Below are 56,938 nucleotides of genomic sequence, written 5' to 3'. Positions count from 1 at the left end.
CAAGGCGCCCTTCATGGCCGTCGTCATCGGCATCGTGGGTGCCATGGAAGGGATGAAAGTCGGCGGCAGTGCCGAAAGCCTGGGCCTCAGGGTCACGGCTTCCGTGGTCAAATCGATCTTCCTCGTCATCGTCATGGATGGGCTTTTCGCGATCTTCTATGCCTCCATCGGACTCTGAACCCCTCGCGCGCGGCCCGGTGCCACGTGGCCTTCCGTCGGTAAATGGCGGGATCTCCGCCTCGGACGATATCGTCATCAAGGCGAGTGGCGTCACCGTGCGGTTCGGCCAGAAGACCATTCTGGAGAATCTCGAACTTGACGTGAGGCGGGGCGAGATTCTCGGCTTCGTCGGTCCCTCCGGTGCCGGCAAGTCGGTCCTCCTGCGCACCATTCTCGGGCTCAACCCGAAACAGGGCGGCACGATCGAGGTCTTCGGCATCGACTATCACGGGGCAAACGAGCGCGAACGCCTCTCGATCGAGCGGCGCTGGGGCGTCCTGTTCCAGCACGGCGCGCTGTTTTCCGCCCTGACGGTGCGTGAGAACATCGAGGTGCCGATGCGGGAATATCTCGATCTCTCGCCGAAGCTGATGCGCGATCTCGCCATGTTGAAGATCGATCTGGTCGGGCTCGCTCCCGATGCCGCAGACAAATACCCTTCCGAGCTTTCCGGCGGCATGATCAAGCGGGCCGGGCTCGCCCGCGCGCTGGCGCTCGATCCGGAGATCGTTTTCCTGGACGAGCCGACATCGGGGCTCGATCCCATCGGCGCGGCCGATTTCGATCAATTGATCATGACCTTGCGCGACACGCTGGGTCTGAGCGTGTACATGGTGACACACGATCTCGACAGTCTGTTTCAAGCCTGTGATCGCATTGCCGTTTTGGGCGATCGCAAGGTGCTCGTGGAAGGCCCGCTGTCGACGATGCTGAGCTTCGATCACCCCTGGGTGAAATCGTATTTCCACGGGAAGCGGGCGCGCACGGTGGTGACGCCGAACGCGCCTGACGCCGACCCGTCCAAGTCCGAGAGCGCTGGAGTCCGATAATGGAAACCAAGGCCAACTACGTCCGAGTGGGGATCTTCACCCTGGTCGTTCTCGCCCTGGCGGTGGGTTTCACCTACTGGTCGGTGTTCTCCTCGCAAGGGGATTCCCGCGTTCCGCTGCTGGTCAGGATCGAGGGCTCGGTCACCGGCCTGCAGCAGGGCAGCCAGGTCCTGTTCAACGGTCTTCCGGTCGGCCAGGTCACTTCGCTGCGGATCGACAACTACAATCCGGGCGTGGTCATCGCCGAGACGATGGTCAATCCGACGATTCCCATCAAGGAATCGACCCAGGCCAATATCGGCTTTCAGGGTCTCACCGGCTTTGCCTTCATCGAGCTCAAGGGCGGTAACGCGGCGCAGGAGGACCTGATCTCCGAGGCCATGAAACAGGGGACCGTCCCCGTCATCGACGCCAATCCCTCGGATGTGACGGATATTCTTGCTACGGCCCGCGACATTGCGGATCGCGCCAACAACATTCTGGGACAATTCGACCAGCTGGTGAGTGACATCGGTCCGGCGGTTCAGACATCGGCAGACAACATCGCCCGGACATCCGAGAACGTCGCCACCTTCACCGGGGCGCTCGCCGACAACACCGACAACATCAATTCCTTCGTCACCAGCCTTTCGGAGCTGACGAACAGCGCGAACCGCGTGGCCGAGGCGCTTCCCGAAACCATCCAGCAGGTTCAGGGGATCCTGGGTGCGGTCGAGCCAACGGCCGTCACCCGCGTCGTCGAGAATGTGGAGTCGATCACCCAGAACGTCCGAGAGCAGTCCCGGCGCATCGCGAGCGTGGTCGACTCGGTCCAGTCCGCCGCCAATGGCGTCGGGCAGATCGGTGACGTGATCACCCGCAACGCCGACGGCATCGACAGTTTCATCGGCTCGCTGGGGCCGCTGTCGGATACCGCGACGCGCGTGGCGAACCGCCTCGACACGACGCTCGAGAGCGCCGGTCGCGTCGTCGCCGCCGTGGACCCCGAAGCGGTTTCCTCGACGATCGACGGTCTGTCCGCAACGGCAACGAACGTCGCGACCCTGACCGAGCGCGTCAACGCTCAGTCGGGCGCCATCGAAGCGGCGATCACCGGCGCCTCGAATGCCGCGCGCAACATCGAGACCGTGACGAACACTTTCGCGCAGCGAAGCGACGATATCGATAGCCTGCTGACTTCCTTGACGCCGCTCTCGGAGACCGCGACGCAGGTCGCCAATCGGCTGGACACGACCCTGCAATCGGCCAACGAGATCGTTGCCGCCGTCGATCCCGCGCAAATCTCCACGACCCTCGACGGCGTTTCCACGGCCGCGACCAATGTCGCGGCTCTGACCGAGACGGTCGGCCAGCAGCGCGAGGCGATCTCCTCGGCGATCAGCGGGGCGTCGAACGCCGCCCAGAACGTCAACCGCGTGACGACGGCGATCGCCCAGCGCAGCGGCGAGATCGATACGCTGCTCGCCAATCTCGGCCCGATTTCCGAGCAGGTCGGCGAGGCGACGGGCCGGCTGAACCAGACGCTGGATTCGGCGAACCGTGTGGTGGCCGCCGTGGATCCCGAGCAGGTGGCGAACACGATCGATGGTCTGTCGGCAACGGCGACCAACGTGCAGTCACTCACCGACAGCGTGAACCAGCAGAGAGAAGCGATTTCGTCGGCGGTCGCTGGTGCGTCAACTGCGATGCAGAATGTCGAGCAGGTCACGACGACGGTCGCCCAGCGCCGCGAAGAGATCGACGCTCTGCTCTCCCGCCTGGATCCGATCTCGGCTAATGTCGGCGAGGCGACGAGCCGGCTGAACCAGACGCTCGACTCGGCCAACCGAGTGGTTGCTGCTGTCGATCCTGATAAGGTTGCGACGACGCTCGATGGCCTCTCGGCGACGGCGACGAATGTGCAGTCTTTGACCGACAGCGTGAACCAGCAGAGGGAAGCAATCTCCTCGGCGATCAGCGGTGCGGCGAATGCCGCCCAGAATGTCAACCGCGTGACCACGACGATTGCCGAGCGCAGCGGCGAGATCGACACGCTTCTGTCCCGCCTCGACCCGATTTCGGCAAATGTCGGCGAGGCGACGGGCAAGCTGAACCAGACGCTGGATTCGGCGAACCGGGTCGTCGCAGCGGTGGACCCGGAGAAGGTCGCGACCACGATCGACGGCCTGTCGGCGACGGCCACGAATGTCCAGTCGCTGACCGACACCGTGAACCAGCAGAAGGAAGCGATCTCGACTGCGATCACCGGCGCGACGAGCACGATCCAGAACGTGAACCGGATCACGACGACGGTCGCCCAGCGCGTCGACGAAATCGACAAGATGCTGGCGAGCCTCGACCCGATCGCCGACAGCGTCGGTCAAGCCTCTGCCAAGCTGAACGAGACGATCGACTCGGCCAATCGCCTGGTGCAGTCGGTGGACAGTTCGACGATCAACAAGGCCGTCGACGATGTCGGTGCGATCACCGAAGCGCTGCGCGGCAAGACGCCCGAGATCCAGTCGATCATCGACCGGGTGAATTCCGCGGTCGCGACCATCGACACCGCGGTCGGGGGCTTCTCCGAGACCCGCGCGCAGATCGACACGCTGATCGCCAGCATCGATCCGGGCCTCGTCAACACCGCCGTTGAGAACGTCTCTTCGGCGACGGACAACGTCGCCCGGGCGGCGGATTCGATTGCCGGTGTTGCGAACGATATCGGCGGGCGGCGCGAGGACATCGAGGCGATCATCAGCAATGTCGAGGTGACGAGCGAGCAGCTCCGCACGGCGTCCGCCAAGATCGACGGCGTCCTGACCTCCGTCAACGACGTTCTGGCCGGGGCGGACGATGGCACGGGGCTGGGCGATGACCTCGCGACGACGCTGCGTTCGATCCGGGGGGCGGCCCAGTCCATCCAGTCGCAGGTCGAGCCGATTTCGGCCAACCTCCAGCGTTTCTCGGGCCAGGGCTTGCGGGAATTCCAGACGCTGGTCCGCGACGTGACGCGCTCGGTGAACCGGATCGAGGGGGCCGTCAGCGACTTCTCCAACGATCCGAGCCGGCTGATCTATGGCGGCGACTCGGTCAAGCAGTATGACGGGCGCACGCGTCGATAGGACGCGCCGTCAGAGCCCTTGGAAGCGAACATGCCGGTCATCGCCGCGGAGCGTCCTTAAAAAGGGTATTCCGCGGCGCCAGCGGCGTGGTTTCACCTGTGACAATCCCGTCCCGCTCGCAAAGTTTATGGGCTCTTCGCCCTGCTGCGCCGGGCTTTCGATTGACAGGCCCGGGAGCGGATGCAAGCAACGGGGTGTGTCGCCGGTTCGGCGGATCTGCATCGTTCTTTGCGTTCCGCTGGTGACGACGAGGGGGAAATTGCGACGATGAACGCCGTGACCAAACCAATTCTTGCAGCCCTGCTGGCCATGATGGTCGCCGCCTGCTCGAGCACGGTGCCACCGGACACTTTCGAGATTTCCTCGCCATCACAAGTGCCGGTCAGCGGCAGCACCCGGGCGCAGGTGCTGATTCCGGAGCCGACGGCGATCAAGACGCTCGACAGCGAGCGGATCGTCGTCAAGCCGACCCCTTATTCGGTCGAATACCTCGCCAACAGCCAGTGGAGCGACCGCCTGCCGCGCATGGTGCAGCTGCGTCTCTTGCAGGCCTTCGAGAATACGGGCCGCGTTGGAGCTGTCGGCGTGCCGGGGCAGGGGCTGGCGATCGACTACCAGCTCGTCATGGAAGTGCGCCGTTTCGAGATCGATGCGCGGGGCGCGGCGACGGCTCGGATCGAGATTTCGGTGAAGGCTCTAAACGATCGCAACGGCAATGTCGTGCGCACCCGGATCTTCACGGCGGCCGCGCCTGTCGGCGGCGGCGAGAACTCCGGCTACGTGGCCGCGCTCGATCGGGCGTTCGACCAGATCGCCGGCGAGATCGTCAGCTGGACGGTGGGGTTGATCTGATCTGGGCTGTGGGAACACGGTGAGCCTCGCACGGTTCGATTGAGGAGCCGGAGAGACCGATCGATGCTGCTGCGCCGACCGGATGTGAGTTATCGTAACCCTTTGAAATATCGTCATCCTCGGGCTTGTCCCGAGGATCTACTGTCGGTGATGCCCCAGAAGCCTTGCAGAATGCTCTTCCTCACAGGGTGAGCCCCACGTCCCCTTCAGTAGATCCTCGGGACAAGCCCGAGGATGACGGCGCGGAGGGGTAAGCGCAACAAAATCAAATGTTTGCACGGTGCGTCCATCCCAAAGATGGGCGTCCATGCTGTGCGTCGAAGAGATCGGCGATGTGTTCGGCCCCAAAGCAGCGCCACCTCTCACCCGGCCTTCGTCCTGAAGCCCTCGATCTTTTCGACCGTATCCTCGAAGGACACAACGCCGGCGTCGGAGCCGAGCCCGCTTGCGACGAGGGCGGCCACGCCTTGTGCGAAGAACAGCCTCCGTTCCGGATCCATGCCATGCTTGAGCGCGGTGATGAAGCCCGCGTCGAAGGCGTCGCCGCAACCGGTCGTGTCGACAACGTCGATGTCATAGGCCGGCACCTGCAGCCGCGTGCCGTCGACGCTGGCATAAAAGGCGCCTTCGCCGCCCAGGGTGAAGATGCAGGTCTTGGCGCCCTTGTCGAGATAGAAGCTCGCGCAGTCCTCGACCGCCGTCATCCCCGACATGTCGCGCGCCTCCTCGATCGAGGGCATGAAATAGTCGATGAAGGGCAGGAGCGGCTCGACAAGATGAAAGGTCTCCGCGGAGGCGGCGATCAGATCGAAGGTCACCGTGGCGCCGCGCTTCTTGGCTTCTTCCAGAAGCACCTGGCTGCGTTCGCCATCGAGCGTCTTCAACAGCCCCGTGCCGCCAAGATGGACGATCGGCGCGTCGAAAACCTGATCGTAGTCCTTTGGCGCGACGTCGAAATGGTCCGACGCGCCGCGCACGTGAAGCGCCGGGCGCTCGCCATTCGGCCGGATGTTCAGGATCGTTGCTGAAGTCGTCACGCCGTCGAGGCGCTGCATGGCCGAGGTGTCGATGCCGAGCCGGTCCATGGCGGAGATGACGAAATCGGCCTTCTCGTCGTTTCCGACCGCACCGACGGCAAGGCTCTTCAGGCCGAGCTTGGCGGTGTTCACGACCACGCCGCCAGCCGTGCCGGCAACGGTCAGCCTGATCTCGTCGATGAAGTCGACATTCCCGCGCTCGGGGATTTGCGTGACCGGCCGTCCGAGAATGTCGAGGATATAAAGACCGATGACGGAGACGTCGTAACGCATCGTGCTGCTCACTTACGAAAATGCAAAGGGAACGCGCTCGCCCTCGGCGAAGAGGGTTAGACGGTCCCGCGGGGCGGTGAGGTGGACAGTCTCGCCCAGCCCGGCCGGTGGGCGGCCTTCCGTGTTGACCTTGACGATCGTCTCGCCGATCGCCGCCTTGGTGAGATAGCGCCCGGCAATGCCGATCGCCTGGTCCACGAGCTTCGCGGGCACGCTCATGTCACTGGGCTGGCCCGTCATCCTGACGAGTTCGGGGCGGATGCCGATCGTGATCTTGCCGGACGGAGCCGTGGCGGGTGCCTTGACCGGCCGACCGAGGATCGGCGCGGAAATCTGCCCGTTGGCGATCGAGGCCGGGATGAAGTTCATGCCGGGATTGCCGAGGAACCAGCCGCCGAATTCGGTCGTGGGCTGACTATAGAGCACGTGGGGGCGATCGTACTGGACGATCCGCCCGTCCTTCATCAAGGCGATCCGGTCAGCGAGCGTCATCGCCTCGGTCTGGTCGTGGGTCACATAGACGATCGTCTGGCGCAGCCGGCGCGTCACCTGCTTGAAGGCACGGATCAGCTGGAGCTTGGCATTGACCTCCACATTGGTTGTCGGCTCGTCGAAGAGCACGATTTCCGACTGCCGGACCACCGCGCGGCCGACCGCGACCTTCTGGCGATTGCCGGCGTCGAGCTGGTCGATGAAGGCACGCGAGAGATGCTGGATGTCGAGAACGTCGAGGATCTCCTCCACCCGGCGCTTGCGCTCGGATGACGAGACGGAGCGGTCGTAGCGCATCGGCAATTCGAGATTCTCGAAGACCGACAGCGTCGGGTACATCACCGGATACTGGAACACCATGCCGACATTGCGCTTGCGCGGCGGCAGGCGGGTGACGTCCTTGCCCCCGAAAAGAACACGGCCTTCGGTCGGCTTCTCAAGACCCGCGAGCATGCGCATCAGAGTCGTCTTGCCGCAGCCGGACGGGCCCAGCAGGCAGGCGACTTCGCCGTCCGCGAAGGTCATATCGATGTCGTTGACGGCCGTGAACGTGCCGAAACGCTTGGTGACGTGGTCGATGACGATCTCAGCCATGGGTGCCGAAACTCTGCTGGAGGGCCGCCTGGGCGGCCGCAAGGGACATGCCGGTTCCATTCGATTGCCGCTCACCCGTCGCCCCGTCGAAGAGCAGAACCAGCGCCGGATCGATCGTCAGGGTCAGATCCGTGTCGATCTCCGGCGGTTCGGAATCGTAGAGCGGCATGGCTGCAGTCAGGGAATGGCCGCTGCAATCCACATAGACGACCGCTTCGCCGCCGAGATTTTCGACCAGCGTGACCCGAGCCGGCAGGGTGATCGCATTCTTGATCTGGGTACTGGAGCCGAGACGAATGTGCTCGGGGCGAAGACCGGCCTTGACCGACCCGTTGGCAAGCCCCGGCGGCGCGGAGAAGCGCAGCGGACCAGCCATGACCGTTCCGTTCTCGACCGTGCCGTCGAGGATGTTGGCGTGCGGAAAACCGATCAGGTCGAGCGAGCGGGCATGAGAGGGGTCATGATAGACCCTGTCCGCGTCGCCGTGCTGGATGATCCGCCCGCCGTCGATGACGGCGAGGTTCTGCGCCATGGTCAGCGCTTCGAGGCTGTCCGACGTCGCATAGAGAAAGGTCGCGTCGAGTTCGTCGCGCAGGCCCTTCAACTCGTCCATCAGCCGTTCGCGCAGCTTGTAGTCGAGGCCGACCAGCGGATCGTCGAGGACGAAGATTGGCGCGTCCTTCAACAGGCCACGTGCCACCGCGACGCGCTGCTTCTCGCCGCCCGAAAGCTGATCGGGGGTCTTCTTCAACAGATGGGTGATCGACAGAATGCCGGCGGTGCGGTCGACCCGCCTGGAAATCTCTTCCTTGTCGAACTTCGCCAGTGTCAGCGGATAGGCCATGTTCTGCGCGACGGTCTGGTGCGGGTAGAGCGCGAAGTTCTGCGGTACGTAGCCGACTGGCCGGTCGGCCGGGGCGTCCTTCGAGATGTCGCGGCCGTTGAGCATGATCTGGCCCGCATCGGGGTTTTCCAGCCCGACAAGCAGGCGGAAAAGCACCGACTTGCCGGATTTGGGCGGGCCGGAGATCACCGTGAAGCTCTTCGGTTCGACGTCGAGCGACAGGCTGTCGAGGGCCTTCGTCGAACCGTAGGTCTTGGTGATTTCTTGATAGGACAGGGACATCGATCAGCGGCCGAGTTGGGCGAAGGTGGGGACGAGGAGAATGCCCGCCGTGAAGATGCAGGCGATCACGACGAGGACCTTCCCGATGAAGAACAGGGCGCCGAGCGGCGAGGCGTCCTTCCGAAGATTGCCGACCGCGATCTGGAGAAGCGTCGAGACGACGAGTACCGACAGCCCGACCTTGTAGAACATCAGATTGTAGCGCTGGGCGATGAGCACGAAACCGGTGACGAGACACAGGATCAGCGTGATTTCGAGCCTTTCGGCAAAGGCATGGGAGTTCTTCATTGGATCAGACCTCGCCTCTGACGGTACCGAAGGTCATGCCCACCAGGAGATACTTCTGGAACAGATAGATGAAGACCACCGGAAGGATGATGTAGATCGACGTCATGGTGGAGATGAACGTCCAGTTCACGCCACCATCGGCATAGGTGCCGACCATCAGGGCGTAGGGAATGTTCTGGGTGTTCACGCCACCGATGATGAAATTGAACAGGTATTCGTTCCACACGAAGATCAGGTTGAAGATGAAGGCGGCGATCAGGCCTGGCCGGACCTGTGGCATCACCACCTTGAAGATGATGTGAAGCCAGGAGCCGCCATTGACGCGGCCGGTCTCGTCGAAGCGTGTCGAGACGCCATCCAGGAAGCCCTTCAGGATCCACACCGAGAACGGGATCGAGAACATGGCGTAGAAGAGCATCAGCCAGAGATGGGAGTCCTTCCAGCCGAAGGCGACATACATCAGGAAGACGGGCAGGATGACGGCCGGCCCGGGCAGCATGCGGATCGACAGGAGCAGGAACATCAGGAAGTCGGTGCCCTTCGGCCGGAATCGCGAGAAGCAGAATGCGGCGAGGAAGGACACGATGACGGCGATGATCACCGCACCGAGAGAAAGCATGATCGAATTGCCGATCTGCTGGAAGATCTCGCTTCGATTGAACAGCTCTCGATAATTCTCCAGCGTCGGCGTGAAGAAGAATTTCGGCGGGATCGCCAGAATGTCGCTGCGCGTCTTGAAAGACGACATCACGATCCAGGCGATCGGGGCGAAGAAGATCAGCGCGACCAGCCAGAGGAGACCGTAGTAGGACCATTCCTTGAGACGGCTCATGATCCGCTCTCCCGGCGACGTCTGAGATTGAGAACGAAGATGAAGACGCTGGTCATGGCAATGGAGATCAGAAGCAGAAGCACCGCATAGGCGGACGACCAACCCATATTGAAGCTTTCGAACGCCTGCTTGTTGAGTTCGAGCGCAACGAGCCGGGTGTTCTGGCCGGGCCCGCCCTTGGTCATCGGGATGATCAGATCGAGCGTCTTGAAGCTGTCGATCGTGCGCAGGAGGATGCCGAGCATCATGATGAACTTGCCGTGGTGCCAGATGACCAGCGGCAGGCGCCGCCACATGGGCACGCGGTCGATCTCCGCCGCTTCCAGCTCTGCGGTCGGCACCGAGCCGAGCGCTGCCAGCGTCATCAGCGTCATGAAGGGCGTCCACATCCAGCAATCGACGGCGAGCACGGACCAGAAGGCGAGGCTCGGGTCACCCAGGAAATCGATCGGGCCGGAGTCGAACAGCGCCCGCGACAGATAGTTGAAGATGCCGAAGGTCGGATCGTAGATGAAACGGAAGAAGGTGCCGGTCGCGACAGGCGTCAGCACCATCGGCGCGAACAGGAGCGTCAGCGCGACGCGCCGCCCCGGCATGTCCTTCGAGCCCCAGAACAGGAAGCCCAGCAGACCGCCGAGCAGCGTCTGCACCGTCACCGCCGCAAAGACGAAAGTGAAGGTGCGGGATAGGTCGAACCAGATCGCGTTCTTCGAGGACAGGATCGCAAAGAAATTGCGGAAGCCGACGAAGTCCGGCGGCATGCCGCTGGTCAGCGAAAAATTGTAGAAGGACAGCCCGATCAGCCACAGCGTCGGAATCGTGTTGAACACGATGAAGAAGGTGAGCACAGGCGCAAGGAGCGCCAGCACCAGCGCGGCACGGTTCTCGAAGAAGCGGGATCGCTTGCGCGGTGGCAGCGTGACATCCGTCATCTCGTCATTCCTCGGCTTCCCTTTCAGGAGCTTGCATCAGACAGCGGCGCCGGCTCTTGCGGCTTGGTCTGGTCTTTCGGATCCGACAGGTGGGGCGCGTTCGATCCGTCGGGTAAGACGTGCCTGACAGTGGGCGGCTGATCCATGGGTCCGGTTCGCGATAATCCTGACGTCAGACATTCCGGCCCTTTCCCGGCATTGCTGCCGGGAAAGGGTATGGCGTTAACGGGCCTTAAAGGGTCGTCATGGCGCACATGTCCGGCGGCGCGTCCTGTGCGGTGCCGGAATCGTAGAGGATCTGCTGCTGGGCGCAGGCGATGTAGTCCATGACCGCCTGGGCGTCCGTCGCCTGGCCGGTGACGTAGGCCGAGTAGCCTTCCTGCTGGACCGACAGCATCTCCGAATATTTCGGGTCGTGCCAGAAGTCCTGCGAGCGACCGTCCTCCAGCATGAACTTGAAGGTCCGGTTCCAGGGATTGATGTCGTTGAAATCGTCCCGCGAAAGGGTCGCCTTGTCGCAGGGATTGCCGCCCCGCTTGGCGAATTCCAGCGCCGTATCCGGCTGATACCACCAGTTCATGAAGTCGATGGCGACGCGCATCTTCTGCTCGTCGTTGAAGGCGTTGATCACCCAGGGCTGACCGCCCATGGAGTAGATGCGCTTGGCTTCGCCGCTCGGACCGGTGTGCTTGGGCGGCGGCACCACCATGACCTTGCCCTGAAGCTCTTCGGTGATCATCGCCGGGCCGACAGCCGCCCACTGGATCGTCGCGAAGACCTTGCCCTGGGTAAAGACGTCGATGCCCTCGGCAATGCCGATGTTGGTCGCACCCGGCGGGCAGTATTTCAGCCAGCGCTTGTACTCTTCGAGCGACTTGGCGTTTTCCGGCGTGTTGAGCACGCCCGTCACCTGGCCAGTTTCCGGGTTCCAGATCTCGCCGCCGCGGCTCCACAGGAAGTTGTTGAAGGCGCAGGTCGCGAAATCGTAGACCCGGCTGTACTGCTGGGCGAAGCCCCAGCGCTGCTCGTCCGGACGGGTGAAGAAGTCGGCGATCTTCTCGAACTCGTCCATGGTGAGGGCTTCGAAGTCCTCGAAGGTCCGCGGCATCTCGGCGTTGTATTTCGCCTTGAACGCCTCGCGCTCGGTCTCGTCCTCCAGCCAGTCCTTGCGAACGAAGAGCGCCTCGACGTCGCCTTCCTGCGGCAGTCCCCAGATGTTCTGGCTGCCGTCCGGATAGATCATGTAGGTGTCGACGACTGCCTTCGAATACCACTCGATGTCGAGATTGGGATTCTGGGCGATGATGTCGTTCAGCTGCAGAATCCAGCCCGGCTGCGCCAGGGCGCCGAGCCACTGGCTGTCGGAGATGATGATGTTGAATTCCTGGCTGCGGGTGACGAGCGAGGTGGCCGCCTTCTGGAACAGGTCGGCGAAGGGGGCCTCCTGGAACTGGAACGAGACGTCGTAGCCGTAGCGCTCCTTCACATAGTCGGCGAACAGCGGCGACATCTGCACGCCGAGCGAGGATGGCAGCCAGCCGGCAATGCCGAGGATGTTCATCTCGATCGACTCGCCGGCGAGGGGATGGCTCTCCTGCGCCTTCAGCCGGTTGATGAACGGTGCGCCGAGCGCGGTGGAGAGCCCGAGCGCAGCACCGCCCTTGAGCAGGGTGCGGCGTGGCACCAGGACCGACGATCCTGGTTTCTTGGAATAGGTCATGCCTGTTCTCCTCCCTTGGTCAGGTTGTCAGCCGGCGGCGCTTCGCGCGCCGGTGTCTCGCACGGCCGTTTGCCTTGTGCGGCGCACCCTCCCTGATGCGCTGCGAAACGGTCGAGAAGCCTATTGGCGACAATATTCAAATCCGGTAAGACAATTGTCAAGATGGCGAACATGAACTCCGCAATCGCCCGCAGATCGGGGAATTCCGGGCGTCCGCAACCTGCGGCAGCGCCGGTTCCCCTGCGGTTTCGCGACGACCCGCTCCTCTGGGCGGGCTGGCTCTATGCCCATGACGGGATGACCCAGAACGAGATCGCCAAGGCGATGGGAATCTCCCGGGCGACTGTCAACAATTACCTCGCCGAGGCGCGCTCGCGCGGCATCGTCACCCTGACGATGGAGACCTCACGTCTGTCGGAGTTCATGATCGCCCAGGCGCTCATGGAGCGGTTCGATCTCTCGGACTGCATCGTGGTTCCAAGTGCGGGCGAGGGGCGCTCGCTCATCGACCGGCTGGGCGAAACGGGCGCAAGGGTTCTCGAACGGCTGATCAGGCCGGGGGATGCGATCGGGATTTCCTGGGGGCGGACGATGATTTCGCTCGCCCGGAACATCAGCCATCTCAGATTGCCGGACCTGTCCGTGGTCCAGGTCACCGGCGGTTCGACGGCGCCGGTCGATTTCACGCCGGAACTCTGCGTCTCGCAGCTCGCCACATCGCTCGGCGCACGTTCGATCAACATCAGCGCGCCGGCTGTCGTTTCGAGCCCGGCGGTGCGAGACATCCTCATGGGCGAGCCCCTGGTGCGCGACCAGTTCGAGATGGCCCGGAAAACCGACAAGATCGTCTTCGGCATCTGCTCCACTCGACCGGAGAGCTCGATCCACGCAAGCGGGCTGATCCAGCGGGAAGATCTCAAGCATCCTTCGCTTCAACGCTCCACGGCGGTGATCGCCGGGCGTTTCATCGACGACCGAGGCAAGCCGGTGCGCGGTCCGCTCGACGATCGCACGATCGGGCTCACGCTGGAGGAATTGCGCGAGATCAAGCTGCGGATCGCCGTAGCCGGGGGAGCGGAAAAGACGACGGCGATCCTCGCCGCCCTTCGGGGGCGGTACGCGAATGTGCTGATCACCGACGCGGACACCGGTCACAGCATCCTGCAGGCCGAAGGCGTTCCCGAGTCGCTCGGGATGCTCAAGGGAACGAGACGAACACAGGTTCAGGGAGGAAATCTGGTGAAGACGAAAAAACTGATCAACGACGCCACCAACATCATCGAGGAAATGCTGGACGGCATGATCGCGGCGCATCCGAAGCACCTGCGCCAGTTGGAGGGTAGCCCGCGTTCGATCGTGGCGGTGGACGGCCCGCGGGAGGGTAAGGTCGGCATCGTCGTGGGCGGCGGCTCCGGGCACGAGCCGACCTTCGTCGGCTATGTGGGCAAGGGACTTGCGGATGCCTGTGCGATCGGCAACGTCTTCGCCTCGCCGCCGCCGGACCCGATCCTTGAATGCACCAAGGCCGTCGATGGCGGGGCAGGCGTCCTCTATCTCTATGGCAACTACGCCGGCGACGTCATGAATTTCGACATGGCGGCCGAGATGGCGGCGATGGAGAATATCGAGGTCCGCACCGTGCTCTCCACGGACGATGTCGCCTCCGCGCCCCTCGACCAGAAGGAAAAGCGGCGCGGCGTCGCGGGCAATTTCTTCATCTTCAAGGTCACGGGCGCGGCCGCCGACAAGATGTGGTCGATGGACGAGTGCGAGCGGATCGCCAAGAAGGCCAATTCGCGAACCTTCACGGTGGGCGTGGCGCTCGCGCCGTGCTCGCTACCGCAGACGCTGAGGCACAATTTCGAGCTCGGGCCGACGGAAATGGAAATCGGCATGGGCATCCATGGCGAACCGGGCGTCACCCGCGAGCCGCTGCGCACCGCCGACGAGGTGACCGACGACATTCTGGAGCGGATCTTCGCCGAAATGGATGCGCCGGAAGGCTCGAAGGTGGCCGTGCTCGTCAATTCGCTGGGCTCGACCCCGCTGATGGAGCTTTACGTCATCAATCGCCGCGTCGCCGAGCGCCTGGAGCGCAAGGGCATCTCCGTCCATGCCACCTGGGTCGGCACCTATTGCTCCTCGCTCGAAATGGCGGGAATGTCGATCACGCTCATTCATCTCGACGACGAACTGACGGAGCTTCTCGACCACCCCTGCGATTGCGCGATGTTCCGTGCCGGGTGATCTGATCCTTCACGTTTCCCTGTCGTCCAACGAAGCGGAACCATCATGACCACCATTACCAGCCAGAATCTCGTCGACATGTTCCTGGCGATCGCCGGGGCCATCGAGGAGAAGAAGGATCATCTGTCGGAACTCGACGGCGTGATCGGCGATGCCGATCATGGCGTCACGATGCATATCGGCTTTTCGGCCGTGAAGAACGCGCTCACCGGTCTCGACACGGGCGAGTCCGATCCGGCGACGGTCTTCAACACTGCCGCCAAATCCTTCCTCAATGCCGTCGGCGCCTCCTCGGGCCCGCTTTACGCCACTGCCTTCATGCGGGCCGGAGCGGCGGCGAAGGGCAAGGGCGATCTCGATCGCGATGCGATGATCGAGGTCTTCGGCGCCATGGCCAAGGGCATTCAGGATCGCGGCAAGGCCGAGCGCGGTGACAAGACCATGGTGGACGCATGGGCCCCGGCGGCCGAGGCGATCGCCGAAGCCGCGGAGCGCGGGGCGCCGCTTGCCGAATGCTTCGATGCGGCCGCAAAGGCCGCCGAGGAGGGGGCGGAGGCCACCAAGGCCATGCGCGCGTCCAAGGGGCGCGCGTCGCGGCTCGGTGAGCGCTCGCTCGGGCATATGGACCCGGGCGCCGCCTCCACGGCGCTCATCGTGGGCGTGATGGCAAAGAGTTTGGCGGCGGCCTGACCGGTGTTCCGGCGGTTGGGGCATCGGCCGCCCGAACACCGGAGTCAGGAGATCGCGTCGAGAACCTGGCGAACGATTCCGAGATAGCCGCCCGCGTCCCAGGCAGAGCGGCCGATGAACAGCCCGTCGATATTCGGCTGCTTCGCCAGGACGACGCAGTTGTCAGGATTGACGCTGCCGCCGTAGAGCACGGGCAGGGGGCGGCCAATCCTCTCGGTGATGATGGCCTTCACCATGGCCTGCTGCTCGTCGGCGAACCCCGGGTCGGCCGGCGTGCCGCCTTCGCCGATGGACCAGACGGGCTCGTAGGCGAAGAGGACTGGGGTATCAGTTTGTCTGTCTATCCTGGAGAGCGCAGCCTCGGTCTGCCGCCGCAGAGCGTCGGCGGTTCTTCCGGCTTCGTATTCCTCTTTCGTGTCGCCGATGCAGATGAGCGGGGTCAGGCCATGACGGATAGCGGCCTCGGCCTTGAGTGCGACCGTCTCGTCGGTCTCGTTGAAGAAGGTGCGGCGCTCGCTGTGTCCGATCTCGACAAGCGTCCCGCCGGCATCCTTGACCTGGAGGGGCGAGATTTCGCCGGTCCAGGCACCGGCGTCCGCCCAATGGGCGTTCTGCGCGCCGACGATGACCGCAGTCTCCGCAAGCGCATCCGCAACCGCGGCGAGGGCGGTGAAAGGCGGGATGACAAAGAGTTGCGCCTCGGTGCAAGCAGCAAGGGGCGAGGCGCGCAGGGTGTCGCAGAACGCCGCTGCCTCCGCTCGCGTCTTGTTCATCTTCCAGCTGGTGCCGATGAAAGGTCTCTCCCCGGTCATCGCTTCCCCCTCCCATTCTTGTCTATTCGGCATGCCGTTCGATTCGTTCGACATAATGGTGACGAATATCCGCGTCAGGATATCCGAAGTGATTCAGCCGGCTACAGGGCCGGCCATCATCGACCTGATCGCCGCCTTTCTCATCTGGCCGAGGGCAGTGCGAGAGAGACGAGCCGGCAAATGGTTTCGGCTGTTCGGCTTGGATCGAAAAAGTTGTGAGCGAGCCTCAGCCTGCCGACGCCGATTTCGCGGCAACAATCGATATCCGCCGCTCCGGCTCGGTGAGTGGATTGAGCAGCGGGATCGTGCTGATCGATCAGGGAAAGAGGAAGGCAATGCGGCGCTCTGCAATCGGGTGCCTGGAGGTTGCGGGCGCCGGCGGCGAAGCCGTCGCCATCGAGCGAATTTCGCCCAGACCAATTGAGCTACAAGGCTGGTCCTACCAGCGCGCCGGATGAAAAAAGGCGCATGACATAAAAGAACACTCAAGACGCTCCTTCCGGGGAGTTGGCCAAAAACGGGCCCTGTGGCCCGCTGCACTGCAACATCGCGCTGACATTCGTCATCCTGTTGGCAGGTCTGGCCTGTCGATGGCTTGAAATTCCCGGGGCGGCCGTAGATTGGAGATCAGCTTGATCCAAAGCGCGACGAAAACGGTTCCGGCTGCTCGGAAGAGACATCGCCAATACAAGCGTCCGCAAGCAGAAGCATGGCAGAGTTGAGAACGACCACACCGACAGCCGAGCCAAGCCCGGTTTCCCGATTGGAGAGCGCGACCGATCTCGGCCTCGGAGCAGGCACGGGCACTCCCGATTTCGCGCAGGTCTTCGATCTGCTGGCAACACCGCACATGATTCTCGACCGGGAATTGCGCTTCGTTGCGGTGAACCGGGCCTATGAAGGGGCCACCCAGCGGCGCCGGGAAGATCTGATCGGGCGCCAGCTCTTCGACTTGTTTCCCTCCTCCGACGCCGCACAGGCGCGCTTGCGACAGTCCATCCAATACGTGTTCGACACGGGCGAACCCAGTTCCATCGCCTTCATCCCCTATGAGGTCGAGGAGGCAAAGGGGGCCGATCCCGCACGCGAGATCCGCTTCTGGAGCGCAACTCACACGCCCGTCGCCGGCAAGGATGGTCGGATCGATTTCGTCGTTCAGAATACGATCGATGTGACCGACATCGTCCAGGCGAAGCGCAGCCGTGGCATGGCCGAAGGGGCGGCCGTCGGCGAGGTCGCACTCTGGGAAAACGCCCGCAGCGTCGAAGTCGCCCACCAGAGAGCTTTGGAACAGAGCGCCGAGTTCCGCCGGCTGTTTCGCCAGGCGCCCGGAATGGTCGCTGTCCTGGAAGGGCCTGAACTCCGAACGGGCTTCGTCAACGACAGTTTTTCCAGTCTTATCGGGGAGCGCGATCTCGTGGGGGTGCCGCTCAGCACGGCGATTCCCGAACTGATCGGCCAGGATATCCTTCCGACTCTCGAGGAGGTTCTGAAGACGGGCGAGCCGATTAGTCGACAGGCTCTGCCTCTGACCATCCGCCATCATTCGGGGCTTCGCGCCGAGCATCTCCTCGACATCTTCTGCAATCCGATCCGAAATGCCGAAGGACAGGTCGACGGCGTCTTCTTCCAGGGCGTGGACCGGACCGAGGCCATGCGGGCCGGCCATCACCAGCGCCTGCTGATGGACGAGCTCAATCACCGCGTGAAGAACACGCTGGCGACCATCCAGTCCATGGCACGGCAGAGCTTTCGCGACAGCGACAATCTCGAAGTGGCGCGGCACACCTTCGAATCGCGCATCATGGCGCTCAGCCGGGCTCACAACGTTCTGGCCGAACAGCGATGGGAAGCAGCCCCTTTGCGGCACTTCCTGGAAGCTCTTTCGCAGGATAGTGGGAGCGACCAGCTCCGCTGGTCGGGTCCGGACATCCCGCTCTCGGCCAAGTCCGGTGTCGCACTGTCGATTGTTCTGCACGAAATGCATGCCAATGCCCGGCGCCACGGCGCCCTGAGATATCCCGACGGGATCGTCGAGATTTCATGGCGTCTCGTGGATCCGGTAGGCGGGCGTCTTTCGTTTCATTGGTGGGAGTATCGCGAACACGCAGCAAGCGGGGTGGGCTCGGATTTCGAACGAGCCGGTGTATTGCCATTCGAGCCCGGTTTCGGCATCCGCATCATTCAAACAATAGTTGAACGGGAACTTGCTGGTCGGCTAACTCTTGATCTCGCAGACGAGAGCCTAAACTCTCATTTCGAGGTCGAACTACCAGAGATCGGCACGAGCAGTTTGGTGAATGAATGCAATCAAATGCGCCGATCGCCGGCATGAGAATTCTGGTCGTCGAAGACGAAAGTCTCATCGCCATGCAACTGGAGGACATGCTTCTCGATCTTGGTTGTGAGGTGGTCGGGCCGGCGTCGCGCATTCGAGCCGCTCAGCAACTGCTCGATTCCGGCGTGGAGATCGACTGCGCCGTTCTCGATGTGAACATCAGCGGCGAACTGGTCTATCCGGTGGCAAAGCGTCTCGACGAGGCCGGAATCCCGATCGTCTTTGCGACCGGATATGGGCGTGAGGGGGTCGAGCCGCATTGGCGCGATCATCCGATCCTCCAGAAACCCTACACGATCGACCAGATCGGCGCGTCGATCTCGCTCTGCCGGTCCTGAGGACGGCTCTTCGGCCAACACGGTTCAGTCGAGCATGACCGGGCGGGCGTTCGCCCGTTCTGCTTCACCCGTAGCGGCGGATGCCGTTCGATTCTAGATAGTCGAGGATCAGCCGTGCGGCCTCTTCGGGCTCCGGTCCGACATGGAGGTTTTCGGCCGAGGCCGTGGCGGAACTCGTCCGCATCAGTTTCGGCCGGGCGCGATAGGGGCGCTCCTCCACGGGATCGGTAGAGGCGTCGGCCGCCTCGGCTACGTGGCGCCGGATCGTCCCGCGGCGCATGGCACCAAAGGCAAAGGGCAGGGGCGCTGGAGCCAGCGGATGCACGGTGACGAGAGCCGGCAGCCGCACGGTCACCCGGCGGCGCGCCCCTTTTGCCAGAGCCTGATCGACCACGAGCGTATCCGTTGCCTCGCCGGGCGTCAGGGCGACGGCGTCGGCCAGGATCGGCAGGCCGAGAGCTTCGGCGAGCGCGTAGGGCAGGAGACCGCTGTCGAAGCCGCCTTCGCCTCGTCTTCCGGCGAGGATCAGATCCGCCTTCTGGGCCTTCAGAAAATCCGTGAGCGCCGACACGGGATCGGCTTCCGGCGGCAGCGACAGGATATCCAGCGCGGACAGGCCATGGCCGAGCGATTCCTGGACACCGTCTTCGCAATCGCCGGCATGAAGTCCGGTCAGGGTGCCGCCGAGTGCCGTCCCGAGCCCGATCGCCTGGGCTTCAAGCCGCGAGAGAACCGCCCGGCCGGAGACCGGATGGCGGGCATCGGAGAGGAGCACGACGGATTTCACGACTGGCGCTCCTTCAACAGCTTGATGAGGGCCGGCATCACCAGTTGCGCGTCCTGCACGATGGCGAGTCCCGCCCGTTCGATCATCGCGGCATGAAGGTCGGTGTTGACGGCGATCACTTGTTCGCAGGCGGCAATGCCCTGAAGGTGCTGCGGCGCGCCGGAAATGCCGAGGGCGAAATAGCAGTCGGCGGCAAGCACCGTGCCCGACGCGCCCACCTGAGCGCCGCGCGGCATCAGCCCAGCATCGCAGACCACACGGCTCGCGCCGGGCGTTCCCTTCATCAGCGCAGCCAACTCGCGAAAGCCTTCGAAATCGGTCACGCCATTGCCGGCGGAAACCACGAAATCGGTCTCCGATAGCGCAAGCCGCGCCGGATCGCCCGGGATGATTTCGACCGACAGGATCGCCTGATCGTCGGAGGGCGCCGTCTCGAACTCCAGCGGGCGCGCTTCGCCGGGTGCGCCGGCGTGCATCTTCGCCCGATCTTCGCCCAGCGTCATCAGGCGCGGCGGCGCGGCGGCGAGTTCGGCGCGGCGGCCGCGGTTCGGACGCACCACCTGGCGGGCGGTCAGATGTTCGACATTCGAAAACAGCGGTTCGCCGAGCGCGACGGACAGCCGCCGTGCACAATCGGCGGCATCGCCATCCTCGGCAAAGAGGACGTGGCGCGGGGCATGGGTCTCGATGGCTGCGCGCAGTGCCGCCGCACGCGCGGACGCCGATCCGTTCGTCGGAAGGCTCATCACCCGGTCGGCGCCGGCCGCGCCCAGGCCGTCGATCTCTTCCGCGACGATGGCGACGACCGCGCCGCCTCCACCACCGGCATCGGCCAGAAGCCGCGCGCCGCCCAGGACCTGCCGGTCGAAGCGCGAGAGGCGGCCCCCCGGCGCGTCCACGAAGGCAAACACCAGAAACGCCGGTTCCTCGATGATCCGCACCGTTGGCTCGGTGGAGACCGCTTCGGCCGCGCTTCCGACCCGCGCAGCTTCGACATTCGACGCCCCGCCCCGCGCCACAGGGCGCTGGGAGCGGTCGTAGCGCCGGCGGCCGGGCCGATCGATCAGGCTTGCCGCCCATTCCTGTCGCGGATCGCGGCGTGGGGGTCCGATGGGATTGCTCGCCGTGCGGGAGGACAGATCATAGCGTCTGCGGCCGTTCTCGCCGGAAGCGACGCGCTGTTCGGTGCGCGACGCGCGAGGATCGATCCGTGGTCTCGTCATGCCGGTTCGAGCTCCCGCGCGGCGGAAGTGGACGCGGTCGCCTTCGAGCCGGCCTGCACCGCCTCCCAGACGAGCTCGGCGATGTCTTTCACGTCCGGGCGTTCGCCGGTCACGCCTTCGAGCATCGCCGTGCACTGCGGACAGGCGACCGCGACGACGCTTGCGCCGGTCTCCCGGGCCTGGCTCATGCGGATGTCCGGGATACGGGTGTCGCCGGGAATGTCGGTCGACGGCGCGCCGCCGCCGCCGCCGCAGCACATGGAGCGCTTGCCCGAGCGCGCCATTTCTCGGCGTTCGAGCCCCAGCGCGTCGATCAGCGAGCGCGGCGCTTCCGTCTCGCCATTGTAGCGGCCGAGATAGCAGGGGTCGTGATAGGTGATCGCACGCGCGGCAAGGGACGCGGGTGAAAGACGCTTTTCGGCAATCAGTTCCGAGAGGAACGCCGTGTGGTGGATCACCGGGAAATCGCCGCCAAACGCCGGATATTCGTTGCGCAGCACGTGGAGGGCATGGGGGTCGGCGGTCAGGATACGGCGGAAGCGGTAGGCCGAGAGCGTTGCGATATTCTGCCTGGCGAGCCTCTGGAAGGTCGCCTCGTCCCCGAGACGGCGGGCGAGATCGCCGCAGTCGCGCTCCTCGGCGCCCAAAACGGCGAATTCGACGCCCGCCGCGTTGAGCGTCTGGATCAGCGCGCGCAATGTCCTCTGGCCGCGCAGATCGTAGGCGGCCTGGCCGAGCCACAACAGGATATCCGTTTCGCCCGTCTCGGCGATCCGGGGGAGGGACAGGCCGGCGGCGAAGTCCGTCCGTTCCGAGAGCGCCCGTCCGTTCGGCTCGTCGCAGCCGCGATAGTGGCCGAGAGGCTCTTCCGCCTTCAGCGGAATCGCGCCGAGTTCCAGCGTCTGGAAGCGCCGCATGTCGACGATCGCATCCACATGCTCGATCATCATCGGGCATTCCTCGACGCAGGCGCGGCAGGTCGTGCAGGACCAGAGCGTGTCGGGATGGATCATGCCTTCGGGCGACACGATCCGAGCATGCAGCCCTGCCGACCCTGCGACCGGCCGCTCGTTCGGGTAGGGCATGCCGGCATAGGGCCGCGCATGCCCCCCGGCCTGAGCGGCGGCGAGATCGGCGATGAGGTGCTTGGGGCTCAGCGGCTGGCCCGCGGCAAAGGCCGGGCAGGCGGCTTCGCAGCGTCCGCACTGGACGCAGGCGTCGAAGGAGAGAAGCCGGTTCCAGGCGAAGTCCTGGGGCGTTTCGTTACCGAGCTTGTCGCCCTCGAGGTCGATCGGGCGCAACCCGGTCTCGCGGCTGCCCTCGAAGCGAGCGGCGCGGGGATGGGCGACGAGATGGGTCGCGCCCGCCAGTGCATGGCGCATCGGGCCCGTCGCGACTTCATAGGCGAGCATCAGCCCGCCGGCCGCGGCGACGACGAATGTGAGGAAGGCGATCGCCGGCACCGGGTTGCCGAATGCGGCAAGCGCCGAGGTCAGGATGCCGCCGAGGGCAAAGGCGCCGAGATAGACCGGAAAGCGCTGCCAACGGCCAAGCGACAGCCGCTTCATGGCGCGCGGATAGCGCCTGCGACCCACCAGAACGACGCCGGCCGCCATGATCAGGAAGGCCAGGGTCACGACGGCCCAGTAGAGCTGCGAGGCGGCAAGCGCAGGGATCAGCCCGAGGACGAGAAGGCCGCTGGCGGCGACCAGACCGCCCGCCACCGGGACATGCATTCGCGAGGCCGACTTGTCGCGATCGACCACGTGATGGACATCGACGAGATAGCGCTTCGGCAGCGCCTTCAGGCCGGCGACCCAGTCGACCTTGGCCGGCCGGCCGCTCCGCCACAGCGCCACGCGCCGTCCCAGCTGGACCGCCGCAACGGCGACCATGGCGACCACGAGCCAGGGAAGGAAGGCGGCGGGGGTCATGGGTGGCGCCGTTTCTCGGTCGAGCGCCGGAGATTGCTCGCGATCGAAAAGGGGACGGCTCCGCACCCCCCTCTGTCCTGCCGGACATCTCCCCCGCAAGGGGGGAGACCCGAGTGACCTCGATGCGATGCATCAAGACCAGCGTGGTTTTCCGGTAACAGCGGCCGAGACCGTGGCGGCGCGATGACCCAGCCGATCTCCCCCCTTGCGGGGGAGATGCCGGCAGGCAGAGGGGGGTGAGCGTGCCGTCGCGCTGAGATTTGCGCGATACGGCAAGGCGTGGGGGGCACGGCTTGCGCCGCTCGCTCACTGAGGCTCCCCGCGAAGACCGTCCGGAGGCCGCCCATCGCTCAAAGGTCCTTGCAAAGACGGAGGGCGTCGTAGATGGCGGCGTGGATGTTGCGGCCGGCCACCGCATCGCCGATGCGGTAGAGCGTATAGCCTTCGGCAGCGCCGGCGCCGTTCACCTCGAAGGGCTGCGGCCGGCCTTCGACCACCGAGGCAAGGTCGGTGAAGCCCTTGTTCTTCGAGCCGTCCTTCAGCGCGAAATGGATGCCGTCCACGGGCACCGTCCCGTAATCGACCACCACATGATCGACCACGCGCTCTTCCTCGGCGTCGGTCATCGTGTTGCGCAGGGCGGCGATCATCCGGTTGCCTTCCGGGTAGATCTCGATCAGCTCCATGTTCGGCGTCATCATCACGCCGAGCTTGTAGAGTTCGCGCAGATGGACCGGCTGGTTGGTGCCGCCGATGTCCTCGCCGATCATCCGGTCGTGGGTGACGAGCTCGACGAGACAGCCCTTCTTGGCAAGGTGTTCGGCGGTCGAGACGGCGTTGTGGTCGCCCATCTCGTCATAGACAAGAACGGTGCCGGCCGGCTCCACACGGCCTTCGAGCACGTCCCAGGTCGACACAGCGTTTTCGGCGCCCTTGGCCTCGCCGCGGTTCGGTAGCCCGCCGGTCGCGACGATGACGATGTCCGGCGACAGCGCAAAGATCGCCGCATCGTCGGCCTCGGTGTTCAGGCGGATGTCGACGCCGAGCTTCTGCACCTGGGCGACGAGCCAGCGCGGGATGCCCGTCAGCGCTTCGCGCCACGTCGCTTTCGCGGCGGTCAGAACCTGGCCGCCCAGCCTGTCGGTCTTTTCGAACAGCGTTACCTCATGGCCGCGTTCGGCGAGCACGCGGGCGGCTTCGAGGCCGCCGACGCCGCCGCCGACGACAACGGCGCGCTTCCTGACCTCGGCCTTTGCGATGACGTGGGGCATCGTCGACTCGCGCCCGGTCGCCGCGTTCTGGATGCACAGCGCGTCCTTGCCGATATAGATGCGGTCGATGCAATAGCCGTAACCGATGCATTGGCGAATGTCGTCGGCGCGACCTTCGGTCAGCTTCTTGACGAGATGCGGGTCGGCAATGTGGGCGCGGGTCATGGCGACCATGTCGACATGGCCTTCGGCCACCGCACGCGCGCCGGTCGCCAGATCGGTCACCCGTTGGGCATGGAAGATCGGGACATCGACTTCGCGCTTCACCGCTGACGCAATCGGAAGATAAGGCGCGACGGGAAAGGACATGTTCGGCAGCGACACGGCGTGGGCGATGTGGTCGCGCGCCTGGCCGCCCATGACATTCAGGAAGTCGACCAGCCCGCGACCTGCGTATTCGGTCGCGATCGCGATCAGGTCTTCCGCCGTCAGCCCGCCTTTCAGCATCTCGTCGCCGGTCATCCGCATGCCGATGACGTAGTCGTCGCCGACCGCCTCGCGCATGGCCGTCAGGACCTCGATGCCGAAGCGCATGCGGTTTTCGAGGCTGCCGCCATACTTGTCGGTACGGTGGTTCGTTAAAGACGACCAGAACTGATCGACCAGATGGCCATGGGCAGCGGAGATTTCGCAGCCGTCGAGCCCGCCTTCCTTGCAACGCCGGGCGGCCTCAGCGAAATCATGAATGATGCGGTCGATCTCTTCCTGTTCCAACTCCTTGGCGACGGAGCGGGAGGCCGGCTCGCGGGTGACCGAGGGCGCCTTCACCGGGAACCAGTTCTCCGTATCCCACTTGGTGCGCCGGCCCATATGGGTCAGCTGGATCATCAGCTTGGCGCCGTGCTGGTGGATCCGGTCGGAGAACTGCCGGAAGAACGGCACGACGGAGTCATCGGCCACCGAAATCTGGTTCCAGGGGGCGGCGGGGCTATCCATGGAGACCGAAGACGAGCCGCCGAACATGGTCAGGCCAATGCCGCCCTTGGCCTTTTCCTCGTGATAGAGCTGATAGCGCTCCTGCGGCTTGCCGTCCTTGCCGAAGGACGGCGCGTGCGACGTCGACATCACCCGGTTGCGGATCGTCAGCCCCTTGATGGTCAGGGGCTTGAGGAGAGCTTCGGCATTGGCGATCATGATGGAGTGCCCTCCTTAAATGCGTCTGGCGAGCGGGCGGTAACTAGCGATCGATCACGAGATCGGTGACCGGCTTCGAGCAGCACAGGAGCGCCATGCCGGCGTCGACCTCGCGCTGGCGAATGCCGCCGCCGTGTTTCATGTCGACCTTGCCGCTCGTGACCTTGGATTTGCAGGTGCCGCAAAGGCCCTTGGAGCATGACGACGGCACGCGGATGCCGGCGCGGCGCGCGGCTTCCATGACGGTCATGCCTTCCGGGCATTCGACGGTGCGGCCGGACTTGGTAAATTCGAGCTGGTAGACCTTGACGTCGGTGGTGATCGCCTCGGTCGCCTCGGCGATCTGCTCCTGGGCTTCCTCGGTAAAGGAGTCGAAGTTGAAGCTCTCCTGATGGTAGCGGCTCATGTCGAAGCCGGCTTCCTTCAGGAGCGTCCGCGCCGCCTTCATGAAGGGCGCCGGGCCGCAGACGAAGATCACCCGTTCCTTGTAGTCGGGGCAGATCACTTCGAGCTTGCCACGATCGAGCCGGCCGCGAAGCCCCGACCAGCATTCGAACGGTGAATCGCGCTCGCAGATGAAGGTCGGCTTGATCCAGTGGTTGCGGCGGCCCATCAGTTCGAGCTCATCGCGGAAGACGATGTCGTCGGGCGAGCGGGCTGCATGGATGAACTCGATGTCCGAGATCATCGCCAGATCGTAGGCGGCGCGGGTCATCGCCATCATCGGCGTAATTCCAGAGCCGCCGGACAGGAACAGGTACTTCGTGTCCTGCATGCCGGACCAGGAGAACTCGCCCATCGGCACTGTGGCCTTGACGAGCGAGCCCGGCTTGAACTCGTCATGCAGCCAGTTCGAAACCGGCCCGCCGGGCACGCGTTTCACCGTGATCGATACGGTGTCGCGCCGGGTCGGGGGCGAGGAGATCGTGTAGCAGCGCTGAATCGTCTCGCCATTGATCTCGAACTCGAAGGTCATGAACTGACCGGAGACGAATTCGAACTGGCGCTCATGCCGCGGCGCCAGGACGAAGGTCTTGACGTCATGGGTTTCTTCGCGCACCGCGCGGCAGATGAGGAACTCGTCCTCCTCCGGCTCCCAGCGGAAATAACCGGTCGGCACGGGACCGATGGCGGGCGTTGGCGCAGCTGCATCCATGACGTTGCGACCCCTCAAGACTCAGGCGACGGCGCGGGTCTCGGCGAGATGCGACAGCATCCGGCCGACATACCAGTTGACGAATTTCTCGACGAGCATTTCGGTGTGCGGCGAATAGGGGCCGGGGATGTAGCCATCGCCTTCGACGCCCTGCTGGCAATAGCCGACGAGATCGGAATCCTGCTGGTTGGTCGCCATCCAGACGCCGATGAGGTTCTGAAGATCGTAGTCGACGCCTTCGACCGCATCCTTGTGGACGAGCCATTTGGTCCTGAGCAGGGAGTGCGTCGCGTCGAGCGGGAGGACCGAGAAGACCACCGCATGATCGCCCATGAAGTGATGCCAGGAGTTCGGCTGCGTCCAGAAATGCAGGGCGCCGGCCTTGGCGTTGGTCAGATTGCCCATCAGCTTCTTGCAGGCGCGCTTGGTGTCCATCGTGTGGCTCTCGCCGTCACCGGCCAGCGGCAGGCGCTCGGTGCGATAGCCCGTCACCATGTCGTCCAGCCGATCGACCTCGCGCGAGGGAAGGCCCATCGCTTCCCAGCCCTCGTGATTGTCGTTCAGCATGCAGGCGTATTGCTCCGCATGGACGCGCTCGTCGTCGCTCAGCTCTTCGGGCGCGAAGCCGAAACCATAGGCGAACAGCGGCACGGTCAGCTCGGGATGGTTGGCACCGCAGTGATAGCACTCGCGGTTGTTCTCCATCGTGAGCTTCCAGTTGCCCGGCTCGATCAGGTCGTGCTGATAGGCAACCTTGGTCTCGCGCAGATTGTGGGGCGCGAGATAGGGCGCCATCACCCGCTCGAGTTCGTCGAAATCCTGGGGCGGATTGTCGGCGAGGCAGATGAAGAGCAGGCCTTCGAGCGAGCGCAGGTGCACCGGCTTCAGACCATGGCAGGACTTGTCGAAATCCTCGCCCATATGCTCGGCGTGGATGAGCTCGCCGGTCGGCGCATAGACCCAGGAGTGATAGCGACAGACCACGTTGCCGACGGTGGTCTTCTCGTCGTGGACGAGGCGGGCGCCACGATGGCGGCAGACATTGTGGAAGGCGCGGACTTCGCCGTCATCGTCGCGGATGATCAGGACGGATGTCTTGCCGACATCGACGACCATGACATCGCCCGGTTCCGGCACGTCCGGCTCGACGCCGACGAACAGCCAGTGCCGGCCGAAGATGACTTCCATGTCGGCCTTGAAGATCGCATCGTCCACATAGAACGGCGCTTCGAGCGTGTGGCCCTTCTTGCGGTGGGTCAGGCGGGCAACGAGATCATCCAGCATGCTGCATCTCCTGAAAGCCGGTCGGAGAGGGGCGCCGGCTGCGCCCGAATTGGTTGGAACCGGGGCGGGGCTTCGTTGCCGACCGCCTCATCGGAAAGCCTTGCGGCTCAGGCAAAATCCTTGGCGGCCTCGACAAGGAACCCGTGGACGTAGGTGGCGAAAGAGCGCCAGCAGGTGACCTTGAAGCTGTCCTCGGCCAGCCGTGTCAGAACGATGTCGGACTTGGCGAGAATGGTGCGGGTCGCCGCGCCGACCGGGAAGCTGCGCAGCGACAGATCGATCGGCGCCCCGGCGTTGATCACGAAATCGGCGTGCTCGCCCTCGACCAGGAAGGACACGTCGCGATGGGAGACGTCGACAAGCGAGAAGGCGCGATTGTCCATCGTGGTGGAAATCGCCTCGGCGACTTCCTCCAGATCGGCGGCCGGGCAGGTGAACAGCCACTCGTCCGGCCCGAGCCGAAGCGCGGCCCTGTCGCCGGACACCGTCCGGCTGTTCATTGCGCCGTCGACCCGAAAGCCGGCGACTTCACTCTGGCCGGCCAGAGCCGACTCCTTGGCGCGGAAGGACAGGCGGCCCTCCGGCCCGATCGGCTCGACGCGAACATGCGACGCGGCCTTCATGGGAGCGACGGCCGGCGTGCGGCGGGCGACATTGACTTCAAGCATCTGCCGTTTCTCCCTTCACGTCGTAAAAGACGGCGTTGGAAATCGTCGCTTCGGTAAAGCCCTGCGGGGTCGTCACCCAGACCGTTTCGCCGATCCGAGAGCGACCGTCGGCGAGCATCGCCATGGCGATCGAGCGTCCGCAATTCGACGAGGCATAGGATGAGGTGACGTGGCCGAGCATCTTCATCGGGATCGGCTGCGCCGGGTCGTCGACGATCTGCGCACCCTCATCGAGCACCTCATCGCTATTCTTGGTCAGAAGGCCAACGAGCTGCTTGCGGCCCGAAGCCACCATATCCGGCCGGGTCAGCGAGCGCTTGCCGACGAAGTCCGGCTTGACCTTGGACACGAGGCCCGAAAGCCCGAGATCGTCCGGTGTCGCCGTGCCGTCGGTTTCCTGACCGACGATGATGAAGCCGACCTCGCAGCGCAGGACGTGCATCGTCTCCGTGCCGTAGGGCACGATGTCGTATTTCTGGCCGGCCTCGTAGAGCGTCTTCCAGACGGACTCGGCATAATCGGCCGGCACGTTGATCTCGAAGCCCTGTTCGCCGGTGAAGGACACGCGGAAGAGCCGGCACGGCACGCCGCAGACGAAGCCGCTGGTCACGCTCATGTGCGGGAAGACATCGTCGGAGAAGTCGACATCCGTGACGAAAGGCTCCAGCAGCTTGCGGGCATTCGGGCCCTGCAGCGCGATGACCGCCCATTGCTCGGTGATCGAGGTCAGGAAGACGTCGAGATCCGGCCATTCGGTCTGGAGATAGTCCTCCATATGGGCGAGAACGCGCGGCGCGCCGCCGGTCGTCGTCGTAACGTGGAAGCGATCCTCGGCGAGCCGCGCGACGACGCCGTCGTCATAGACGAAACCGTCTTCCCGCAGCATCAGGCCGTAGCGGCACCGGCCGGGCTTCAGCTTGGTCCAGGCATTGGTGTAGATGCGGTTCATGAACTCGGCCGCATCGGGGCCGACGATCTCGATCTTGCCGAGCGTCGAGGCGTCGAAGATGCCGACGGAGGTGCGGACCGCCTTGGTCTCGCGGGCAACGGCAGCGCGCATGTCCTCGCCGTCCTTCGGGAAGTAGCGGGCGCGCCGCCACAGGCCGACCGGCTCGAAGACCGCACCGTTCTTCTCCGCCCACGGGTCGATGGCGGTCTTACGGACCGGATCGAACAGATCGTCGCGAGCAGGGCCGACCAGCGCACCGAAGGTGACCGGCGTGTAAGGCGGACGGAAGGTCGTGGTGCCGACGGCCGGAAGCTCGCGGCCGAGCGTGCCGGCGACGAGGCCGAGCGCGTTCATGTTCGACGTCTTGCCCTGGTCCGTCGCCATGCCGGTCGTCGTGTAGCGCTTGACGTGCTCGATCGACTGGAAGCCCTCGCGGACGGCGAGCTTGATGTCCTTGGCAGTGACGTCGTTCTGGAAGTCGATGAACGCCTTGACGCGCGACGGATCGGCATCGGTCGGCAGCACGCGCACCGGCTGGAAGCCGGTGTAGCTCGGCGTCGCCTCGACGGTCACGGAACCGCCACCGGCTTTTGCCCCGTCGGCAATGACCGCGGCGAGATCGTAGACTCCATGGCAGGCGCCGGCCGAACGTTCGGCCTGGGCCGATTGGCCCGGCAGGAAGGCGTCCAGCTCGGCGTCGAAGGCCAGCTTGCCGCGTGACTGGGAGAACAGGTGGACGGACGGCGTCCAGCCGCCCGACATGCCGACGCAGTCGCAGGCGAGGGTGGTCTTGTCGCCGATCTGGCCGCCATTGCCGAGCGGAGCGACGACGAGGCCGGTGACCCGCTTCGTGCCGAGCGACTTGATGACTGTGTGGCCGGTCTTCACCGTGATACCAGCCGCGCGAGCATCGGCGAGCTCGGCTCCGCAGTCTTGCTCCAGGCGAATGTCGACCAGCGTCACGCCCATGCCCGCCGCCTTGGCGTCGAGGGCGGCGCGATAGGCCGAGGCGCCGCTCGTGGCGACGACGATCTCCTTGCCCGGCAGGACGGCGTAGCGATTTATGAAGGCGCGCACGCTGTCGGCGAGCATGATGCCTGGCCGGTCATTGTTCTCGAAGACCAGCGGCCGCTCGTGGCTGCCCGCCGCGAGGATCACCTCGCCAGCGCGCACCTGCCAGAGACGCTCGCGGGCAAGCGATTCCGGCGCAGCGTCGCGATGGTCGGCAACCCGCTCGACCATGGCGACGTGGTTGTGATTGTAATAGCCGAAGACGGTCGTGCGCGGCAGGACGACGACGTTCTCGCGGGCGTCGAGCGCGGCAAGTGTCTCCTCGACCCAGGCCATCGCCGGCTTGCCTTCGATCGTCGAGGTCGCGTCGTTGAGTAGCGAACCGCCGAGTTCGAAGCCTTCGTCGGCCAGAATGACCCGCTTCGACCCGTCGGCCGAGGCCGCGAGCGCCGCCGACAAGCCGGCCGGGCCGGCTCCGACGACGAGCACGTCACAATGGGCATGGCGATTGGCGTAACGGTCGCTATCGGGCACTTCCGGGGCTTCACCCAGGCCGGCGGCGCGGCGGATCACCGGCTCGTAGACCTTGTCCCAGAACTTCCGCGGCCACATGAAGGTCTTGTAGTAGAAGCCCGCCACGAAGATCGGCGACAACAGATCGTTGACCGCGCCGACATCGGTCTCGAGCGACGGCCAGTGGTTCTGCGTCTTAGCGACGAGACCCTCCCGCGCTTCGACGACCGTGGCGCGGTTGTTGGGGTCGCGGTAGCCGGGGCCGCGATCGGCGCGCCAGTCGACCGAGAGCAGCGCGCTCGGCTCATCGGAGCCATGAGACAGGATGCCGCGCGGGCGGTGGTACTTGAACGAGCGGCCGGCGAGATGCGAGCCGGAGGCCAAGAGCATCGAGGCGATCGTGTCACCGCGATAGCCGGAGAGCTTGCGGCCGTTGAAAGTGACCGTCAACGGCCTGGAGCGGTCGACACGACCGCCGGCGGCGAGGCGGAAAGGCTGGTTCATCATGGCCTCGCTCAAGCTCGGGTGACGTCGGAGCCGGCCTCGGGTCGAGGCGTGCCCATTTCATAGGTGGTAACGAAGCGGTCGCTGACCGTGTCGCGCAGGGCGTTGAACCAGCGGCCGCAGCCGTGATTGTGCACCCAGCGTTCGGCATGAACGCCGCGCGGATTGGTGCGGTAGTAGAGGAAGCCGGCCCAGTCCGCGTCGCTCGTTTCCGTCGGCGTTTCGGGGCGCGCAATGTGCGCCTCGCCGCCGCAGTGGAATTCGACCTCGGGACGTTCGCCGCAATAGGGGCAACGAATGAGCAGCATGGCGCGACGCCTTTCGAGAAAGCGGAAGGGGGTCAGTGGGCGACGGCGGCGGCCGCGGCCTCGTCGATCAGCCGGCCGGTGCGGAACCGGTCGAGGCTGTAGGGCGCATTGATCTCGTGCGGCTCGCCGGTGGCGAGCGTGTGGGCGAAGACGTGGCCGGAGCCGGGCGTCGCCTTGAAGCCGCCGGTTCCCCAGCCGCAATTCACGAACAGACCTTCAATCGGCGTCTTGCCGATGATCGGCGAGCGATCCGGCGTGACGTCCACGATGCCGCCCCAAGAGCGCAGCATGCGCATGCGGGTAAATTGCGGGAACAGCTCGCAGATCGCATCGAGCGTGTGATTGATGATCTGGATGCCGCCCTGCTGCGAATAGGAGACGTACTGGTCGGTGCCGGCGCCGATCACCAGTTCGCCCTTGTCGGACTGGGAGATGTAGGCGTGGACGGCGTTCGACATGACGACGCAGGGGAAGACCGGCTTGACCGGTTCTGAGACCAGCGCCTGAAGCGGCACGCTCTCCACCGGCATGCGCAGGCCGAAGCGGCCCATGACGACGCCCGTATTACCCGCCGCGACGACGCCGATGCGCTTGGCCCCGATCGTGCCCCGCGTCGTCTCGACGCCGGCCACCGACCCGTCGGGATGGCGCTTGAGGCCGGTGACCTCGCAATTCTGGATGATGTCGACGCCGCGGGCGTCGGCGCCGCGGGCATAGCCCCAGGCGACGGCGTCGTGCCGGGCGGTGCCGCCGCGCCGCTGCAGCGCGCCGCCGAGAACCGGATAGCGGATGTCCGGCGAGATCGACAGCGGCGGGCAGTATTCCTTGCACTCCTCCGGCGACAGCCACTCATTGTCGACGCCGTTCAGGCGGTTGGCGTAGACGTGGCGCTTGAAGGAGATGACGTCGTGATGATTGTGCGCGAGCATCAGGACGCCGCGCTGGGAGAACATCACATTGTAGTTCAGTTCCTGGGAGAGGCCCTCCCAGAGATTGACCGCGTGATTGTAGAGAGCGGCCGATTCGTCGAACAGATAGTTCGAGCGCACGATCGTCGTGTTGCGGCCCGTGTTGCCGCCGCCGATCCAGCCCTTTTCGAGAACCGCGACATTGGTGACGCCGTGGACGCTGGCCAGGTAATAGGCCGTCGCCAGCCCATGGCCGCCGCCACCGACGATGATGACGTCGTATTCCTTCTTGGGCTCGGGAGCGCGCCACTGGCGCCCCCATCCCTGATGGCCGGAAGCAGCTTCCTTGAGGAGGCGGGTAAGGGAGTAGCGGCGCATGGCAAATGCCCTCGATGTCGGTGGGGGACATTGCGCAGATTCACGTTTTCTACACTCACTCTAAAACGACGATTTTCATCAGAAATGCGACATCGGCGTCGTTTTTTTGGACGTGCCTGATGATGCGGCATCTGCCCGAAAAAGCATCGTTTCCTCAAGGGCTTGGCAGAAGGTCGCCCTTGTGCGCCGCACACGCCGAGACGGCGAAACAAGGGCGCAGGGACGCCGCATCGAAGCTTCGAGGAAGCGCAGGTCTGACGAAGCAATTGAAAACATTCGGCCATGACCGGCGCGAGGGCGTCACCGCTGTCCTGGGGGCGGTCTGTCACCCATGTCTCCGGGTCGGACAAGGGCGATTTGGTGGGCGCGCAGGGACTCGAACCCTGGACCTACAGATTAAAAGTCCGTTGCTCTACCAACTGAGCTACGCGCCCTGACCCAAGCCGCCGCTTCCGTCTCACAGCCGCGGCGGGATTGCAACCGCCCTGAACCGTGATGCCCGGGGGCGACCGATTCGACCAAGCATGGCCGAACTTCCCTTTCGCTTTGCGGCGAAAGCCGCGGCGTTCATAGATCGAGCCCGCCGCGCCATCAAGCCCGCTCTCGCGTTCTTGCGGAGGATGAGCCGCCCGCTCCGCCGTCCCGGTGAAACGAGGCGCGGGGAGAATAGGCGTTGCGTGGCCGAACAGGATGCGTGTCGCGCGGCGTGTGAGCGATCTCCAAATCTTGGATGCGGAAGACGGCCTCGATGCGACGAAGGCCGGTTCCGGTCGGTCCGCGCGAATCTCCACGGCGATCAGTTCCGCGATCGCCGTCCCGAGACGTGTCCAAAGGGTCCGCCGTGCGCGCCCACGGGAGACGCGTTCGGCAAGGGAAGCGGACCGGAAACGGAGATTTTGTGCATGATTTCAATCGGTTATACGGGTCATTCCGATTTTTTTCGGGCCCGAACCGAGAAAGCCCTTTTCATTCATCGGACTGTCGCATATATCGCGGCCATCGACGACGCAGACAGCGCGTTCGTCGCTGGCGCGGGGTGGAGCAGTCCGGTAGCTCGTCAGGCTCATAACCTGAAGGTCAGAGGTTCAAATCCTCTCCCCGCAACCAGTTTTCCCGAAAAATTCGACAGTCGGGATGGGCGGCATGATGTCGCTCTGGCGGCTTGTGACGCGCGTCCTACCGGCTTCCGTCCTTGGGAAACCGTTCTGTTGTCGCTGCGCTCTTCAGGCACGCCACCGACGCGCCGGTCGCGAGGCCATCAACGGCTCGTGAACGTCTTGGGCCAGGCGCCGACGACATCCGGGCGCTGAATTTTCCATCATCCTCGCCTATATGGCCCGCATCAGATGTCGGGGCGTTTGCGCGTGGCGCTTCCTCGCCCTATCCCCAAGGCCGACGCGGCCGCAAGCCAATTCTCAGAAAAGGCGCTTCATGTTCTCGAGGTTCGAGAAGCTGGTCGATGCGTTTCCCGAACGCGAGTTGAAGGCGCCGCCGCCTTCGACGCTGCTCGCCTTCATCTGGTTCTTCGTCAAGCCGCTCTGGCCGCTCCTCCTCGTCATGGCGGTCCTGAGCGCGACGATCTCGGCGATCGAGGTCTCGCTCTTTGCCTTTCTCGGCAATGTGGTCGACTGGTTCGGCGACACGCCGCCCGAGCGATTCCTGGAGGAGCGCGGGTTCCAACTCCTGCTGATGGGCGTGGTGATTCTCCTGGTCCTGCCCGGCGTGCAGCTCATCGACGGACTGGTGAACTTTCAGGGGGTCTTCGGGAATTTCCCGATGCGCTTTCGTTACACGATGCATCGCTGGCTGCTCGGCCATTCCATGAGCTTCTTTCAGGACGAATTCGCCGGCCGGGTGTCCCAGAAGCTGATGCAGACGGCGCTCGCCATTCGCGAGACCGTGGTGAAGGGGATCGACGTCTTTCTCTATGTCGCCGTCTATTTCGGCGGCGTGCTGGTGCTCGTCGCGGCCTCCGACTGGCAGATGGCCTTGCCTTTCGTCGGCTGGCTCCTCCTCTATGCCGTCATGCTCCGCTTTTTCGTGCCCCGGCTCGACCGCGTCTCCGAAGAACAGGCCGATGCCCGGGCGGAAATGACCGGCCGGGTGGTCGACGCCTATTCCAACGTCCAGACGGTCAAGCTCTTCGCCCATACCCGCCGCGAGGCGGATTATGCGCGCGAATCGATGGGCGGGTTTCTCAGGACCGTCTACGGCCAAGGCCGACTGATCACGCTCTTCGTCGTCTGCCTCCAGACGCTGAATTCGCTGCTGCTCTTTGCCGTCGGCGCGACTGGAATTGCCTTGTGGACCAACGGTCTGGTGACCGTCGGGGCGATCGCGGCCGCGGTCGGACTGGTGCTGCGCATTCACGGCATGTCGCAATGGATCATGTGGGAGGTCTCGGCGCTGTTCGAGAATATCGGCACGATCCGCGACGGCATGGCGACGCTGAAGATCCCCCATGCCGTCGTCGACAAGCCGCAGGCGAAGCCGCTGGCCGTGACGAAGGGCGAGATCCGCTTCGACGACGTGTCGTTTCGCTATGGCGGCGCCGACCAGGTGTTGCGCGATTTCGATCTCACCATCCGACCCGGCGAGAAGGTGGGGCTCGTCGGCCGATCCGGCGCCGGCAAGTCGACCATCCTCAACCTTCTCATGCGCTTCCATGACGTCGAGGCGGGACGCATCACGATCGACGGCACCGATATTCGCGACGTGCCGCAGGATTCGCTTCGCCGCGAGATGGGCATGGTCACCCAGGACACCTCGCTGCTCCACCGCTCGATCCGCGAGAACATTCTCTATGGTCGGCCGGATGCCGACGAGGCGGAGCTCCTGCGAGCCGTGGAACGGGCGGAAGCGATCGATTTCATCGCCGAGCTTCGCGACCGCGAGGGGAGGGGCGGACTCGACGCCGAAGTCGGCGAGCGGGGCGTGAAGCTCTCCGGCGGCCAGCGCCAGCGCATCGCGATCGCCCGCGTCATGCTGAAGGATGCGCCCATCTTGTTGCTCGACGAAGCCACCTCGGCGCTCGATTCGGAGGTCGAGGCGGCGATTGCGGAAAACCTCTATCGGCTGATGGAGGGCAAGACGGTGATCGCCATCGCCCATCGGCTGTCCACCATCGCCGCCCTCGACCGGCTCGTGGTGCTCGACCGCGGTGCAATCGTCGAGGAGGGCACCCATGCCGAACTGGTCGCACGGGGCGGTCTCTATGCCAGCCTCTGGTCACGGCAGGTGGGCGGCTTCTTGGCCTGCGGCGAGGAGGAAGAGCAAGCGGGCCATCCCATGAGGGCGGCCGAATGATGGACCGTCTGCTCCAGCGTTTCGAGAAGGTCCTCGATCCCTTCGAGGACGTCGGCGCCCGTGGCGATGACGGGGTCTACCGGACCGGTCATCTCCGGCCGCTTCCGGCCGAGACCAACGCCTTCATCTGGCACTTCGCCAAACAGGCCAAATGGCCGCTGATCGGCCTTCTGATCACCGGCGGCCTGACCGGCGGGGTCGAGGCGCTGCTCTTCACCGGCGTCGGCTGGCTGGTCGACGCGCTCGGCCAGTCGACGCCCGAAACGCTCTTTGCCGACCATTTCTGGCTGATCGCGGGGCTCCTCTTTGTCACCCTGATCGGGCGGGCGCTGATCCTCTTCGCCTCCTCGGTCTTGGAAGAACAGGTCATTGCGCCGAGCTTCTACAACCGCATCCGCTGGCAGAGCTATCGCCGGCTGATGGAGCAGGCCTACACCTTCTTCCAGAACGATTTCGGCGGCCGGTTGGCCCAGAAGGTGCAGCAGGTCGGACAGGCGACCGGCGACTTCATCACCACGGTCCTGCAGACCTTCTGGTCCTTCGTGACCTTCATCGTGCTGACCGTGACGATCCTGGGCACCATCGACTATCGCATGGCGGTCGTGCTTGGCGTGTGGGTCCTCGGCTACGCCTGGATCATCCGCAATCTCCTGCCGAAGATCCGCAAATACGGCCGCGCCTCGGCGGATGCGCGGTCGATCGTCTCCGGCCGGGTGGTCGACAGCTTCACCAACATTCTGTCGGTCAAACTGTTCGATTCCGCCCGCCGGGAGGACCAGTTCGTCAAGGACGGCTTTGCGCATCTGGTGGACATGACGCGGCGCACGACCCGCGCTTTGACCGAGGTGCGGACCGTCGTCGCGCTTCTGAATGGGTTCATGATGTCCGGTGTCGGCGCGATCGCGATCCTCGGCTGGCAGGCGGGATCGATCACCGCCGGCGGCGTCGCCACCGCGCTCGGCCTCGTCCTGCGTCTCAACCAGATGTCGGGCTGGATGATGTTCAACATCAACGGGCTCGTGCGCAACTACGGCACCATCCAGGATGCGGTGGCCACCGTGACGCGGGTGCCGACGCTGGTGGACGAGGCCGATGCGAAGCCATTGGACGCCACGGCCGGAGCCATCCGCTACGAGGACGTCACCTTTCACTACGGCAAGGGAGAAGGCGTGATCGACGGGCTGACCCTCGACATCAAGCCCGGCGAGAAAGTCGGTCTGGTCGGCCGCTCCGGCGCCGGCAAGACGACGCTCGTGAACCTCCTCCTGCGGCTGTTCGACGTGGAGGGCGGGCGCATCCTGATCGACGGGCAGGACATATCCCGGGTGACCCAGGCCTCGCTCCGGGCGGCGATCGGCGTCGTCACCCAGGACACCTCGCTGCTCCACCGCTCGATCCGCGACAACATCGCCTATGGCCGGCCGGGTGCGGACGATGACGACGTGATCATGGCGGCCGAGCGGGCGAATGCCGAGGAGTTCATTCCCGGCCTGCGCGATCCCAAGGGGCGGATGGGCTACGACGCCCATGTGGGCGAGCGCGGCATCAAGCTGTCGGGCGGCCAGCGCCAGCGCATCGCGATTGCGCGCGTGCTTCTCAAGGACGCGCCCATCCTCGTGCTCGACGAAGCCACCTCGGCGCTCGATTCCGAGGTCGAAGCGGCCATCCAGGACAATCTCATCCGCATGATGGAGGGCAAGACCGTCATCGCGATCGCCCATCGTCTCTCGACCATCGCGGCGATGGACCGGCTGATCGTGCTCGACAAGGGCGCCATTGTCGAGGAGGGCAGCCATGAGGAACTCTTGGCCCGCGGCGGAATCTACGCGACCTTGTGGCGTCATCAGTCCGGTGGCTTCCTGAACGGCCAGGATGAGACGACGGCCGCTGCGGAATGAGGCGGCGGCCGACACGAGCCGTCACCACGTCACCGCAATGATCCGCTCTTTCTTTCCTATTCGCTCTGGATGCTTTGCAGATAGGCGATGATCGCGTTCGCCTGGTCCTTCGTGAAGATGAATTCCGGCATGTCCGGATGGCCCGTCGAAATGCCTTCGACCAGGGCCTCGGCGAGCTGCGCCACCGGATAGCGCTCCGACAGGGTTCGGAAGGGCGGTGCCTCCGCATGCGGGCTTTCGCCGGTTCGGGCGATGGAATGGCAGCGGGAGCAATTCTCCTCGACGAAGCGCTGGCCTGCGGCAAGCTGAGACAACTCCTGCGCTTCGGCTGTCCGGGGCGTGCTCGCGGCCGCCAGAATCACCGCCGCCGTGAGCGCCATCGCGCCGAGAGTTTTCCGTGCCATGAAGCCTCCTCCTGTCATTCGCGCAAAGCCTAGACGGGTATGGATGTCTCGACCTTGATTCCGATCAAGGCGTGCCCCAGCGTTGCCCGGCAGGTCGGTCCAGGATCGGCAGGACACTCAACAAGGGCGGGGACGCGTGATGTCTGACAGCAAACAGGAGGAGGTGGTTGCCTTCCTCCGGAGCTCCTCGCTGTTCGGGGCCGAGCCGGCAGCAATCGAGGAGGTCACGACCCACATTTCGCGCCTGCTTCTGGGGCCTGAGACCGCGCTCAAGCTCAAGCGCGCGGTCAAACGGCCCTACGTGGACTTCTCGACGCCGGAATTGCGGCTCCAGGCGGCTGAGCGTGAGGTGGAACTCAATCGTCGCACGGCACCGAATCTCTATCGCGGTCTGCGGCGGATCACCCGGGCGCCGGACGGATCCCTTGAATTCGACGGGGAGGGGGATCTGGTCGACGTCGTGGTCGAGATGCGGCGTTTCGACGAGGCGACGCTGTTCGACCGGCAGGCCGTGGCGGGCACGCTCACGCCGGAGATGGTGGCAAGCCTGGCGGTCGCGGTGGCCGAATTCCACCAGGCGCTTGAACCTGTCGAGCGCTCAGATGGCGCCGCACACATGGCCGGAGTCCTCGATGTGAACGAGTCGGCATTTGCTTCGAATGAGGTGTTCGACAGGCAGTCGGTTGAAGCGCTCAACGCGGCGTTTCGCGAGCAACATGAGCACCTGTCGCGTCTTCTCGACGAACGCGGCCGGGAAGGGCGGATTCGCCGCTGCCACGGCGATCTGCATCTGCGCAACATCTGCCTGGTGGACGGCGAGCCGACCATCTTCGACTGTCTCGAGTTCGACGAGGAACTCGGAACGACCGATCTCCTCTACGACCTCGCCTTCCTGCTGATGGACCTCTGGCACCGCGATCTCCGCGATCATGCCAACCTCGTGCTGAATCGCTATCTGGACGTGGTCGAAGATGAGGCGGGCTTGCCGGTGCTGCCCTTCTTCATGGCGGTGCGCGCGGCCGTGCGCGCCCATGTGGCCGCGACCGCCAGCAGCGAGCTGGCCCATGAGAAGCCGGACGAGGCCGAAGAAAAGCGCGAGGAGGCTTGGAGCTATTTCCGCCTTGCCGAAGCGCTGCTGACAAAGCGGGAGCCGGGGCTCGTGGCGGTCGGTGGCCTCTCGGGCTCCGGCAAATCGACGGTGGCCAAGGCCATCGCTTCGACGATCGGGCTGGCGCCGGGGGCACGCACCTTGTCGAGCGACCGCTTGCGCAAGAAGCGATTCGGCGTCGCGGCGGAGACGCCGCTTCCCGCAGAAGCCTATACGGGTGAGGTCACGCAGGCGGTCTACGCGACGCTCGGCGAGCGCGCGAAGGGAATTCTGTCATGCGGCCACGGCGTCGTCGCCGACGCAACGTTTTCCACCGCGGCAGAACGTGAAGCGATCGAGTTGGTGGCAGACGAATCCGGCGTGGCGTTCAACGGTCTCTGGCTGGAGGTGCCGGCGGGAGAGCTTCTGCGCCGTGTCGGTGCAAGGCGGAACGATCCGTCCGACGCGACCTCGGAAATCGTCCTGCAGCAGCTCGGCCGCGACCACGGGGCGATCGACTGGTCGGTCGTTGAGGCAGGCGGTCCGATCGAGCAGGTGCGCGAGGCAGCGCTGGCGGCTCTCGCTCAGGCAAGCACGAAGGCTGTCGACAAGCCTTCATGACGACGCAGGAGAGGTGTTGCAGCGTCATGACATGACAAAGCGACCCGCGGAGCCATGAGCCCTGCGGGTCGCGAATTCGAATTCAGGCGGGCCGAGGCCCGCCGCCTGGAATGCTTACTTGATCTTGGCTTCGCGGAACTCGACGTGCTTGCGCGCGATCGGGTCGTACTTCGTCTTGACCATCTTTTCGGTCATGGTGCGCGAGTTCTTGCGCGTCACGTAGAAGAAGCCGGTGTCGGCCGTCGAAAGGAGCTTGATCTTGATCGTGGTCGCCTTGGCCATGGTGGTCCCCGTGCCTTTGAGAAAACGCAGGAACGATCCCGGGAGTTGATCCGCCCGCAATCGACCGCTGGCCTGCGCCTTGAGAGTTCTGTCACGCGGAACGCGATTGGCCGATCGGGCGAACATACGCCAACGGCCGGCGCTCTGCGTCGGCAAATTCGCGCCGGACAATATCCATGAGCGGTCCGGTGTCAAGTCTTCCGAAGTTCAACTCGGCAATCTATCGCCGGGAAAAGGAATCCGTGGCAAGCCGCACGAGGGCAAGGGCAAGGTAGAGCCCGAAGAACAGAGCGAGCGACCAGGCAAAACCATTCGGCCCGAAAAGGTCCATCGCCGTTCCGATGGTTTGCGGGCCGATCAGCATGCCGGCCGAATAGCAGAAGATGAAGGCCGCGTTGGCGTCGGCGAGCTCCGAAGCCGGCAGGCGCGAGCCGAGATGAGCCAGGCCCACCGTGTAGAGACCGGCGACGACGCCGCCCCACAGGAACAGAAGGCAGGCCATCAGCAGCCAGTCTTGGGCGATGAGCGGCAAACAGAGTGTGCCGACGAGACCGACGGCCGCGAAGATCGACAGCAGCGTTCGGCGGTCCGAGACCCGGTCGGAGACGAGACCGATCGGGATCTGCATGATCACATTGCCGATCCCGATCGCCGTCAGAAGTTGGGCGGCTTCCGCCTCGCTGAACCCGACACGCTCGCCGAACACGGGGAACAGCGCAAAGCCGCCGGCTTCGACCGCGCCGAAGATCAGGACCGCGCCCGTCGCAGTTGGGACCGCGAAGATGAAGCGCCAGAACGAACCCTTGCGTCGGTCCTTCGAGATCGCCGGCTCCCGCTTCCAGGCCATGAACAGGGGAATGGCGGAGGCAAAAATGACGCCCGCTCCGATGCCGAAGGGCAGGAATCCCTGCGAGCCGACCTGGGAGAATATCCAGGGTCCGAGCGCGAAACCCAGCGAGAGGAACGTCGCGTAGATTCCGAGAACGAGGCCGCGTTTTCGTGGCGGGGCTGCCGCGTTGATCCAGAACTCCGACAGGACGAAGAGCGCGGTGATCGCAAAATGGAAGACGAGTCGCAGCGGAAACCACGTCCAGAATGCTTCGAAGATATAGAAGCCGATGGCCGACAGGCCCGCGAGCACGATCGCGCTCAGCATGGCGATCCGAACGCCGATCCTTTGCGCGATCGGCGTGATCAGGGGCGCGGCGGCCAGAGAGGCGATGCCTGCGACCGCCGTGTTGGCACCGATCATCGACGCGGAGATGCCGCGCCGTTCGAGGATGACGCTCAGGAGCGGCAGGCCGAGTCCGAGCGCGATGCCGACGGCGCTGATCGACGCGATAGCGGCGCCGGCGGACAGCCAATCGACAGATTCGAGTTCGGCTTCGGCTTCGGCGACGATATCGTCCGGGGTCGATCGGTGATCCACGGTCTCACTCTGTCCCGTCTCTTGGCCGGCCGGGCGCTGGCCGAGACATTCAATGATCGTCGGTCACGAAACGCCGCGCCGTCAGCGTCGCGACCCATTCTGCCCAGCAAATGGGGTGCGGACGTCGATGCGCCATAGCTCAGATCAGATCTCTTGCGAAGGCTCCGTCGACGATTCGGAAGAACGGCATCGGCTGCGAGGCTTCGAGCCATGTGCCCTTCTCGAGGCGGGCCAGAACCTCATCGAGAATGCGGCGCGTGATCGGTGCGATGGACCGCGCGTCCAACTGATCGACCGAGACCCAATCGACACCGTCGAACTCATCGGTGGGCGGGGTGAATTCGTCCGGGATCGCGCTCAGCCGCGAGGCCGAGACACAGAAGAAGCGCGCATCAAAACGGCGTGGCGCACCTTCGGGCGTGATCGCGCGGGCAACGGGGGTCAGCCATTCGACCGCAGGCCACAGCCCGGCTTTCGCGAATTGTCGCCATTCGGAAGGCACCGGTTCGCTGGCTGTCGAAGGAATCCCGAAAAGAAGGCCGGTCTCTTCGAACGTCTCGCGGATCGCGGCCAACGGCAGGGCTGCAGCCGATTCCTGCGAGAAGGTGCTGTCCCAGCCGCCGGCGAGGCGGCGAACCTGTTGTTCGGACAATGGGCAACGGGGAGCCAGCTCAAGGTCGGCTTCTTCGACGCGACCACCGGGAAAGACGTGGCGATTGGGCATGAAGACGTGGCCCGCCCCACGCCGGCCCATGAGGATGCGCGGGACCGGCGCAGTCTCGTCGAGGATAATCAGCGTCGCGGCGTCCCGGACAGCCGGATCGCCCTGCTTGCCGCGGCTCGCCGCGACGATGGCCTGACGTTCGCGTTCGAGTGCGGCGAAGTCGTCGTGGCCTTTCACCCGAAGCTTTCCTCCGGTTCGCCGTCATCGGAGAAACCACCCATCTTCAACGCCCATTGCAGGCCGATCGTTGCGCCTTTCAACGGCTGCATCAGCAAGAGGCAGAGGATGAGCGTGACCGGAACCCAGATCGCGAGATGCGCCCACATGGAAAGCTGCATCAACTCCTCGCCCGCCATGAAGCCCGCCACCACGATGTGACCGACGATGAAGATAGTCAGGTAGGGGGGCAGGTCGTCGGCCCGATGGTGATGGACTTCGAGGCCGCATTCGCTGCATTGATCGACCGACTTCAGGAAGCCGCGAAACAGCTTGCCCTTGCCGCATTGCGGGCATTTGGAGAAGAACCCGCGCCGCAGCGCTGTTCCGAGCGGTCGCGCCTCGGTCGCAGGCAGGTGCATCGTGGTGGCCGAGCCGGCATAGCCTTCGTTCTTCGTCATCTTCGCCTCTTGACCTTGGATGCGACGTTCTTGCGATCGCGGCCCTTGCGCCCTCGGCGCCCGGCCGTCTTGTGGAACGAACCGGTCTTTCGCGGCAGCTTGCGGGGCTCCGTCAGCATCTCGAATTGCAGCGAGCCGGCGAGCGGCACCGCTTCGACCAGGCGGACCTCTACCGTATCGCCGAGCTGATAGCCATGGCCGCTCCTGTCACCAATCAGCGCATGCCCGGCTTCGTCATAGTGGAAATATTCAGCGCCGAGGGTCGCGATCGGCACGAAACCGTCGGCGCCATAGGTCGGTAGCTGCACGAACAGCCCGGCCTTGGTGACCCCGCCGATCCGCCCGTCGAAGGTGTCGCCGACGCGGTCGGCCAGGTGGTGGGCGACCAGCCGGTCGACCGTATCGCGTTCCGCGGCCATCGCCCGGCGTTCGGCGCGGGAGATTTCCTCCGCGGTCGCCGCCATGGCGGATTCGTCCTCCGCGCTCAGGCCGCCTTCGCCGAGCTTCAGAGCGGTGATCAGTGCGCGGTGGACGACGAGGTCGGCATAGCGTCGGATCGGAGAGGTGAAATGCGCGTAGCGCGTCAGGTTCAGGCCGAAATGGCCGAAATTCTCGGGCGTGTAGAGGGCTTGGGATTGAGAGCGCAGAACCACCTCGTTGACCAGGCTCTCGTGCTCGCCGCCCCTCACATGGGTGAGGATCGTGTTGAAGTGCGAGGGGCGCAGCTCGCCGCTCTTGGCGAGCGGGATTTCCAGGCTGCGGAGGAATTCCCGCAGGCCTTCGAGCTTCGAAAGCGAGGGCGCGTCATGGGCGCGGTAGATCAGCATCTGCCGCTGGCGCTCCAGGGATTCGGCCGCCGCGACATTGGCGAGGATCATGAATTCCTCGATCAGCCGATGGGCGTCGAGCCGCATCGGCACGACGACCTTGTCGACGCGTCCCTGCGCGTCGAGCTTCAGCTTGCGCTCGGGCAGGTCGAGTTCGAGCGGCTGTCGGCGTTCGCGGGCCATGCGGACGAGCCGGTAGGCTTCCCACAGCGGCTTCAGCACCGTTTCCACGAGTTGCGGATCGACGTCGCCGATCGCCCCGTCGATCGCAGCCTGCGCCTTTTCATAGGCGAGCTTGGCATGGCTGCGCATCATCACGCGATGGAAGCTGTGTTTGCGCTTCTCGCCATCGCCCGACACGGTCATCCGCACTGCGAGGGCAGGGCGGTCCTCGTTTTCCCGCAGCGAGCAAAGGTCGTTGGAAATGCGCTCGGGGAGCATCGGGACGACGCGGTCGGGAAAATAGACGGAATTTCCCCGGAGCCGGGCTTCCGCGTCGAGCTTCGAGCCTGGGCGCACATACCAGGCGACGTCGGCGATCGCGACGGTCAGGACGAAGCCGCCGGGATTGGACGGGTCATCGTCGGGTGCGGCGTGAACCGCATCGTCATGGTCCTTGGCGTCCGCGGGATCGATGGTGATCAGCGGCAGATCGCGCCAGTCCTCGCGATCCTCGAGCGGTGCGGGGCCGGCCATCTCGGCTTCTGCCAGGACGGCGTTCGGGAAGATGTGCGGAATGCCGTGAGCATGGAGCGCAATGGAGGAGATGGCGCGTTCGGAGCGCATCGAGCCGATGACTTCTGTGATGACGCCCATGGGCAGGCCGATCCGTCGTCGTGTGCCGGCTTCCACCTCAACCAGATCGCCATCGGCGGCGTCCTTCGTATCGCCCGGGGCGATCATGAATTCGAGCTGCTTGCGCTCGACAGGCTCGACCCGGCCGCCGCCGCCCTTCGTTGCCCGGAAGACGCCGAGTGAGACGGTTCGGCGCTTTTCGAGAACGCGGATGATCTTCAGGTGCCGCTCGTCGCCGTCCTCTTCGACGACCCGGGCCAGAACGCGCTCGCCCACACCGGGCGCGGGCCCCTTGTCGCGATCGATCCGGACGGGCAGGCGCGGCGGGTCGCCATCTTCTTCCCGGTCCCAGGAAGTCGGCTCGCCGAGGAGCGCGCCTTCCTCATCGCGGCGCCGGATCTCAAAGACGCCCACCGGCGGCAAGGCGCCCGGCATCTTGAAGCGCCGGCGATCGCCGGAGATGACGCCTTCCGACTGGAGTTCGGCGAGAAGCGTCTTCAGGGCGACGCGGTCGTCACCCTTGACCTGAAACGCCTTGGCGATTTCGCGCTTCGAGGACCGGCCGGGGTTCTCCGCAACGAAACGCAGCACGGCCTCGCGGCTGAGTTCCGGGGCGTCCTTCGGGCCGGTCTTCGTGCGCGCCATATCGCTCAGTCCGCGTCCCAAGGGACGCCGGCGGAATCATCCGCCTCAACCTTCTTTTTCGGCGCGGACTTCGATTTGGTCGCCGTCTTCTTGGTGGAAGACTTTGCCGTCTTGGCCTCTCCGTTCTTCTCGGCCTTGCCGTTGGCCGACTTCTTCGTGGTCGACGCCTTCTTTTTGGCACCACCCTTCGCACCCGTCTTTTCGGCCCGTTCGTTGAGAAGCTGGATCGCTTCCTCCAGCGTGACCGACGCCGGATCCTTGCCCTTGGGCAGGGTGGCGTTGATCTTGCCGGTATTCACATAGGGGCCAAAGCGGCCATCGCGGACGGTGATCTCGCCGCCGAGCGTCGGGTGCTCGCCGAGGGTCGCCAGCGCCGCAGGCTTGGCACGGCCGCGGGCGCCTTTTTCCTTTTTCTCCGCAATCACCGTGACGGCGCGGTTCAGCCCGACCTCGAACACGTCCTCGATCGAGTCGAGATTGGCGTACATGCCGTCATGCTGGAGGAAGGGTCCATAGCGGCCGAGTCCCGCCAGGATCGGCTTGCCGGATTCAGGATGCGTGCCCACCTCGCGCGGCAGGCTGAGAAGACGCAGGGCCTTTTCGAGGTCGATGTCGGCGACCTGCCAGCCCTTCGGGAGCGAAGAGCGCTTGGCTTCCTTGCCTTCGCCCCGTTGGACGTACGGACCGAAGCGGCCGGTGCGCAGAGTGATCGGCTCGCCGGTCTCCGGGTCGACACCGAGATCCTTGGGGCCATCGGCCATCTCGCCTTCGGTACTGTCGGCGGAAAAGCTCGTACCGAGCTGGCGCGTATAGCCGCATTCGGGATAGTTCGAGCAGCCGACGAAGGCGCCGAACTTGCCGAGCTTCAATGAGAGCTGGCCGTTGCCGCAGCGCGGGCAGGCGCGCGGCTCGGTACCGTCCTCGCGGGGCGGGAAGACGAGGGGGGCCAGTTCCTCGTTCAGGGCGTCAAGGACATCGGCGACCCTCAGTTCCTTGGTGCCCTCCACATGAGAGGAGAATTCCTTCCAGAACTCGCGCAGCACGTCCTTCCAGGCGAGATCGCCAGCGGAGATCTGGTCAAGCTTCTCTTCGAGATCGGCCGTGAAGTCATATTCGACATAGCGCTCGAAGAAATTGTGCAGGAAGGCCGTGACCAGCCGGCCCTTCGCTTCGGGCAGGAGCTTGCGCTTGTCGACGACGATGTAGTCGCGATCCTGTAGCGTCTGCAGTGTTGCGGCATAGGTGGACGGCCGGCCGATGCCGAGCTCTTCCATCTTCTTGATGAGCGAGGCTTCCGAATAGCGCGGCGGCGGCTCGGTGAAGTGCTGGGTCGCGTCGATCTTCTTGCGTTCGGCCTTCTCGCGTGCCGCCATTTCCGGCAGACGGGCGTCGTCCTTCTCGTCGTCGCTGTCGGACTTGGAATCGTCGCGATGATCGACATAGGCAGCCAGGAACCCGTCGAACTTCACCACCTGGCCGCTGGCGCGCAGCTTCGCCGTCTTGCCAGCACCGCTCGCGTCGATCTCGACCGTCGTGCGTTCGAGTTCGGCGGAGGCCATCTGGCTGGCAATACCGCGCTTCCAGATCAGGTCGTAGAGCCTGAACTGGTCGGGATCGAGGAAGCGCTTCACATCCTTGGGGGAACGCGTGAAGTCCGTCGGCCGCACGGCTTCGTGGGCCTCCTGGGCATTCTTCGCCTTGGTGGAATAGTAGCGGGGCTTTTCCGGTACGTAGCGCGCGCCGAAATCGGCGCCGATCGCCTTGCGCGCACCCTCGACCGCCTCCGGCGCCATCTGCACGCCGTCGGTTCGCATATAGGTGATGAGGCCCACGGTCTCGCCGCCGAGGTCGATGCCTTCATAGAGCCGCTGCGCCACCTGCATCGTGCGCGAGGCCGAGAAACCGAGCTTGGCGGAGGCGGCCTGCTGCAGAGTCGAGGTAGTGAAGGGCGGGCCAGGATTGCGCCTGGTTGGCTTCGCCTCGACACTCTCGATGACGAAGGCCGCACTTTCCAGCATCGACTTGATCGTGCCGGCGATGTCGCCATTGCCGATCGTAAGGCGCTGGATCTTCTCGCCGTCGAAGGCCGTCAACCGGGCCTCGAAGTCGTCGCCGCGCTCGGTCGCGAGATGCGCAATGATGGACCAGTACTCTTCCGGCTTGAAGCGCTCGATCTCGGCTTCCCGGTCGCAGACGAGGCGCAGCGCGACGGACTGGACTCGGCCCGCCGAGCGTGCACCCGGCAGCTTGCGCCACAGAACCGGTGAGAGCGTGAAACCCACCAGATAGTCGAGAGCGCGGCGCGCGAGATACGCGTCCACCAGCGGTTCGTCGATCGTGCGCGGATTGGCCATGGCGTCGAGCACGGCCTTCTTGGTGATCGCGTTGAACACCACCCGGCTGACCGGCTTCTTGCCGATCGCCTTCTTCTGCCGCAGCACTTCCAGGACATGCCAGGAAATCGCCTCGCCCTCGCGATCGGGGTCGGTGGCGAGCACGAGCCCATCGGCGCTTTTTACCGCCTGGGCGATCTCGTTCAGACGTTTCTGGGAAGGCTTGCCCACCTCCCAGCTCATCTCGAAATCCTCGTCCGGACGCACCGAGCCGTCCTTGGGCGGCAGATCGCGAATGTGCCCGTAGGAGGCGATGACCTTGTAGTCATTGCCGAGATATTTGTTGATCGTCTTCGCTTTTGCGGGCGATTCGACGATGACGACGTCCATCAAAATTCCTGTTCGCGAAAATGGATTGTTACAGCGCAGATGTTCGTGACCGCTCCCGATGCGAGCCTGGGAACGAAGCAAGCGTCAGATGGACAGTTCAAGGGAAACGGTCAAGCCCCGGCCGTTTGCGATAAGGGCGGTTGCAACTTTCGCAAGAGAGTGCTTATAAGTAAATTCTGGGTGGAAACCGTCTTATCTGCCGAAAACGGCTCCATAATTGCAGAATTTCAAGAGCTAAGCGAGCGATGTCGAACAAGGCCGACGAATTGCGAAAGAATCTGCAATATGTTTCCGATATGATAGAACAACTAAAGGTTGTGTCCGGGCTTCAAAACGGGGCGATGCTCCTCCATCTCCTCGACATGGCCAAGCTCGAAGCGGATCAGCAGATCGAGCGGATGAAGGGCTCAGAGAAGTAGCGAGACCGTGCCGCCGGAATGCCGCTCCAGGCGGCCGGCCAGATCGAGTTCCAGAAGAACGAGCTGAACCGCGCCCGGCGCGGCTTCGGTGTGAGCGATGATGTCGTCGATCGCGACGGGCACGGGGCCAAGGGTCTCGACGATCCGCGCGCGCTCGTCCTCGGCGGGCTCTTCGGGTGTTGCCGCCATCTCTGCTTCCTCCAGCGATCGCTCGTCCGCTTCCGGCGGCCTTCCTGCAAGCGGGCGGAGCGCCTCGAGAATGTCGTTCGTCTCGGTCGTCAGGATCGCGCCTTCGCGGATGAGCCGGTTGGTGCCGGCTGCGCGGGGATCGAGCGGCGAACCGGGGACGGCGAAGACGAGGCGGCCGAGTTCGCCGGCCAGCCTGGCGCTGATCAGGGAGCCCGAGCGCAGCGCCGCTTCCACGACGAGAAGGCCGAGGCAAAGCCCGGCGACGAGCCGGTTGCGGCGTGGAAAGTCGATGGCGCGCGGCTTCCAGCCGAACGGCATCTCCGAAATCAGACAGCCTCCCTGATCGACGATCTGGCGCATCAGCGGCCGGTTTTCCGGCGGATAGGGCTTGTCGAGACCGCCGGCGAAGACGCCGATCGTGCCGGTCGGGAGGGCTGCTTCGTGGGCGGCGGCGTCGATGCCCCTGGCGAGGCCCGAAACGATGACGTACCCCGCTTCGCCGGCTTCCCGGGCGAACATGCGGGTCAGCTTGATTCCGGAAAGGGAGGCGTTGCGGGCGCCGACGATCGAAAGTGCGGGCCTTTGACTGGTCGAGCCATCTCCCATCATAGCCAGCAGCGGCGGGGCGTTGTCGGCAGAGCGGAGAAGCGCCGGGTAGTCCGGTTCCCCGAGGCAGACGAATCGCGCTCCGAGCTTCGTCGCGCGGGCCATCTCTTCGTGTGCCGCGTCTTCGGGAAAGACTGTCACCTGCCTGCCGCCGCGGGCAGACAGCTCCGGCAGAGCCTCCAGCGCGGCCTCTGCGGTGCCGAAGCGGTTGATCAGGGCGCGAAACGTCGCCGGCCCGACATTCTCGCTACGGATCAGCCGCAGCCAGGCAAGCCGCATTTCATCGGTCAGCATCACGCCGCGCTTCGCCGCGGTGGGCGTCACGCCACGAGTCCCGGCATTGCACAGTCACCGTTGGGCGACCCCATCATCCCTTGTCCTTGGCGCCGATCTTGGTTTCGCTGCCGTTCAGAAGCCGGCGGATATTGGCATGATGCCGTGCATAGACGAGCACGGTCAGGATCGCTGTCAAGAGAGCTGCCGCCGGGTAGCCGAGAAGGTAGTAGACGATCGGCACGACGAGGGTCGCCATCAGGGCCGCAAGCGAGGAATAGCGCGTGAGGAAAGCCACCGACAGCCAGACGAGGGCGAAGACGAGGACGCCGATGGGCGAAATGCCCAGCAGGATTCCGAGATAGGTCGCGACGCCCTTGCCGCCCTTGAAACCCAGCCAGACCGGGAAGAGGTGACCGAGAAAGGCGGCAACGCCCGCGATCGCGGCATAGAACGGCCCGAATGTCGCGAGCGCCACCGCAACCGGCAATGTGCCCTTCAGGACGTCGCCGAGAAGCGTCAGCGCCGCCATGACCTTGTTGCCGGTTCTGAGTGCGTTGGTCGCCCCGATATTGCCGGAACCGATCTTCCGGATGTCGCCATAACCGAACAGCCGGCCGAGCACGAGACCGAAGGGAATCGAGCCCGAAAGATAGCCGCCCGCGATGCACAGGATGACGGCCAGTACGTTGTAGGACGCTTCGTCCAGCACGTTGCTCTCCTCCTTGAAACGTCTTGCGGCGGGCGGAAATTCAGGCTTCGAAGACGGTGCGCCCGGCGACGATCGTCCGCAACACCCGGCCCTCGAAACGGGCATTTTCGAAAGCCGTGTTCTTCGACTTCGACCGGATCTCTGCTTCGGCGAAGAGATAGGGCTGGTCGAGGTCGATCAGCGCGATATCCGCTGGCGCGCCGACCTGCAGGGTTCCGCGGTCGAGGCCGAGCAGCCTCGCCGGAGCCACGGTCAACGCTTCGATGACGCGTTTCAGCGGCACGCGGCCGGAGTGGTGCAGCCTCAACGCTGCGGGCAGCAGCGTTTCCAGCCCGATCGCCCCGGCTTCGGCTTCGGCGAAGGGGCGTCGCTTGTCGTCGGCATCCTGCGGATCGTGGGACGAGACGATGATGTCGACCGTGCCGTTCGCGAGCGCCTCCACCATTGATTCCCGATCGTCCTCGCGCCGCAGCGGCGGAGAGAGCCGGAAGAAGGTGCGGTATTCGCCGACGTCGTTCTCGTTGAGCGAGAGATGGTTGATCGAGACCCCCGCCGTCGCGGCGACACCGCGGGCCTTTGCGGCCGCCACGACCGCAGCCGATTCGCCGAGCGAGATCTTGGCGGCGTGGTAGCTACAGCCGGTCAGGGCGGCCAGCCGCAGATCGCGCTCCAGGGGAATGATCTCGGCTTCGGCCGGAATGCCCGGCAGACCCAGCCAGGAGGCGAAGAGCCCTTCGTTCATCACCCCATTGGCGGTCAGCGCGGGGTCCTGCGTCTCGTGCATGACGAGCGCGTCGAAATCCCGCGCATAGGTCATGATGCGCCGGAGCAGGGCGGGGTCAGAGATCGTGTGGCGGCCGTCTGTGAAGGCCTTGACGCCGGCATTTGCGAGAAGCCCGATCTCGGTCATCTCCGTGCCGTTGAGCCCCCTGGTCAGGGCGGCGGCCGGAAAGACGTTGACGATGGCGGTGTCGCGGGCGGTGCGCATGACGAATTCGGCGATCGCCACGTCGTCGACCACCGGCTTGGTGTCGGGCATGGTCAGGATGGACGTGACGCCGCCTGCTGCGGCTGCGGCAGAGGCCGAGGCGATGGTCTCGCGGTGTTCGCCGCCCGGTTCGCCGATGAAGACGCGGGCGTCGACGAGGCCGGGGAGGGCAGTGAGCCCCGACCCGTTGATGATCTCCGCTCCGTCGGGATGGCCCTGGTTGAGTGCGTCCGGTCCGGATGCGGCGATCCGCCCCTCGACGAGGACGATGGAGCCCACAGCGTCGAGATCGCGCGAGGGGTCGATGATGCGGGCCTTCTCGATGACCAGCGGGCGGGTTTCGGCCATTACGCGCCGGCCTCCAGCCCATCGCCGAGAAGGCTTTCGATCACGGCCATGCGCACGGCGACTCCCATTTCCACCTGCTCCTCGATGACGCTGGCCGGCCCGTCGGCAATATCGGACGCGATCTCGACGCCCCGGTTCATCGGGCCGGGATGCATGACCAGCGCATCCGGCTTGGCGAGAGCGAGCTTGGCCTTGTCGAGGCCGAAATAGCGGAAGTACTCGCGCACCGAGGGCACGAAGGAGCCGGCCATCCGCTCGCGCTGAAGCCTCAGCATCATGACGACGTCGGCGCCTTGCAGGCCCTCGTCCATGCGCCGGAAAACCTTCACGCCCATCTGCTCGATGCCGCTCGGGAGCAGGGTCGAAGGCGCGACCACGCGCACCTCTGCGCCAAGCGCATTCAGCAGGATGATGTTGGATCGCGCGACGCGGCTGTGCAGAACGTCGCCGCAGATGGTGACGATCAGCCGGGCGATCCGGCCCTTGCGGCGCCGGATTGTCAGCGCGTCCAGCAGCGCCTGGGTCGGGTGTTCGTGGGCGCCGTCGCCGGCATTGACCACCGAGCAGGCGACCTTCTGGGCCAGCAGCGCCACGGCGCCGGCCGAATGGTGTCGCACGATCAGGATATCCGGCTGCATGGCGTTCAGCGTCATCGCCGTGTCGATCAGCGTCTCGCCCTTTTTGACCGACGAACTTGCGACCGACATGTTCATCACATCGGCGCCGAGGCGCTTGCCGGCCAGCTCGAACGAAGCCTGGGTCCGGGTCGAGGCCTCGAAGAACAGGTTGATCTGGGTGCGCCCTTTGAGGACCGATTTCTTCTTCTCGGTCTGGCGGCTGACAGCCACTTCGGCCTCGGCGAGATCGAGAAAGGCCGTGATGTCCTGGGGCGAAAGCCCGGCCATGCCAAGCAGATGGCGGCGGGCAGCGACGGGGCGGGAGGCAGGTGCGATCATCAAGGTCAAGGCCTATAAGGGTTTGGAACCTTTGCGGCAAGAAACGCCGTCGACCTGAAGGAAAATAGGGAGAGGGTGAGATGTCCGACACGCGATTTGCGACCCATGAGGTCTTCAACCAATCCTCCGACTATGCCGGTTTCAACGCTTATCGTTCCGATCCGCTGCTCAAGCTTCTGACCTCGGAGTTTCCTGAAGCGACGCTTCTGACCCTGGATCGCCATGGCCGGTTCTGTGGCTCGCACGAGGCGCATGATCTCGCCCGGCTCGCCAATCAGGAAAAGCCGAGCCTGCGGCGCTTCGACGACAAGGGCCGGCGTCTGGAAATGGTCGACTACCATCCCGCCTATCACGCGCTGATGCGCCGATCGATCGGCGAGGGGCTCAGCAGTTCGGTCTGGTCCGGTCAGGAAGAGGAGGCCGGCATTCGGCACCGCGCCCGCGCGGCGCGATTCTACATGACCGCCGGGGTCGAATGCGGCCATCTTTGCCCGGTGACGATGACCAACGCGGCCGTCGCCGCGCTCGCAGCAGCCCCCGCCCTCAGGGAGAAATGGCTGCCGGTGATCACCTCGCGGCAATACGATCCGAGCATCAAGGCGCCCCTCGAAAAGGCCGGCCTGACGCTCGGCATGGGAATGACCGAGAAGCAGGGCGGAACCGACGTGCGGGCGAACACGACCCGTGCGACTCGCGACGAGGATGGCGGCTATCGCATCACCGGCCACAAATGGTTCATGTCGGCACCCATGTCCGATGCGTTTCTGGTGCTGGCGCAGACCGAGGCCGGATCGAGCTGCTTCCTGATGCCGCGTCGGCGCGCGGACGGCACGATGAACGGCATTTTCATCCAGCGGCTGAAGGACAAGCTCGGCAACCGATCCAACGCCTCGTCCGAGGTCGAATTCGTCGACGCCGAGGCCAGTCTGATCGGCGAGGAGGGGCGGGGAATCGCCACGATCCTGGACATGGTGACCTTCACCCGAATCGATTGCGCCCTTGCGTCTGCGGGCCTGATGCGCGGCTCGCTGGCCGAGGCGGTGCATCATTGCCGCGAGCGCAACGTTTTCGGCAAACCGCTGATCGAGCAGCCGCAGATGGTGCGTGTGCTCGCCGATCTCGCGCTCGACGCCGCCGGGGCGACGGTGCTTTCCTGGCAACTGGCCGAGATGTTCGACCGCCGCGATGGCAACCGCGACGATGCCCAGGCGCGGGCCTGGGCCCGTGTGATGACGCCGGTGACCAAATACTGGGTCTGCAAGATTGCGCCGGCCTTCGCCTATGAGGCGATGGAGTGCCTCGGCGGCAATGGCTATGTGGAGGACGGCCGGCTGGCGCGCGCCTATCGCGAAGCGCCGGTCAACGCGATCTGGGAAGGTTCCGGTAACGTCGTGGCGCTGGACCTCCTGCGGGTCCTGAAGCGGGATTCGGAGGCGTTCGAAACCGTCGTCGGCATGATCGAGGAGGACCTTGGCGACATCGCCGGCGGCACGCCCGACGTCTTGCGCGCCGCGGTCGAGATGGTCCGGTCGGACGAAGGGGCATGCCGGCTCCTGGCCGAGCAACTGGCGCTCTCCGCTGCGGCGGGCATCCTCAAGCGCATGGGGCTTTCCCCGATAGCGGCCGCCTTCGCCGAAACGCGACTCGGCGGGGTCTTCAGCCACACCTATGGGATGATCGACCTGCGCCACGATTGCCGCGCCCTCATCGACGATCTCTATCCTGCTCTGCGCTGACCACGCCCCGCCTGAAAGACGCTCGTCCGTAGGAAATTCAGCGGCGCGGGTTAACCATGACGACGGGAAGCGGTTGCGGCGAGAGAACCGACCGACGACAGTGCCGTTAACACCTTGGTAACCTTTCGTCGAAGAACGGAGGCGCGGCGATGAGCCGAATCGCTTCGATATTCACCCTCTCGGGCTGGGCCGGTTTCTCCGGATTCGCGGCCCTGAGATGCGCCCATGAAGCGGGCTTTTCCGAAGCATTGATCGGCGCTTACGGTGCGTCATTGATTTCGGGCTTCAACGACGCCGCGATCCCCGTTCCGCCGGACCAGGCGCTCGGAATCGCCGCGATCCTTGCTGCGCTGGCCATCGCCTTCGGACTTGCGATCGCTGGTCTGATGCAGCATCCGGAGTATGTTACCAGGCGGGGTGAGCCGTTTGCCGCGGCCGTGCTCTGCGCGTTCTTCGGCTTCTACGGCGCACTCGCCCTTTCCGCATCGCCGGCGATCGGCCTTGTCGGGGAGGGGCCGGGCGTCACCATGCTCGTTGCCATGAGCTTTGGGGCGCTGCTCTTCGATCATATGGTCGAAGACAGAGGAGATGGCTCGGATGATGAAGCGTTCGAGGCGGTGATGGCGCATCTTGAGGAAGCCAAGCGGGCCGCCATGGCTGATCGGCGGTCGAGACGCGACCGGGATGAAGGAGACTCGTGATGCGGACTCTCGTCATCCTCTGGTTTGCGCCGCTCGCCTTTTTCTGGGGCTGGTATTACCTCTCGCTCCTCGACGTCGGCAGCCAGGTCGGCGGCGTATTCCTCTCCCGCCAACTCAACGACCACGTCTTCGCAATCTACGGCAATCTCCTGGGCATGGATCCCGCAGCCATTCCGGGGCTCATCGCAGAGGCTATTCTTCTCGACAGCCTGCTTCTTCTGGCCATTCTGGCGTTTCGCCGCCGTCGCAAGATCGCCGCATGGTGGCGGGAACGCAAGGCGGCGCCGGCAAGCGTGATTGCTCCCGACGCCTGACACTGGCTCGGTCTCAGATATCGCCCGGCATCCGCCGGGCGTCTTTTTTCGTCAGCCACCGCTGCCGGGCAGCGGCTTGTCCGTCACCGAGCGGTTCATCGCCGTTTCATGGTCGACCTCCGGCGGCAGGTCGTCCTGCTGGCTGCTTTCATCCTGCATGTTGCCGGAGCGGTCGATCCGGCCCATCGGCGTGTCGTGTTTCTCGCCCGGTTTGTTCAGATCGGGCATGGTCTGGCCTGGCTGTGGAGTCAGCTTGCCGGGTTGCGGTTCGGGCTTTCTCATCGTCGTCTCCTTGGATCCGAAATTTTTCGGTAAATCCTTGGTAAGACGAGATGTTCCCTCGCGTGCCGGGCTGCGATATCGCAGTCGCGGCCTCAGCTCCCGGGGGGCGGATCGGCCCGGAGCATCCGGTCGAGCGCGCCCTGCAGAATGAAAGCGGCGGCCGCCGAATCGATCCGTTCCGCGCGTTGCGCCCGTGAAACGTCTGCCGAGATCATCGCTCGCTCCGCCGCAACCGTCGACAGGCGCTCGTCCCAGAGCAGCGCCGGGCGCTCGTCCAGCGGCGCGTAATTGCGCATGAAGGCGCGGGCGGACTGGGCGCGGGGCCCTTCGCTGCCATCCATATTGAGCGGGAGGCCTACCACGAGCCCGGCGACCATCTCGTCGTCCAGCGCCTTCTTGAGCACCGCGGCATCGAGCGTGAACTTCTTGCGCCGAATCACCGGTCGCGGCGTGGCGAATCGGCGACCGCGATCGGACAGAGCGAGCCCGATCGTCTTCGTGCCGAGATCGAGCCCGGCGATCGGTAGGCCGGGGGCGAGAGCGGCAAGGAACGCCTCGAGCGACATCACGGCCATGAGAGAACCTTGACCACCTTTGCCGGCCGCGCAGTTACCGGATTCGAGAGGGATGATTGCGAGCCCGGCGCCGCCGCGGTTCGCCGGATCCTCCCATCGCCTCGTTCAACCCAAGGCATCGAAAGCAGATTCCATGAAGATCACCTATTTCGGCCATTCGGCGTTTCGGATCGAGACGGGCTCGTCGATCATCCTGATCGACCCGTTCCTGAGCGGCAACCCGCATTTCGAGGGCAAGGACGTTGCCGCCGCCATGAGCGGTGTGACCCATATCCTTCTCAGCCACGGCCATTTCGACCATGTCGGCGACACGGTCGATATCGCCAAATCGACCGGATGCAAGGTTGTCGGCAATTTCGAACTGGTCAGCTGGCTCGGCAAGAAGGGTGTCGAGGCGGGAGAGCCGGCCAATACGGGCGGCACGGTGGTCTTCGACGACTTCTCTGTCACGCTGACCCAGGCTTTCCATTCGTCGGGATCCGTCGAAGAGGACGGCACCGTCACCTATCTCGGCATGCCGAACGGCCTGGTCATCCACGCCAATGACGGGCCGACAGTCTATCACATGGGCGATACCGACATCTTTGGGGACATGGCGCTTATCGAGGAGCTGCATGCGCCGAAAGTCGCGATGGTGCCCGTCGGCGACCGGTTGACCATGGGTGCGGCGGTGGCCGCGATTGCCTGCCGCCGCTATTTCAACTTCGACAAGATCATCCCGATCCATTGGGG

48 protein-coding genes and 2 tRNA genes (2 of these 50 cut by a window edge) are annotated in these 56,938 nt (G+C 64.7%); 18 read left to right on the top strand and 32 right to left on the bottom strand.

Going from position 1 to position 56,938, the window contains the following annotated elements:
• The 4 genes from MF134_RS03440 to MF134_RS03425 all read left to right on the top strand — a co-directional run.
• A protein-coding gene (locus MF134_RS03440; protein WP_255337975.1) for an ABC transporter permease crosses the window boundary here: on the top strand, positions 1 to 178 show its 3' end. Its footprint begins 1,010 nt before the window's first position; the window shows 178 of its 1,188 coding nt (coding positions 1,011–1,188); the start codon falls outside the window, past its left edge; the stop codon is at positions 176 to 178.
• A complete protein-coding gene (locus MF134_RS03435) occupies positions 159 to 1,049 on the top strand; it encodes an ABC transporter ATP-binding protein (RefSeq protein WP_457589935.1) in 891 nt (296 codons plus the stop codon). The genes MF134_RS03440 and MF134_RS03435 overlap by 20 nt, the downstream gene beginning before the upstream one ends.
• Entirely contained in the window at positions 1,049 to 4,150 is a 3,102-nt protein-coding gene (locus MF134_RS03430) for an MlaD family protein (protein WP_255337973.1), read from the top strand. The genes MF134_RS03435 and MF134_RS03430 overlap by 1 nt, the downstream gene beginning before the upstream one ends.
• A 267-nt stretch (positions 4,151 to 4,417) precedes the next feature.
• Positions 4,418 to 5,002: an ABC-type transport auxiliary lipoprotein family protein gene (locus tag MF134_RS03425; protein ID WP_255337972.1), complete on the top strand. Its 585-nt coding sequence runs from the start codon at positions 4,418 to 4,420 to the stop codon at positions 5,000 to 5,002.
• 362 nt (positions 5,003 to 5,364) lie between these two features.
• Here MF134_RS03425 and MF134_RS03420 read toward each other — a convergent pair whose 3' ends face one another.
• From MF134_RS03420 to MF134_RS03390, 7 genes are all read right to left on the bottom strand, one after another.
• On the bottom strand, positions 5,365 to 6,312 hold the full coding sequence (locus MF134_RS03420) for a carbohydrate kinase family protein (protein WP_255337971.1): 948 nt from the start codon (positions 6,310 to 6,312) through the stop codon (positions 5,365 to 5,367).
• Between the two features lie 12 nt (positions 6,313 to 6,324).
• Positions 6,325 to 7,398, bottom strand: a complete 1,074-nt coding sequence (locus MF134_RS03415) for an ABC transporter ATP-binding protein (protein ID WP_255337970.1) — start codon at positions 7,396 to 7,398, stop codon at positions 6,325 to 6,327.
• Positions 7,391 to 8,524: an ABC transporter ATP-binding protein gene (locus MF134_RS03410; RefSeq protein ID WP_255337969.1), complete on the bottom strand. Its 1,134-nt coding sequence runs from the start codon at positions 8,522 to 8,524 to the stop codon at positions 7,391 to 7,393. The genes MF134_RS03415 and MF134_RS03410 overlap by 8 nt, the downstream gene beginning before the upstream one ends.
• Before the next feature lie 3 nt (positions 8,525 to 8,527).
• Positions 8,528 to 8,812, bottom strand: coding sequence for a hypothetical protein (locus tag MF134_RS03405; protein WP_255337968.1), 285 nt, complete (start codon positions 8,810 to 8,812; stop codon positions 8,528 to 8,530).
• A gap of 4 nt (positions 8,813 to 8,816) precedes the next feature.
• On the bottom strand, positions 8,817 to 9,644 hold the full coding sequence (locus MF134_RS03400; protein ID WP_255337967.1) for a carbohydrate ABC transporter permease: 828 nt from the start codon (positions 9,642 to 9,644) through the stop codon (positions 8,817 to 8,819).
• Complete coding sequence (locus tag MF134_RS03395; RefSeq protein ID WP_255337966.1) at positions 9,641 to 10,576, bottom strand: carbohydrate ABC transporter permease; 936 nt, start codon at positions 10,574 to 10,576, stop codon at positions 9,641 to 9,643. The genes MF134_RS03400 and MF134_RS03395 overlap by 4 nt, the downstream gene beginning before the upstream one ends.
• Before the next feature lie 232 nt (positions 10,577 to 10,808).
• Positions 10,809 to 12,296 carry an ABC transporter substrate-binding protein gene (locus MF134_RS03390; protein ID WP_255337965.1) on the bottom strand — a complete coding sequence of 496 codons (1,488 nt, stop codon included), beginning with the start codon at positions 12,294 to 12,296 and terminating at the stop codon, positions 10,809 to 10,811.
• Positions 12,297 to 12,458: 162 nt separating this feature from the next.
• Here MF134_RS03390 and MF134_RS03385 point away from each other — a divergent pair, with 162 nt between their 5' ends.
• A complete protein-coding gene (locus tag MF134_RS03385; RefSeq protein WP_255337964.1) occupies positions 12,459 to 14,543 on the top strand; it encodes a bifunctional sugar-binding transcriptional regulator/dihydroxyacetone kinase subunit DhaK in 2,085 nt (694 codons plus the stop codon).
• A gap of 45 nt (positions 14,544 to 14,588) precedes the next feature.
• A complete protein-coding gene (dhaL, locus tag MF134_RS03380) occupies positions 14,589 to 15,233 on the top strand; it encodes a dihydroxyacetone kinase subunit DhaL (RefSeq protein ID WP_255337963.1) in 645 nt (214 codons plus the stop codon).
• 44 nt (positions 15,234 to 15,277) lie between these two features.
• On the opposite strand, the gene MF134_RS03375 is transcribed toward dhaL, so the two are convergent.
• Positions 15,278 to 16,045 (bottom strand): triose-phosphate isomerase, encoded by a 768-nt coding sequence (locus tag MF134_RS03375; RefSeq protein WP_255337962.1) that lies wholly within the window; start codon positions 16,043 to 16,045, stop codon positions 15,278 to 15,280.
• A gap of 215 nt (positions 16,046 to 16,260) precedes the next feature.
• Here MF134_RS03375 and MF134_RS03370 point away from each other — a divergent pair, with 215 nt between their 5' ends.
• The 3 genes from MF134_RS03370 (at position 16,261) to MF134_RS03360 (ending at position 18,721) form a co-directional block, all read left to right on the top strand.
• Positions 16,261 to 16,503 (top strand): hypothetical protein, encoded by a 243-nt coding sequence (locus tag MF134_RS03370; RefSeq protein ID WP_255337961.1) that lies wholly within the window; start codon positions 16,261 to 16,263, stop codon positions 16,501 to 16,503.
• A gap of 251 nt (positions 16,504 to 16,754) precedes the next feature.
• Positions 16,755 to 18,380: a sensor histidine kinase gene (locus tag MF134_RS03365; RefSeq protein ID WP_255337960.1), complete on the top strand. Its 1,626-nt coding sequence runs from the start codon at positions 16,755 to 16,757 to the stop codon at positions 18,378 to 18,380.
• On the top strand, positions 18,377 to 18,721 hold the full coding sequence (locus MF134_RS03360) for a response regulator (RefSeq protein ID WP_255337959.1): 345 nt from the start codon (positions 18,377 to 18,379) through the stop codon (positions 18,719 to 18,721). The genes MF134_RS03365 and MF134_RS03360 overlap by 4 nt, the downstream gene beginning before the upstream one ends.
• Before the next feature lie 64 nt (positions 18,722 to 18,785).
• Here MF134_RS03360 and MF134_RS03355 read toward each other — a convergent pair whose 3' ends face one another.
• The 11 genes from MF134_RS03355 to MF134_RS03305 all read right to left on the bottom strand — a co-directional run bounded on the left by MF134_RS03355 (position 18,786) and on the right by MF134_RS03305 (position 33,183).
• Positions 18,786 to 19,508 (bottom strand): adenine nucleotide alpha hydrolase family protein, encoded by a 723-nt coding sequence (locus tag MF134_RS03355; protein ID WP_255337958.1) that lies wholly within the window; start codon positions 19,506 to 19,508, stop codon positions 18,786 to 18,788.
• Positions 19,505 to 20,731, bottom strand: a complete 1,227-nt coding sequence (locus tag MF134_RS03350; protein WP_255337957.1) for an electron transfer flavoprotein subunit alpha/FixB family protein — start codon at positions 20,729 to 20,731, stop codon at positions 19,505 to 19,507. The genes MF134_RS03355 and MF134_RS03350 overlap by 4 nt, the downstream gene beginning before the upstream one ends.
• Entirely contained in the window at positions 20,728 to 22,665 is a 1,938-nt protein-coding gene (locus tag MF134_RS03345; protein ID WP_255337956.1) for a (Fe-S)-binding protein, read from the bottom strand. Before MF134_RS03345 ends, MF134_RS03350 begins: the two co-directional genes overlap by 4 nt.
• A gap of 350 nt (positions 22,666 to 23,015) precedes the next feature.
• Positions 23,016 to 25,070 (bottom strand): NADH:flavin oxidoreductase, encoded by a 2,055-nt coding sequence (locus MF134_RS03340; RefSeq protein ID WP_255337955.1) that lies wholly within the window; start codon positions 25,068 to 25,070, stop codon positions 23,016 to 23,018.
• Positions 25,071 to 25,113: 43 nt separating this feature from the next.
• Positions 25,114 to 26,226, bottom strand: coding sequence for a hybrid-cluster NAD(P)-dependent oxidoreductase (locus MF134_RS03335; RefSeq protein WP_255337954.1), 1,113 nt, complete (start codon positions 26,224 to 26,226; stop codon positions 25,114 to 25,116).
• A gap of 21 nt (positions 26,227 to 26,247) precedes the next feature.
• A complete protein-coding gene (locus tag MF134_RS03330) occupies positions 26,248 to 27,510 on the bottom strand; it encodes an aromatic ring-hydroxylating oxygenase subunit alpha (RefSeq protein ID WP_255337953.1) in 1,263 nt (420 codons plus the stop codon).
• 107 nt (positions 27,511 to 27,617) lie between these two features.
• On the bottom strand, positions 27,618 to 28,178 hold the full coding sequence (locus MF134_RS03325) for a sarcosine oxidase subunit gamma (RefSeq protein ID WP_255337952.1): 561 nt from the start codon (positions 28,176 to 28,178) through the stop codon (positions 27,618 to 27,620).
• On the bottom strand, positions 28,171 to 31,155 hold the full coding sequence (locus MF134_RS03320; RefSeq protein WP_255337951.1) for a sarcosine oxidase subunit alpha family protein: 2,985 nt from the start codon (positions 31,153 to 31,155) through the stop codon (positions 28,171 to 28,173). Before MF134_RS03320 ends, MF134_RS03325 begins: the two co-directional genes overlap by 8 nt.
• A gap of 11 nt (positions 31,156 to 31,166) precedes the next feature.
• On the bottom strand, positions 31,167 to 31,463 hold the full coding sequence (locus MF134_RS03315) for a sarcosine oxidase subunit delta (protein ID WP_255337950.1): 297 nt from the start codon (positions 31,461 to 31,463) through the stop codon (positions 31,167 to 31,169).
• 32 nt (positions 31,464 to 31,495) lie between these two features.
• Positions 31,496 to 32,749, bottom strand: a complete 1,254-nt coding sequence (locus MF134_RS03310) for a sarcosine oxidase subunit beta family protein (protein WP_255337949.1) — start codon at positions 32,747 to 32,749, stop codon at positions 31,496 to 31,498.
• Between the two features lie 358 nt (positions 32,750 to 33,107).
• Positions 33,108 to 33,183: transfer RNA gene (locus tag MF134_RS03305), tRNA-Lys, on the bottom strand.
• Between the two features lie 596 nt (positions 33,184 to 33,779).
• Between MF134_RS03305 and MF134_RS03300 the strand changes: the two genes are divergently transcribed.
• The 3 genes from MF134_RS03300 to MF134_RS03290 all read left to right on the top strand — a co-directional run bounded on the left by MF134_RS03300 (position 33,780) and on the right by MF134_RS03290 (position 37,953).
• Positions 33,780 to 33,856, top strand: a tRNA-Met gene (locus tag MF134_RS03300).
• A gap of 324 nt (positions 33,857 to 34,180) precedes the next feature.
• Positions 34,181 to 36,055 carry an ABC transporter ATP-binding protein gene (locus MF134_RS03295; protein ID WP_255337948.1) on the top strand — a complete coding sequence of 625 codons (1,875 nt, stop codon included), beginning with the start codon at positions 34,181 to 34,183 and terminating at the stop codon, positions 36,053 to 36,055.
• A complete protein-coding gene (locus MF134_RS03290) occupies positions 36,052 to 37,953 on the top strand; it encodes an ABC transporter ATP-binding protein (RefSeq protein WP_255337947.1) in 1,902 nt (633 codons plus the stop codon). Before MF134_RS03295 ends, MF134_RS03290 begins: the two co-directional genes overlap by 4 nt.
• Before the next feature lie 56 nt (positions 37,954 to 38,009).
• Here the strand turns inward: MF134_RS03290 and MF134_RS03285 are convergent, their stop codons facing one another.
• Positions 38,010 to 38,357 (bottom strand): c-type cytochrome, encoded by a 348-nt coding sequence (locus tag MF134_RS03285; RefSeq protein ID WP_255337946.1) that lies wholly within the window; start codon positions 38,355 to 38,357, stop codon positions 38,010 to 38,012.
• A 139-nt stretch (positions 38,358 to 38,496) separates the two neighbouring features.
• Between MF134_RS03285 and MF134_RS03280 the strand changes: the two genes are divergently transcribed.
• Positions 38,497 to 40,065, top strand: coding sequence for a bifunctional aminoglycoside phosphotransferase/ATP-binding protein (locus MF134_RS03280; protein ID WP_255337945.1), 1,569 nt, complete (start codon positions 38,497 to 38,499; stop codon positions 40,063 to 40,065).
• A 114-nt stretch (positions 40,066 to 40,179) separates the two neighbouring features.
• Here the strand turns inward: MF134_RS03280 and rpmG are convergent, their stop codons facing one another.
• The 6 genes from rpmG to topA form a co-directional block, all read right to left on the bottom strand.
• Positions 40,180 to 40,347 (bottom strand): 50S ribosomal protein L33, encoded by a 168-nt coding sequence (rpmG, locus tag MF134_RS03275; protein WP_255337944.1) that lies wholly within the window; start codon positions 40,345 to 40,347, stop codon positions 40,180 to 40,182.
• A 220-nt stretch (positions 40,348 to 40,567) separates the two neighbouring features.
• On the bottom strand, positions 40,568 to 41,776 hold the full coding sequence (locus tag MF134_RS03270) for an MFS transporter (RefSeq protein WP_457589934.1): 1,209 nt from the start codon (positions 41,774 to 41,776) through the stop codon (positions 40,568 to 40,570).
• Positions 41,777 to 41,915: 139 nt separating this feature from the next.
• Positions 41,916 to 42,677, bottom strand: a complete 762-nt coding sequence (locus MF134_RS03265; RefSeq protein ID WP_255337943.1) for an NUDIX hydrolase — start codon at positions 42,675 to 42,677, stop codon at positions 41,916 to 41,918.
• Positions 42,674 to 43,117, bottom strand: coding sequence for a DUF983 domain-containing protein (locus MF134_RS03260; protein WP_457589933.1), 444 nt, complete (start codon positions 43,115 to 43,117; stop codon positions 42,674 to 42,676). The genes MF134_RS03265 and MF134_RS03260 overlap by 4 nt, the downstream gene beginning before the upstream one ends.
• Positions 43,114 to 45,384, bottom strand: a complete 2,271-nt coding sequence (gene rnr, locus MF134_RS03255; protein ID WP_255337942.1) for a ribonuclease R — start codon at positions 45,382 to 45,384, stop codon at positions 43,114 to 43,116. The genes MF134_RS03260 and rnr overlap by 4 nt, the downstream gene beginning before the upstream one ends.
• A 5-nt stretch (positions 45,385 to 45,389) precedes the next feature.
• Complete coding sequence (gene topA / locus MF134_RS03250; protein ID WP_255337941.1) at positions 45,390 to 48,107, bottom strand: type I DNA topoisomerase; 2,718 nt, start codon at positions 48,105 to 48,107, stop codon at positions 45,390 to 45,392.
• A gap of 245 nt (positions 48,108 to 48,352) precedes the next feature.
• Between topA and MF134_RS03245 the strand changes: the two genes are divergently transcribed.
• On the top strand, positions 48,353 to 48,526 hold the full coding sequence (locus MF134_RS03245) for a hypothetical protein (RefSeq protein ID WP_255337940.1): 174 nt from the start codon (positions 48,353 to 48,355) through the stop codon (positions 48,524 to 48,526).
• Here MF134_RS03245 and dprA read toward each other — a convergent pair.
• The 4 genes from dprA to MF134_RS03225 form a co-directional block, all read right to left on the bottom strand.
• Entirely contained in the window at positions 48,515 to 49,615 is a 1,101-nt protein-coding gene (gene dprA / locus MF134_RS03240; protein WP_255338022.1) for a DNA-processing protein DprA, read from the bottom strand. The two genes, MF134_RS03245 and dprA, sit on opposite strands and share 12 nt — an antisense overlap.
• A 73-nt stretch (positions 49,616 to 49,688) precedes the next feature.
• On the bottom strand, positions 49,689 to 50,303 hold the full coding sequence (plsY, locus tag MF134_RS03235; protein WP_304363611.1) for a glycerol-3-phosphate 1-O-acyltransferase PlsY: 615 nt from the start codon (positions 50,301 to 50,303) through the stop codon (positions 49,689 to 49,691).
• Between the two features lie 43 nt (positions 50,304 to 50,346).
• Positions 50,347 to 51,642: a dihydroorotase gene (locus MF134_RS03230; protein ID WP_255337938.1), complete on the bottom strand. Its 1,296-nt coding sequence runs from the start codon at positions 51,640 to 51,642 to the stop codon at positions 50,347 to 50,349.
• Positions 51,642 to 52,598 carry an aspartate carbamoyltransferase catalytic subunit gene (locus MF134_RS03225; protein ID WP_255337937.1) on the bottom strand — a complete coding sequence of 319 codons (957 nt, stop codon included), beginning with the start codon at positions 52,596 to 52,598 and terminating at the stop codon, positions 51,642 to 51,644. The genes MF134_RS03230 and MF134_RS03225 overlap by 1 nt, the downstream gene beginning before the upstream one ends.
• 80 nt (positions 52,599 to 52,678) lie before the next feature.
• On the opposite strand from MF134_RS03225, the gene MF134_RS03220 reads away from it, so the two are divergent.
• The 3 genes from MF134_RS03220 (at position 52,679) to MF134_RS03210 (ending at position 55,349) form a co-directional block, all read left to right on the top strand.
• Entirely contained in the window at positions 52,679 to 54,334 is a 1,656-nt protein-coding gene (locus MF134_RS03220) for an acyl-CoA dehydrogenase family protein (protein ID WP_255337936.1), read from the top strand.
• 149 nt (positions 54,335 to 54,483) lie between these two features.
• The gene (locus MF134_RS03215) at positions 54,484 to 55,035 is read left to right on the top strand and encodes a hypothetical protein (RefSeq protein WP_255337935.1); all 552 of its coding nucleotides are present in this window, start codon (positions 54,484 to 54,486) and stop codon (positions 55,033 to 55,035) included.
• Positions 55,035 to 55,349 carry a DUF6105 family protein gene (locus MF134_RS03210; RefSeq protein ID WP_255337934.1) on the top strand — a complete coding sequence of 105 codons (315 nt, stop codon included), beginning with the start codon at positions 55,035 to 55,037 and terminating at the stop codon, positions 55,347 to 55,349. The genes MF134_RS03215 and MF134_RS03210 overlap by 1 nt, the downstream gene beginning before the upstream one ends.
• Before the next feature lie 51 nt (positions 55,350 to 55,400).
• Here MF134_RS03210 and MF134_RS03205 read toward each other — a convergent pair whose 3' ends face one another.
• Together MF134_RS03205 and ruvX are read right to left on the bottom strand one after the other, a co-directional pair.
• Positions 55,401 to 55,631 (bottom strand): hypothetical protein, encoded by a 231-nt coding sequence (locus MF134_RS03205; protein WP_255337933.1) that lies wholly within the window; start codon positions 55,629 to 55,631, stop codon positions 55,401 to 55,403.
• A gap of 92 nt (positions 55,632 to 55,723) precedes the next feature.
• Entirely contained in the window at positions 55,724 to 56,206 is a 483-nt protein-coding gene (gene ruvX / locus MF134_RS03200) for a Holliday junction resolvase RuvX (protein ID WP_255337932.1), read from the bottom strand.
• A 133-nt stretch (positions 56,207 to 56,339) separates the two neighbouring features.
• On the opposite strand from ruvX, the gene MF134_RS03195 reads away from it, so the two are divergent.
• Positions 56,340 to 56,938 carry the 5' portion of a metal-dependent hydrolase gene (locus MF134_RS03195; protein WP_255337931.1) on the top strand. It continues 106 nt past the right edge of the window, so only the first 599 of its 705 coding nucleotides appear in the window; its start codon is at positions 56,340 to 56,342; the stop codon falls past the right edge of the window.

This window comes from Jiella marina (assembly GCF_024359545.1).
GTDB lineage: Bacteria > Pseudomonadota > Alphaproteobacteria > Rhizobiales > Rhizobiaceae > Jiella.
The sequence above is the reverse complement of the archived record's forward strand: the minus strand, read 5'-3'. Positions and strand labels throughout refer to the sequence as shown.

What these genes read in the sequence shown, in the direction of transcription:
- dhaL (WP_255337963.1), top strand. Translation starts at nt 14,589, where the DNA reads ATGACCACCATTACCAGCCAGAATCTCGTCGACATGTTCCTGGCGATC.
- MF134_RS03280 (WP_255337945.1), top strand. Translation starts at nt 38,497, where the DNA reads ATGTCTGACAGCAAACAGGAGGAGGTGGTTGCCTTCCTCCGGAGCTCC.
- dprA (WP_255338022.1), bottom strand. Translation starts at nt 49,615, where the DNA reads ATGCTGACCGATGAAATGCGGCTTGCCTGGCTGCGGCTGATCCGTAGC.
- MF134_RS03360 (WP_255337959.1), top strand. Translation starts at nt 18,377, where the DNA reads ATGAGAATTCTGGTCGTCGAAGACGAAAGTCTCATCGCCATGCAACTG.
- rnr (WP_255337942.1), bottom strand. Translation starts at nt 45,384, where the DNA reads ATGGCGCGCACGAAGACCGGCCCGAAGGACGCCCCGGAACTCAGCCGC.
- MF134_RS03220 (WP_255337936.1), top strand. Translation starts at nt 52,679, where the DNA reads ATGTCCGACACGCGATTTGCGACCCATGAGGTCTTCAACCAATCCTCC.
- MF134_RS03210 (WP_255337934.1), top strand. Translation starts at nt 55,035, where the DNA reads ATGCGGACTCTCGTCATCCTCTGGTTTGCGCCGCTCGCCTTTTTCTGG.
- MF134_RS03430 (WP_255337973.1), top strand. Translation starts at nt 1,049, where the DNA reads ATGGAAACCAAGGCCAACTACGTCCGAGTGGGGATCTTCACCCTGGTC.
- rpmG (WP_255337944.1), bottom strand. Translation starts at nt 40,347, where the DNA reads ATGGCCAAGGCGACCACGATCAAGATCAAGCTCCTTTCGACGGCCGAC.
- MF134_RS03385 (WP_255337964.1), top strand. Translation starts at nt 12,459, where the DNA reads ATGGCGAACATGAACTCCGCAATCGCCCGCAGATCGGGGAATTCCGGG.
- MF134_RS03395 (WP_255337966.1), bottom strand. Translation starts at nt 10,576, where the DNA reads ATGACGGATGTCACGCTGCCACCGCGCAAGCGATCCCGCTTCTTCGAG.
- MF134_RS03405 (WP_255337968.1), bottom strand. Translation starts at nt 8,812, where the DNA reads ATGAAGAACTCCCATGCCTTTGCCGAAAGGCTCGAAATCACGCTGATC.
- MF134_RS03425 (WP_255337972.1), top strand. Translation starts at nt 4,418, where the DNA reads ATGAACGCCGTGACCAAACCAATTCTTGCAGCCCTGCTGGCCATGATG.
- MF134_RS03285 (WP_255337946.1), bottom strand. Translation starts at nt 38,357, where the DNA reads ATGGCACGGAAAACTCTCGGCGCGATGGCGCTCACGGCGGCGGTGATT.
- MF134_RS03225 (WP_255337937.1), bottom strand. Translation starts at nt 52,598, where the DNA reads ATGATCGCACCTGCCTCCCGCCCCGTCGCTGCCCGCCGCCATCTGCTT.
- MF134_RS03295 (WP_255337948.1), top strand. Translation starts at nt 34,181, where the DNA reads ATGTTCTCGAGGTTCGAGAAGCTGGTCGATGCGTTTCCCGAACGCGAG.
- MF134_RS03415 (WP_255337970.1), bottom strand. Translation starts at nt 7,398, where the DNA reads ATGGCTGAGATCGTCATCGACCACGTCACCAAGCGTTTCGGCACGTTC.
- MF134_RS03205 (WP_255337933.1), bottom strand. Translation starts at nt 55,631, where the DNA reads ATGAGAAAGCCCGAACCGCAACCCGGCAAGCTGACTCCACAGCCAGGC.
- MF134_RS03390 (WP_255337965.1), bottom strand. Translation starts at nt 12,296, where the DNA reads ATGACCTATTCCAAGAAACCAGGATCGTCGGTCCTGGTGCCACGCCGC.
- topA (WP_255337941.1), bottom strand. Translation starts at nt 48,107, where the DNA reads ATGGACGTCGTCATCGTCGAATCGCCCGCAAAAGCGAAGACGATCAAC.
- MF134_RS03350 (WP_255337957.1), bottom strand. Translation starts at nt 20,731, where the DNA reads ATGACGAGACCACGGATCGATCCTCGCGCGTCGCGCACCGAACAGCGC.
- MF134_RS03410 (WP_255337969.1), bottom strand. Translation starts at nt 8,524, where the DNA reads ATGTCCCTGTCCTATCAAGAAATCACCAAGACCTACGGTTCGACGAAG.
- MF134_RS03345 (WP_255337956.1), bottom strand. Translation starts at nt 22,665, where the DNA reads ATGACCCCCGCCGCCTTCCTTCCCTGGCTCGTGGTCGCCATGGTCGCC.
- MF134_RS03435 (WP_457589935.1), top strand. Translation starts at nt 159, where the DNA reads ATGCCTCCATCGGACTCTGAACCCCTCGCGCGCGGCCCGGTGCCACGT.
- MF134_RS03420 (WP_255337971.1), bottom strand. Translation starts at nt 6,312, where the DNA reads ATGCGTTACGACGTCTCCGTCATCGGTCTTTATATCCTCGACATTCTC.
- ruvX (WP_255337932.1), bottom strand. Translation starts at nt 56,206, where the DNA reads ATGGCCGTGATGTCGCTCGAGGCGTTCCTTGCCGCTCTCGCCCCCGGC.
- MF134_RS03260 (WP_457589933.1), bottom strand. Translation starts at nt 43,117, where the DNA reads ATGACGAAGAACGAAGGCTATGCCGGCTCGGCCACCACGATGCACCTG.
- MF134_RS03320 (WP_255337951.1), bottom strand. Translation starts at nt 31,155, where the DNA reads ATGAACCAGCCTTTCCGCCTCGCCGCCGGCGGTCGTGTCGACCGCTCC.
- MF134_RS03330 (WP_255337953.1), bottom strand. Translation starts at nt 27,510, where the DNA reads ATGCTGGATGATCTCGTTGCCCGCCTGACCCACCGCAAGAAGGGCCAC.
- MF134_RS03215 (WP_255337935.1), top strand. Translation starts at nt 54,484, where the DNA reads ATGAGCCGAATCGCTTCGATATTCACCCTCTCGGGCTGGGCCGGTTTC.
- MF134_RS03245 (WP_255337940.1), top strand. Translation starts at nt 48,353, where the DNA reads ATGTCGAACAAGGCCGACGAATTGCGAAAGAATCTGCAATATGTTTCC.
- MF134_RS03335 (WP_255337954.1), bottom strand. Translation starts at nt 26,226, where the DNA reads ATGGATGCAGCTGCGCCAACGCCCGCCATCGGTCCCGTGCCGACCGGT.
- MF134_RS03365 (WP_255337960.1), top strand. Translation starts at nt 16,755, where the DNA reads ATGGCAGAGTTGAGAACGACCACACCGACAGCCGAGCCAAGCCCGGTT.
- MF134_RS03230 (WP_255337938.1), bottom strand. Translation starts at nt 51,642, where the DNA reads ATGGCCGAAACCCGCCCGCTGGTCATCGAGAAGGCCCGCATCATCGAC.
- MF134_RS03290 (WP_255337947.1), top strand. Translation starts at nt 36,052, where the DNA reads ATGATGGACCGTCTGCTCCAGCGTTTCGAGAAGGTCCTCGATCCCTTC.
- MF134_RS03400 (WP_255337967.1), bottom strand. Translation starts at nt 9,644, where the DNA reads ATGAGCCGTCTCAAGGAATGGTCCTACTACGGTCTCCTCTGGCTGGTC.
- MF134_RS03325 (WP_255337952.1), bottom strand. Translation starts at nt 28,178, where the DNA reads ATGCTTGAAGTCAATGTCGCCCGCCGCACGCCGGCCGTCGCTCCCATG.
- MF134_RS03375 (WP_255337962.1), bottom strand. Translation starts at nt 16,045, where the DNA reads ATGACCGGGGAGAGACCTTTCATCGGCACCAGCTGGAAGATGAACAAG.
- MF134_RS03315 (WP_255337950.1), bottom strand. Translation starts at nt 31,463, where the DNA reads ATGCTGCTCATTCGTTGCCCCTATTGCGGCGAACGTCCCGAGGTCGAA.
- MF134_RS03310 (WP_255337949.1), bottom strand. Translation starts at nt 32,749, where the DNA reads ATGCGCCGCTACTCCCTTACCCGCCTCCTCAAGGAAGCTGCTTCCGGC.
- MF134_RS03340 (WP_255337955.1), bottom strand. Translation starts at nt 25,070, where the DNA reads ATGATCGCCAATGCCGAAGCTCTCCTCAAGCCCCTGACCATCAAGGGG.